This is a genomic window from Rhizobium sp. NZLR8 (assembly GCF_019685025.1).
Lineage (GTDB): Bacteria > Pseudomonadota > Alphaproteobacteria > Rhizobiales > Rhizobiaceae > Rhizobium.
In genome coordinates this window covers 170129-226776 of record NZ_JABDVY010000001.1, presented here as the reverse complement: position 1 = coordinate 226776, position 56648 = coordinate 170129, and the positions used below count along the sequence as shown (strand labels likewise).

The window sequence follows — 56648 nt, the reverse complement described above, 5'->3', positions numbered from 1 at the left end:
CCGACGACTTCTGGGATGTGACGCACGATTTCGTGCTGTCCCGCTGCAAGGCTTGATAGCTTTAGACATAGGGCATCGTAGGAGGACGCGGTCGCCGCGTCCTTGTTTTTGCGCGCGAATCCTATTCCGTGGCGGTCTTGCGCTCGCGCTCGCCCATGAACGGTCCCTGGACCCAGTGAATCGTCTTTTCATGCTTCTCGACCGCACGGCGTAGTTCGGAGAACTCCCGCCTGAGATGGCCCAGGAACTTGCGGCCGGCGGGGTTCGAATAGGGCTTCTTGCGGGTCATGATCCCCAGCACCCTTTCGGGCTGCGGAATGTCGAGCGGAATGATAGTGATCTTGTTTTCGCCGCGAAAGGCATAGGCCACGGAATGCGGCAGGATCGCCAGCGCGTCGGTGCCGGCAAGATAGTTCACGACGCTGAATAGCGAGCCGCCGGCATAGCGCAGGCCGACTTCCTCGAGCCCGAGGGTCAGCAGGATATTGTGCAGGTCGAGCACTAGAGGCGAGCCTGGCAGCGGTGCGACCCAGGGGTAGTTGACGATATCCTCCGTCGCGACGCTGCGCTTGCGTACCAGCGGATGGCCGGCGCCGCAGGCGAGCACGTTGCGTGCCGGCAGGATCGACTCAAAATGAAGATCGGCTCGCATGTCGACCGACCCGGTCGGCGTGACCGCGAGATCGATCTGGCCAGAATCCAGTTCGGCGACGAGGTCGGGATAATTGCCATAGGACTGGTGCACCATGATACCCGGCTCGCCGCGCTGGAACGAGGCGATCATCGGCGAGACGACGGCATCCATGAAGAAGGGCACGCCGCCGATGCGCACCCGGCCGGACGATCCCGACTTGAAGCTGCGGATGATCTCCATCGCCTTGCGCGACGATGCCAGGATCGACTTGCCCTGCTGGCCCAGTTGCTCGCCGAGCGGGGTGGGCTGCATCGGCCGGCGGCCAGAGACGAAAAGCGGCTCGCCGATGCGCTTTTCCAGGATGGAGATGGTGCGTGACACCGCCGACTGTGTCATGCCGAGCATCGCGGCGGCTTCGGTCACGCCACCGGTTTCGATAACGGCGGCCAGCTGGACGAGATGAGCTTCGACGATCTTCATAGCAATTTGCTATAACTCCTATGAATAATGTCAATCAACAGGCGATTGCATCGGCTATAGTTGTGACGATCACGACGCGCGGCTCGCTCTGCCGGCAACCGTGGCTCCGGATGAACGCGGGGGAGGACCCGCGTCCGGAATTGGAGACCGTTTCCGGAGGAGGAAAACATGGCCCTTATCAGCGGATATCATCATCTGACGCTTTGCACCGACGGTGCGCAGGAAGATTACGACTTCTACACCAAAGTGCTCGGCCTCCATTCGGTCAAGCGCACCGTGCTATTTGACGGCACGATCCCCGTCTACCACCTCTATTACGGCTCTCGGAACGGCGATGCCTCCACCATCATCACCACCTTCCCGTTCCGGAAACCCGGTGTTTTCGGCCGGCGTGGCACCAATCAGTCCAAGATCATCCAGATGGCCATTCCCGTCGGCTCCGCCGGCTACTGGATCGACCGGCTGAACGGCAAGGGCGTCGAGGCAGCCAAGATTTCGCGCTTCGGCATCACCCGCGTTGCCTTCAAGCATCCCTGCGGCATTCCGCACGAACTGGTCGAGAGCCCTGCGGACAACCGCGCCTCGATCGTCAACGAGGCACAGGGCGTTGTTGCGGTGCATGGCATCAAGGGCATCTACGGCGCGGCGATCGCCGTTTTCGACCGCACCGCGATGGATGACTTCCTCGGCGTCGGAATGTCGATGACGAAGGAAGCAGACAGCGACGAAGGCCTGATGTTCTCGGTGCCGAATCCCGGCGGACCGACCAGCATGGTCGAAGTGCTGCACGAGTCGAACGGCCCCCAGGGCACTTGGACGCTGGCGGGTGGAACGATCCACCATCTCGCACTCAACACCGGCAACGAGGAAAACCAGCTCAAGCTCAAGGCGCATATCGAAGGCCTGGGCTTCACCGACGTGTCGGACCAGAAGGACCGCAATTATTTCAAGTCTTGCTATGTCCGTTCGCCGGGCGGCGCGCTGTTCGAAATCGCATGGTCCGTCGAGGGTGGCTGGGCACTCGACGAACCCGCCGACCAGATCGGCACCACGCTGGTTTTCCCGCCGTGGTTCGAAGGCCGCAAGCAGGAACTGATCGCCGGACTAGAACCGGCGAATTTTTGAGCCAATGCCGATGTCGCACCACGACGCACCGCTCCTCCTCGGCGTGCCACCCGAGGAGGCCTTGGTTCACTGCGTCTTCATCCATGGGCGAACCCAGTCGCCCGAGGACATGCAGGAGCAGGTGATTTCCAGGCTGAGGACGAAGGGCATCGCCTACCTTCTGCCCCGCGCGCGCGCCAACAGCTGGTACGACGCCCGCGCCACCGACGTGCTGACGGACTGGACCCGCAAGCAGCTGGAGCAGTCCATCGGCTATATCAGGGATCTGGTCCAAGGACTGTCGAACGGCCAGGCCCATCCGAAGCCGCTCGTTATCGGCGGCTTCAGCCAAGGCGCCTGCCTGGCGCTGGAATATGCCATGCAGCACGGGCCCTGGCATGGCGCAATGGCAGCCCTGACCGGTTGCCGCGTCGGCACGCAGACATGCGACCGCCCCTTCGCCGACCTCGACAGGCTGCCGGTCTATCTGACGGGCTCCGACAAGGATCCATGGATCCCCGTCGATGCCTTCGCCCATACGGCGGAGGCACTGGCACGGGCGCGCGCTCGGCTGCATTGCGACATCCTGCCCGACAGGTCCCACGAAGTTTCCGCGACCGAGATCGCGCAGCTGGAGAAGATAATGTGTGGGCTGGCGAATCAAAGCTGGTGGTAGGCCTACCGGCGGCGCAAGAGACCGGATCTGGAAGGACACCCACATCATTTCCGCGTCGAAAAATGCCCAAAGCCCGAAATCGCAGATGGGAGCAAAACCGCAGACGAATCAATCGATCGATCGTTGCCTTGATGAGAATCGAACAGCCGGCACTGTATCCATCGTCAAGAATTAGAATTTGAAGCAGTTCTCTCGGTGCCACTGAAGAAATCGAGGAGGTGGCCGCTCAAATGGTCGCGACGGGACGATCGCTTTTCCCGTCCTGTTACAGCCGGCATGAGGCCTTTCACCCATCCAGCCCCTTGAAGCGCACCGGTTGGTAGCCGCGCATCAACAGGCTGCCGAGCGAATAGGTGTTGCGGCAGACGCGGCCCTTGCAGGCGTTTGGCGACGCCTCCATCACCTCAACCTTGCGGTCGTCGGTGAAGCGCATGAACAGCAGCACATGCGAGCCGGGCTTGTTCAACGCGTCGCCCGGCCGCATCGACCAGGGGTCGGAGACGCGCTTGGTGATATCGGGAATGGCACGCGTCGAGACATGCATCTTCAGGCCCCAGGCGTCGCTGACGAAGCCGGAGCAATCGACGCCGAGGATGTTGGATTGCGGCGCGCTCTTGGTGCAGACATTGCCGGCGGTCTGGCCCTTCTCGACGCCGTCCATAAAATCCTCGAGCCGCGTCTTGCAGCCCCAGCAATAGGGAACGCCCTTGACCGTCTGTCCCTGCTTGCCGATCAGATAGATCGGCCGGCGCAGCCGGTTCATGTTGATGCAGCCGGGGCCTGGATCCTTGCCATAGGCGGTCGATGTGACCAGCCAGTTCAGCGTCTCGAAGCCGATCGCCCGCTCGATGACGTCGCTGCGAGACTTCGGTACGATCGCCACCTTCGGCCCCTTGCCCGGCTTGCCGGCATTCGGCTGCTTTGCCGGCCGGGCGACGGCAAGCTTGCCGCCAGGGTCGCGGCCGTCGAGCCGCAGCACCTGCGCCCGGCTTTCCTGCGATCTTAAATAGAGCACATCGCCGCGCGGGCCGATCGCCACGAAGCGTCTCGAAAACACCGTACCGGGGTCGATCGGCAGGTCGTAGACCCGGTCCATCGCCCCGTTCGGCGTGAAGCGCACCACCAGCATGCCGGTGCGCTCCGGCCGGTCGGCCGGCACCAGTTCGACCAGCGCATAGGGCCTGCCCGTCGTGTCGATGTCGAGAAGTTCGACGGTGCCGATCCTTGTCTCCGAGGTCAGCGGCAGCGACAGGAAATTCTCCTCCGAGCTGCTGCGCCGCAGCAGGATTTCGGCCTTGTCGTTTGCAGCCGAGACCTCGGCAACGATATCGCCAAGCCCGCGGCTCGGCACATATTGAATGACCGGCGGGCGGGCCTCGGGCCGGCTGGTGCTGCGGCCGATCTCGTCGACTATGCTGTTCAGCGGACCCGGCGGCACCGAGCCCATCGAGGCGAAGACCGAACGGGTGTAATCGTCGGCATCGCCGCCATCGACGGCGCGCAGCGTCTGCGACCTTCCGTCGGCCTCGGTGGAGCGCTCGAGCGGCACGACGCCGTCCGACCAGAGGTAGAGTTCGTTGTGGACGACGGCGAGATCTTCGGGCGTCGCATTTTCCGGCAAAGGCAGGATTTCGGGCTCAGCCTGCGAGCGTTCGGCGTCGACAGCGAGCACGCGGCCGTTATTCTGGTCGAGAATATAGATGGTGCCGTCGTCGCCGACGGTGATCGCCGCCGGACCGGATGCCTCGACTTCTTCGCTGGCGGAAATGATGCCGACCGAGCGGCCGCCGTCGCCGCTGCGAAGCTCGATCATCACAGTGTCTTTGGCAAAAACTGGGTCTTTGGCTAAAACCGGGTCTTTGGCAAAAACCGGCGAAGCGACCGCAAGTGCCGCGGCAATCAGAATATGCGACCCAAAACTACGCATGTCCTCGACCCCCGAACAGGACGATGTCAGGCCGGCTCGGCCCTCTGTGACCGTCAAGTCTTCGAAATGGTAAGATAGATGCGCCTCGTCAGCAAGCTGTTGCTTTCCAAACGATTTGGAGATCGGCGCCGGCGATAGTACAAGATCATCGTCTCGAAGATTTGCCGGCGGGAAATGCTTATGCTGGAATGGAATGGTGACGAACTGGCGCTCGACATAAGCTTGCTGGAGCAGGTGCGCGCCGCCCGGATAGGCTTCTCCGATCGCGTCTGCGCGGCCTCGCAAAGCACCGACGACAAACATCTGGCGCAGCTGCGCTCCGAGCCGACCTATCTGATGGCCGAGTTCCTCTATTCGATGAAAGTGTTCGGCATCAACACGGCTGAAGATATCGAGCGCTTCGCCGATCTGCACAATGATTACGTGGTGTCGCTCACCCGCGATCCGGCCAAGCTTCAGCGGCTCGGGCTGTCGCAGGATCGGGCGCTCGCCTCGATGTTCACCGCCGACACCAAGCCGCGGCTGATCCAGAACTGGGCCGATAAACCAGGCGCGATCGACCAGTCCAATCTCGCCCGTTTTCTGGTGGCGGTGATGTCGAGCGAGACCTGCCGCAAGACGCTGATCGATTTCGAGACGGCCGGCTTCATGCAGCGCAAGCGCTCGCCCTACGGCACCATGGTCGTCTGGTCCACAGGACAGATCGAGGAGATCTTCGGCGAGATGCTGCGGGATCTCCGCCTCGGCCTGCAGCAGTTGAAGATCCTCTAGCCAGCCAATTTCACCCCTCCCAATCGATTGGCACTGAGCGCCGTTGCCATCTTTCCGGCCTCTGCCTATTGTCGGGATGCCAGTTATCCAAGCACTGGTCGCGCGCAGTGGCGCCCATAAGACGGATGTGACGACGATGACGAAATTCCGGCTCATAACCCTGTCGATCGGCCTCCTCATAGTGCTGCAGATGACTGAACTCGCCCATGCCGGCCCGGCCGAGGATGCGCTGGCGGCGCGCAACCCTTCGCTTGCGGCACTCCGCCAGCATGACGGAAAGGCCTTTGCCGCGGCGACCGCGATCATTGCCGAGCACGAACGCGAGAAGGGGCTGACACCCGGTCAAACCAAGCTGCCGGATGCGACCTCGCCAGGGCGCGACATGGGCTCGGTGCCCGGCAAGGAATTGACGGTCGACAATCCGGATATTCTCTGGCTCTACAATTCCTCGCCCGAGGGCATGAGCGACCTGATCTCGATTTTGAAATCAGCTGGACAGAAACCCAAGAACTAAGCGCAATTCCGAAGTGGAAAAGACGACATCGGACGGCGAATATTGCCGATCCCGAGTCTTGCTCACGGCTTTTTCGGGACGGTTTCTTGCAGGTTCCAAATAATTTGTAACCCTCCCTCAAGCAAGACAGGCAAAGCCATCCCAATTTCGCCGGTCGGTGCTATTCTCATCTTCAACACAGTGTGAGATTGTTCGAAGAGGAGGTTTTCCAATGCTCAACCGCAAAGCCATCCTGGCCGCCGCCACCTTTCTTTCGTTCTTTTCGGTGGTTCCCGCCGTCGAGGCGCAGAACGAACGCACACTGACCGAAGCGCCGGCACAGACCGGGCCTGTCAGCATCACCTTCGATCGCGCCGAGGCCAAATACGCCATCGGCGAAGTTGTCGGCCTGTTCATTCAATCGACCGAGAATAGCTATGTCACGGTGCTGAACGTCTCGCCGAACGGCTCCGTCGTAAAGCTTTTTCCCAACAAGTATCAGACCGACGCCCTAGTCGGGGCCGGCAAGCGCGTGCAGGTGCCGGATCCGGCCAGCGGCGCCCGGCTGCAGGTGTCCGGCCCTGTGGGACAGGAGCAGATCAAGGTCTTCTATTCTTCCAAGCCGCTGAACATCTTCGCCGATCTCGGCGGCAGCGGCAGCGGCATGTTCCGCTCGGTTGACGGCGGCATGGATGCCGTTTCGCGCAGCCTTGAAGAAGCCCGCAGCCTCGGCACCAAGATCAGCAGCAAGACGCTGATGCTGACGACGGTCGACAGCCCGGCGGCGCTGCCGACCCCTGCCGCACCACCTGTTGCAGCTGCCCCCGCAGCAAAACCCGCACCGGTCGAACAGGCGGCAAAGCCGCCCGTTGCACCGAAACCGAAGCCGGTGATCAAACAGGAAGTCGCCAAGAAGCCGGAAACGGTGGTGGAAAAACCGAAGGCTGCCCCAAAGCCTGTGGCGCCGAAGCCGGTCGAGCAGGCCGCACAACAGCCGCCGAAGAAATACAAGATCGTCACCAATCTGGCGCCCGGCCAGGAGCTTGCCGCCGATGAGCTGCAATTGATCGGCCCCGCCGACACCACCTCGTCCACCCGGCCGACCCAATACACACAGCCAAAGCAGTATAAGCAGCCGGCCCAATCGTCGCAGACCACGATGCCGAAACTGCCGATGCCGCAGCTCAAGATGCCGCAGTTCAAGCTTCCCGGCGGTTTCAGCATCAAGATGCCGCAGCTGAACCTCGGCCGCTCGGCCGAACCCAGCCAGGCCGGCGAAGAGATCGAGGTCGCGAACGCCGATACGCCTGCCTGCACCGCGCTTCTCGACAAGCTCAACACCGCCGTTGCCGCCAAGGATATCACAGCCGCCGCGACTGAGGCCGATACGATCGCCGTCAGCGCCGATTGCGGCCAGTTCCAGGTGAATGCCCAGCGCCGCGTTGCAGCCCTCAGGCTTGCCGCTGCCCAGGAAATGATGGCCGCCAACCAGCCGGTCACCGATTACGAACCGCTGCTTGTCGCCGCCGATAGCCCGCAGGTGCTCTGGCAGGCCTCCGCCACGCTCGGCGAGATCTATTTCTCCGCCCGCCGCTTCGCCGATGCCGCCGCCGATTACCAGCAGGCGATCGAGATCATCAAGAACGAGACCCGCACGCCGAAGGCGCCGCCGGCAGACACGATCTCCGATCTGATCCAGCGTGCCGCCCAGGCCCGCATCCTTGCCGCCAACCCGACGAGCGACAATCCCCAAGGCAGCTTCGTGCCGGCCGAGAAGGATCACCGCAGCGGTGTGCTCGGCGGCATCTATTCCGAGAATGTCCGCGGCATCGTGCCGGTCTCCATTCCCGTGCCGATCACCTTCGACTTCAACAAGTCGAGCTTCACCTCGATCGGCACCGAGGCCGCCCAGGAATTGCTCGAAGCCCTGAAGGAGCAGAAGCCCGGCCGCGTCATCCTGATCGGCCACACCGACCGGCGCGGCGGTGACGATTATAATCAGAAGCTGTCCGAGCGCCGTGCCCAAGCCGTCGCCGATTTCCTCAAGAGCCACGGCATCGACGCTTCGATCGACGCTGAAGGCCGTGGCGCCTCCGAGCCGGTGGATGTGACGGCAACCGCAAACCTCACCGAAGACGATGTCGATGCGCTGAACCGCCGCGTCGAATGGCGCCGCGAATAGCCGGGGCGAGGGGAGTTTGGCCATGTCCGCATCCGTTTCCATGGCCGCCGCATTTGCCCTCCTCAGCCTGGCGGCCACCAACAGCCTGGCAAGGACGATCGAAGCGCCCGATCGCGGCGCCGTCCGAGCCGTGCTGATCGGCATCGACCTCTACCGCAACGTTCCACCGCTGCATGGCGCCGTCGCCGATGCCGAGGATCTTTCGCTTTCGCTGCGCTCGGTCGGCGTCGAGGACATGACGCTGCTGAAGAACGGCGAGGCCGACCGCGAGGGCATCTTCCATGCGATCGAAGCCGTCACCGAGCGGGCAGGGGCCGGCGATCTCGTCGTGCTCGGCATCGCCGGCCACGGGTCGAGCGAGCCGGAGCGCGTCAAGGGCTCGAAGCCGAGCGGCCGCGACGAGGTCTATGTGCTCGCCGGCTTCGATACCCGGCTGCCGGGATCGCGCGAACGCATCTTCGGCGACGAATTCAAGGTGCTGATCCGCAACCTCGAGGCCAAGGGCGCCGATGTCGTCTTCATCGCCGATACCTGCCATGCCGGCGGCCTGACCCGCGATGTCGATCCGCGCGGCGCCGCGATCACCTGGCGCCAGGCGCCGTCCTATACGATCGAGGAGGACGATCTCGCGCCGATCTCGACGACGGCGGATGCGCTTTCCACCGGCTTCGATTTCAAACGGCTGACCTTCCTCGCCGCCGTCGACGACAACACCAAATCGCCGGAGATATCCATTCCCGGCATTCCGCAGAAACGCGGCGCGCTGAGTTATGCCACCGCCCGCGCCTTCGAAGGGGCGGCCGACCGCAACGGCGACGGCGCCGTCAGCCGCCGCGAACTCTTCGAATATGTGCGCCAGTCGGTCTATCAGTTCACCGATCAGCGACAGAACATTTTTACCGAAAGCCCGCCGGGAACCGATCTCGACCGCGCGGTGGTCTACCATTACGAAGGGGCGGGAACGACGACAGAAGTAGCGAAATCAAGCACTCCGCCGCCCGCCGAGCCCGCGCCGATCGGCGTTGCCGCCCTCGGCGCCGCACCGGTGCTGCAGGGCATTGGACCGGCCATCACGCCGTTCAAGCTGACAGAGGGTGCGAATGCCGACATTGTCTTCGATCCGGAAAAGCGCGAGGCGATTGCCGGCGGCGATGTCGTCGCCTCCGGCATCGGTGCCGGCGACATGCCTTTCGTCGTCGACCGGATGGCCGCGCTCGACACGCTGAAGCGGCTGTCGGAGGTTAATCCGCAGACCGTGCGCGTCACCCCGTCCGACACCGTCCATCGCGAGGGCGAGCGTGTCGGCGTCGCGATTTCCGATCTAGCGGGCCGCAAGCTGGTGCTCTTCGACGTCACCGGCGATGGCACCGTGCAGTTCCTCTATCCCGGCGAGAAGGATGGCGATGCGCAGATGCCGGCGAGCTTCGATCTCGATCTTTCCGTCGTCGCCCCGTTCGGCACCGATCTCTTGGTTGCCGTCACCTCGGAAAAGCCAATGCCCGAGCTCGTCGAGTTCCTGAAACAGAACGACAGGCGCCGCACCGCCGGCAACATCGCCAGGCGGCTCGGCGAATTCCTGCCCGAGGGCGCCCGCCTCGGATTTACGGTCCTCTATACCTCCGCCGGAGCCAAGCTATGAGCGCGTCGATCAGCAAGGTCCTGACTATTGCCTCCGTCATGCTGCTCCTGGCTGCGCCTGCGCTGGGCCAGCAGGATACCGATTTCGCCGGCGAGGATGGCGGCCGTGTCATCGGCGGCCAGGCTGCGAAGAAGGGCGAATGGCCCTGGCAGGTCAAGATCCTGGCGCCCGATCCCGAACAGCGCGGTCGCTTCGGCGGCCATTGCGGCGGCTCGCTGATTGCGCCGCGCTGGATCTTGACCGCCGCCCATTGCGTCACCAGCGGCCGCTCCGGCAAGCAGGATCTGTTCGCCCGCGACCTGTTGATCGTCGAGGGCAAGTCGAAGATCGACAAGGTCATATCCGTCGACGGACCGGATAAACCCGGCCTTGCCGTCGAAGACGTGGTCATCCATGAGGATTTCGACCGCAAGGTCTTTGCCAACGACATCGCCCTGATCAAGCTTGCCGAACCCGCCGTCTCCAGGCCTGCAGTCCTCGCCTCGGCGGGGGATGACGAGGTCGAGGCCGCCGGTCACATGGCTGTCGTCACAGGCTGGGGTTATACCAAGGCCGATCACGGCTGGGACGACAAATACCTGCCGACCGAGCTGCAGGAAGTCGAGCTGCCGATCGTTCCGCGCGAGGATTGCCGCGCCGCCTATCGCGACAGCTCGATGCGGATGAACCCGATCGACGAGCGCAATGTCTGCGCCGGTTATGCCGAAGGCGGCAAGGATGCCTGCCAGGGCGACAGCGGCGGCCCGCTGGTTGCGCAGCGCCCCGACAAGAGCTGGATCCAGCTCGGCATCGTCAGCTGGGGTGCCGGCTGCGCCGAGGCTAAACATTACGGCGTCTATACCCGCGTCGCCGCCTTCCGCGACTGGATCGCCGCCAAGACCGAGGGCGATGTGCCGAATGTCGAAGCTTCAGCCGCCGGCGATCAGGTCGCCTCGACCACCACCAGCGCCGGCGCTGGGACGAAGCTGAGACAGTCCGGCCAGAAACTCGCCAACCTCGCCATCACCACCCCTCCCGCCGGCGATAGCGCGCCTGCCGCCACGACCGAAACGCCAGACGCCCCCACCGGCGAACCCGCCGCCCAGCCGCCTGCAGTCCAGACACCCGCCGTCCAGCCGCCTGTGGTCCAGACGCCTGCTGCCCAAACACCCGTTGCTCAGGCGCCCGCGATCGAAAGCTCTTCCGGCGACCGCGTGCTGCTGATCGGCATCGACGATTATGAGATGCGCGAGGCGAAACTGACCGGTTCTGCCAGCGATGTGAAGTCGATGCAGCTCTTCCTCGTGAAGACGCTCGCCTACCGCCCGGAACAGATCCACACGCTGACCAACCGCAAGGCCAGCCGCGAGGCGATCCTTGCCGAAATCGACGACTGGCTGGTGCGCCAGTCGACACCTGGAAGCCGGGTCTTCCTTTATTTCAGTGGGCAAGGTTCCGAGGAAATGGGCGCCGAGGCGACGACCAGCCCGACGCTTGTTGCAGCCGACGCCAAGCTGGTGCGCGAGGCCGGCAAGGTAACGGTCACCAATCAGATCCGCGAAACCGAAATCGCCGCACGGCTGAACAGCCTCAAGGACCGCCGCGTCACGCTGCTGATCGATGCCTGCCATGTCGGGCCGGGCAGCCGCAGCGCGGTGGCGGCGCCAAGCGGCGGCAACGTCCGTTGCCTCGGTCCGGCGCTGGCTGCGCTCGAACCGCCGAACAAGTCCGGCACGGAAGCGAAATTCTCGTTCGGCGGCGAAAACGCCATGGTCTGGTCGGCGGTCAATTCAGGCCAATGGGCGCTCGTCGACCGCGAGGCCAAGCCGCCGGGCGGCGTCTTCACCCGCCGCTTCATCGAAGGCGTTGAGGATGGCGTGGCGCGCGCCGCCGACAAGCCGAATGTCAGCAATGCCGCCCTGCTTGATTATGTCCGGCGCAAATCCGACGAATATTGCCGAACCCATGCCGACGATTGCCGCTTCACGCCGGTCCCACAGTTTTATGGCCAGCCGGATGCGCTCGGCCGCGATGTCATCACCGGCGAGGAGGCAAAAACCCCGCTCGCCGCCGTCGAGAACACGCTGAAAAGCGACAATGAGGCCGGCGTTGCCGTCGACGTGTTGCCTGGCACCTCGGTCGGCATCGGCGACAAGGTGGCGATGCGGGTGTCGACCAAGAAGTCCGGCTATCTGATCCTGGTCGATATCGATGCCTCCGGCAAGCTGACGCAGCTTTACCCGAACAAGCGCTCGATGGGGCTGAAACCATCAGCCAAGAGCGGCGACAACCGGCTCGATCCGGCCCGGCCGGTCGTCGTGCCCGATGCGCGCAATCCCTATACCGGCTTCGAATATGTGGTGGAGGGACCTTCCGGCGTCGGCATGGTCGTCGCCATCCTCAGCGACAAGCCGATCGAAGTGCTCGACCTGCCGGATGTGCCGACCCCGCTGGTCGGCCAGCGCGCCGCCTTCAACTATGTCTACGACCTCGCCCGCAGCCTGAGGATCGTCGGCGACGACGAGACTGGCCGCCAAGGCAAATGGTCGTTCGATTCCAAATTCTATCGCATCCGCTGAAGAGGAGGGAAGCATGCCGAAATCCACGCTGCTGGCGGGTCTTGCCGCTTCCCTGCTGACGCTCGCCTCAGCCGCCCATGCCGACAACTCCGGCGACGGCAAATCGATGCTCGCCGCCCAGGCCGGGCTCGCCGCCGACCTGATCGACCGCACGCTGGCAAAGGAGGGTGCGGCTAATATCATGGTCTCGCCGGCAAGCCTTGCAGCAGCCCTCGGCCTTGCCAGCCTCGGCGCCTCCGCCGAAGGCAAGGCCGCAATCGCCAAAGGCCTCGGCTTCGGCAGCGAGGTGAAGGGGCCGGAGACGGTGCTTGACGCGATGTCACAGGAGAAGCCGGCCGCCGCGGATGCGTCTTTGGCGACGGCTGTTGCGATCGTCTTCGACGATAAGCTGGTGCTCGTCCCCGACGCGCTCTCGATGCTCGCCACCCACCGCATCAAGCCCTCGATCGAGGATCTCGACGGACCGGCATCGGTCGAGCACATCAACCTCTGGGTCAAAGAGACGACGCGCGGCGCCATTCCCGTCATGCTCGACGCGCCGCCCGGCGGCGGTTTCGTCAGCCTCGGCGCGCTGTCCTTCAAGGCGCGTTGGAAGACCTCTTTCGAACGGGAAAGCCCGGCGAGCCCCTTTCAGCGGCCGGACGGTTCGACGATTTCGGTGCCGATGATGCATCTTGCTGGCGATGGGCAGAAATTCCGCTTCGACGATAAATTTGCCGCCGTCGACCTTGCTTATGCCGGCGAAAGCTACAGCATGGTCGTGGTGGCGGCGCGCTCCGGCAAAGGTGTCGCCGGCGCCGACCTGAAGGCGCTTACCTCCTGGCTGCAGGGCGAAAAATTCGAAGCGGCCAAGGGTGAAATCTTCCTGCCCCGCTTTTCCCTGAACGACGGGCGTGATTTGATGCCGATACTGAATGCGATGGGACTGACGCCCGAAAAGGCCAAGCATGCCACCTTCCCGGGTTTCACCAAGGAAAACATTCGCTTGTCGCGCGTTCTTCAGAAGACGATGATCAAGGTTGACGAAAACGGCACGGAGGCGGCGGCAGCCACGGCAGCGATCACAGAACGCAGCATCGATCCCAAGCTCGTTCGCGTCGTCGCCGATGCCCGTTTTGCCTTCGCACTTCGCGATACGAAAAGCGGCCTGCTGCTGGCCGCCGGCCTGATCGGCGATCCGCTTCTGGAACAGGATGATTGAAGGCCGATTGGCCTGAAATCTGAATCCTGTTCTGCATGAAAGAGTCAGAGCATGGCCGGCGAATAGAAATGCCAATGATTGCAGGGGGACACGTGCATGAGAAGTGATCTGATCGCCCGCTACACGATCGGCGAGCCGGTCTATGAGAACGAGTTCATCGTCTATCCCGCCCAGGACAAGCGGATGGACCATGCGGTCTTTATCGTCGCCCCCGATGTGGCGTTAAAATTGGACAAGGCGCGTTTCGAGCGGGTCTGGACCTCCATCAACGAGGCCAAATCGCTGACCGCCCGCCGCTTCGTCGAAATCGAGGACCTCATCCCGCCGTCGCCGGAAGACGACAATTTTTATATCGTCGAGAAACGGCCGTCGAAGACGCTGCACCAATATCTCGACGAAACCGAAATGGTGGCCTACGAGCGCGCCGCCGAGATCGGCCGCCACATCCTCGAAGGCCTGGCGACGCTGCACGGCGCCGGTTATGCCCACAACGCGCTGACGGACCAGTGCATCTACGTCTCGGAGGATTATTCCGGCCTGTCGGTCCGGATCGGCAACCTGCACCTGATCTCGAAGATCGGCGAGCACATCATCCCGCCCTATGTGCCCGAATTCGGCGCGCCGGAGATCTATGCCAGCGGCACCTTCTCCGCCTCATCAGCTCTCGACATCTACGCAATGGGCATGATCGCCTACAAGCTTTTCCTGCCGCGGCAGACCTATAACAGCGTCTTCGATAGCGTCATGGTCTGGGAAGACGAACACCAGCGCGAGCAGAGTTGGAAGAACATCCATCTCGATCCTTCCAACATCTTTCCCCGCCTCGACGTGCTGATCCCCGGCTTTCCCGAGGGTCTGGCAAGCCTGATCGAGCGGATGCTGAGCCGCGACCCGGCCCAGCGGCCGCGCACCGGCGCCGATGCGCTCGGCGAATACACAAGGGTGACGACCGGCATCCAGCCGATGTCGTGGGATCCGCGCGGCGGCATGCAGCAGCAACAGGAGGCGCCGAAACCGAAAAAGTGGACGCCTGTCAAAATCTCCATGATCGCAGCCCTGCTGTTGATCTGCATCGGCGTCGGCGTCGTCACTATTCCGAAGCTGCTGCGCCCGGATCCGAAACTCGTTGCCGATGTCGGCGTCTGGAAGAAGGAGGCCGAAAGCCGCAAACAGCAGGCGATCGCCGCCAAGGCGCCGGAGCGGCCGGCCAGTGACCAGGCGAAGCTCTCCTATGACACCGGCGCCTCGGCACTGACCTCTGCCGATGCCCTGCTGAAGGATGAAGACTACGAAAAGGCCCTTCCGGGCTACCAGTCTGCCGCGATCAATCTCGGCAATGCGCTGATCGCCATCTCAAAGGAGAACGCCGAAAAGGCGAAAGCCGCCGCTTCGACTGCCGGCGGCGACAAGGCGCCGGCTTTTGCCGACGCCGATGCCAAGATGAAGGCTGCTGCCGACAGCGCTACGGCCAAGCAAATGCATGCGGCCGTCGACGGCTACGACGCATCGAAGACCGGTTTTAACGATCTCGCCAAGGCACTCACGGCGCTGACGGCGGCCGAAAAAGACGCGGCGGCGAAGCGCGAGACGGTCAATCGCATCGGCGCCGGCGATAGTCCGGATGTCGCCAAGGCGAGCGGGTTGATGACCGAGGCAAAGGCCAAGGCTGAACAATGGCAGATGCCGGCGGCGACATCAGGCTATGGCGACGCCGCCAAACTCCTTGCCGCCATCATCGCCGACGTCATGGCGTCGAAGGACGAGGCGACGGCGCTAAAGCAAAAGGTCGCCGATCTCAACGCCTCGATCACGACGCGCGCCGGTGCAGCCGATCCGACGCTTGCATCACTCGCGCCGAAGATCAGCGAGGCCGATGGCCGATATAGCGCCGAGGCCTATAAAATAGCGGTGGTCGCCTACAAACCGATCCTTGCCGATCTCGAGGCGCTGTCGGCGCGCGGCTTCTGCCCGGTTTCGCCGACCCTGGCCTTCGAGACTGTGCCGGCGGGAAGCTATTCGCTCGACAATGTGCGGCTGATGACCGCTTCGATGAAAGAGCTTGGCGGCATGCTCGGCGTTGCCAATGGCGCCGTCAAAGTCGAAAAATCCTTCTGCATGCAGGCGAAGGCCGTCACTCGCGCCGAGATGGCGGCATATTACACCGCCAATTCCGATCCCGCCTCAGCGCAGGCATACAGCGACAATCCGCAGCAGCCGGCCGACGACGTGCCGCTTGCCGTGGCTCAGACCTATACTGCCTGGTTGTCGAAGCAGCTGAACACGCCCGTTCACCTGCCGTCGGCAACCGAGTGGATGGCCAGTGCGACGAAGCTCGCGACGGAAAAACTGCCCGACAATGGCGACATCATCCTGCAATGGAGCGCCACCCCCTGCGAGGCCGGCGGCAATGTCGCCTTCATGGCGCAGGAGGGCTCGACCTTCGTCGTCTGCTCGGACGCTTCGGCCGGCGGCATTTTCAGGGTGACTGCGGAATTACGGTGAGTGAACCGGAGCGTCGAGATCGAAAAGGAAAAAATCCCGCATGCCTCCATCGGTGCAACACGTGTCGACGCAGCGCTTGAAAATAGGTCGCAGAGCGCCTTTTTTCTTCATTCGGCAGCCTCGCGCTCAAGCGGTACTCTTCACCAAATTTCAATTCCAACTTTCATAAAATGTGCGTATATTAGAGGTGGGGACTGCAGTATCCCCGCCTTGAGGGGTCGAGGACAATGTGCTGGAATACATCAGCAGCATTCACGCCGGTCGGTTTTGCTTTGCGGGGTCCGGCGTCTCGCAAGATCGTATGGACGCTGGGTGACGCGGCACGTCTCCTGATGAACGACTGGCCTTTCGATGACGGCGAGGAATATGTCGCTGCCGTGAAAGCCTGCGTCGACGCAATCAGCGGGAAAATTGCCCCGGAACAATTCCGGGAAGCGCTTCTGCGTGCGGCCGAAGAGGCGGGCATCGCGGCTCTCTGTCTCGTCCCGCAGGGCGTGGCAGCGCGACGACCGGACCTGCCGTCGAAGGCGCAAAGATAGTCCCAATTTCGAGAAGCTGACGCAGGTTTGCGCCACAAGCGATCATTGCTGGCATCGCGAAACTGTCTATTCTGCGGCGTTGCAAAAGACAGGAAAACAAGTGTCGCGTTAATCGGGATTTTTGCGACAACGGGGCCATATCCCTTACTGATCGGCCGGGGCTTCGCGGACCTGCATGATCTTGTCGATCAAGCCCCATTCCAATGCTTCTTGCGGCGTCATGAAGCGGTCGCGGTCCATGGCGCGTTCAAAATCCTCATAGGAGCGCCCGCAATGTTCCGCGTAGAGCCGTGTCATACGCTGCTTTGTTTTCAGGATTTCCTCGGCGTGAATTTGCATATCCGACGCCTGCCCCTGAAAGCCGCCTGATGGCTGGTGGATCAGGATGCTTGCATTTGGTAGGGTGGCCCGCTCGCCCGGCTCGCCCGCCATCAGTAGAAACGATCCCATAGAGCGGGCCGTACCCATGCAGAGCGTGTGAACCGGTGCGCGGATGTAGCGCATGGTGTCATACATGGCGAGGCCGCTGGTCACGACGCCGCCCGGCGAATTGATATAGAGGTTGATGGGCTTTTTGGGGTTTTCTGCTTCCAGAAACAGCAGCTGCGCGCAGACGAGGGCCGAAACGGTGTCGTTCACCTCGCCATTGAGAAAGATAATCCGCTCACGAAGAAGCCGGGAATAAATATCGAATGATCGTTCCCCCCGGCTGGACTGTTCTATGACCATAGGGACGAGCTGCATCGCTTCGCGCATCGGCGACCTCCAAACTTCCAGAGTTTTAGGGTGAGGCTCGCCGCGTCAGGCGGCGAGCATGAGGGGCGGGCTGTTGCTGTTTACGGCCGTCCTCGCCATTCGGTCGAATCTTGCATCCGTCAGTTCGTGGACGATCCGAAGGCAGGTTCCGCCCGTCGCGTTCGGTGTGATCGTGAACGTCACGGTGCTTTCAAGGAATGGTGGGCTGTCGTCGCGCAGCTTGTAGCGGACTTCTTGGCCGGGGGTGACGGCGATCGCATCGGGATCGGCCAATGCCTCCTTTGGCAACCACCTTTCCCGAAATTCGGGAACGGTGACAGCGCGCCAGACCTTTTGCGGCGGATCGCTCAAGTCAAATTCCTGCTCGACGCTGCTATCCTGCTCCTTGGTCTTCCCTTCGTTCATTGATCCATGTCCTTCAGCAAGACTTTGAGTGCTGCGATACGCTCCGGCCAATAGGCGCGGTATTTTGCGAGCCACTGGGCGATGAGAGCCAACCCATCGGGATCGACTTCGTAATTCACGAAACGCCCCTGTCGTTGTTCCCTCACGAGCTTTGCACTCCGCAGAACTGCAAGGTGTTGCGACATTGCCGGCTGGCTGATCTCCATGCCTTCACGCAAGGCGCTGGCGTTCATGCTCCCCGCCGCCAGCTTCTCGAAAATCGCGCGGCGGGTCGGGTCTGCCAGAGCTCGGAAAAAGTCATTCTCGATCATGCCAACACATAAGCACACACTTATCTGATTCGCAAGCCTGTTTTCGAGACGACTTTCTGGTGTCGCTGGCGGGCATGCCAGCGTTTCGACGGCGGCCTTGGTCGCTTCGCGGGCGAAGGCGCGTTTCTGATCGTCGGTTCGGCCGGGATGCATCTGCAGGTGAAGAATATGCATGTTTTCTCGATGTTCGTTCGCACAATCTGAGGCGAACCAGATACAAGGCGGCGTGCTCTAGAGCCGTACGGAAGCTGTGGGACGACTGCCGGCGATGGAATGCAATCACTCGGTGAGGCCAGCGTTGCGCAGTCCGTCCACAATGCGCTCGAAATCGGCAGGGTTCTTGTAGGGCAGCACTTTGCGCCTGTGCTCCAGGGAATAATCGGGATTGATCCGGAACACTTCCTCCCACTGCCCCCGCGCCTCCGCCAAGCAGCCCAAGTGACCATAGCTCGCCGCCAGCAACACACGTGAGATGTCGGTGGCTGGATTGCGGACTAGTCGTCGCTTCAGGAAGACAACGGCCTCCTCGTACCTGCCCAACTGGAACATCGCCTGCGCGTGGAAGTGCAGAAAAATGTCTGGATAATATGGATTCAGGGCCATCGCCCGCTCGAAGCAGACGAGGGCCTCGTCGGATCTGCCCGCATAGTGCAGCGCGTTTCCGAGGCTCTCGTGGCCCTCGACAAGATTGGGAGCAAGCGCGATCGCGCGTTCAGCCTCGCGGATGGCCACGTCAAGTCTTCGCAGGTACAAGTTGACGACGGCCAGCGCCCAATGTGCGTACGGATACCGATCGTCGAGCGCCACCGCCAGCGTCGCAGCCTCGGTCGCCTGTTCCAGCGATTTCGACGGCGATCGGCTCCACTGGTTAACGTAGGCCAGCCCGTGCGTGACGGCGAGGAAGGCGTGCGCCGGGGCGAATTTCGGGTCCAGATCGACGGCGCGCTGCAGCAATTGCCGGCCCTGAATGTTCTGCTCTCTCGTCAGCCGCCACATGTGTTCACGGCCCCGCAGGAAGCAGTCATAGGCTTCCAGATTTTGAGTTTGCTCGGTCGCGAGCCGCTGCTGGTCCCCGGCCGTCAGCTTGAGTTCCAGAGCGCCGACGATCTGCTGCGTGACGTCATCCTGCACTGCGAAGATATCGGTCAGGTCGCGATCGAAACGCTCCGCCCACTGATGCCCGCCGGTAGTGGCATCAATCAGCTGCGCGGTGATCCTCACCTTGTTGCCTGATTTGCGGACGCTTCCTTCCAGCACGTAGCGCACCTTGAGGCTGTCGCCCACTTCCTGCACGTTCACGTTCCGGCCCTTGAAGGTAAACGACGAGTTGCGAGCGATGACAAACAGCTGCGACAGCTTCGATAGAGCTGTGATGATATCTTCGGAGATGCCGTCAGCGAAGTACTCCTGCTCGGCATCGCCGCTCATGTTGACGAATGGCAGCACGGCAATCGAGAGGTCCAACGGCAATGCGGCCGGCGCAGGAGCAACGGCGGCGGTCACTCCTGGCTTTACCTCCGCGGCGGTGCCGACCTGGAGCGAATAGATCCGGATCGGCTCGGCAATGTTCTTGAGTTGCGTGTTGCCGAGATCGCTGACGGAGAGATCGAGTCTCGCCCTGACCTGGCGATAGGCGTCCTCGGACAGGCAAATAGCGCCGGGGGCCGCGATACCCTCGAGACGCGAGGCGATGTTGACGCCGTCGCCCATCAGGTCGCCATCGAATTCCTCTACTACGTCCCCCAGATGGATGCCGATCCGGAACTCGATGCGCCGATCCTGCTGAACGCCGGCGTTGCGCTCGACCATGCCGTTCTGCACCTCGATGGCGCAGCGCACGGCATCGACAACGCTGCGGAATTCGACCAGCGCTCCGTCACCAGTGCGCTTGATGACACGGCCGTTGTGCACTGCGATGGTTGGATCGATCAGGTCGCTGCGCAGTGCCCGCAACCTTGCCAGGGTGCGATCTTCGTCCTCGCTGGCGAGCCGGCTGTATCCAACTACGTCCGCGGCCAGAATTGCGGCCAGCTTGCGATTCTCGCTCATAGAGCCGTCCCCCATCTCCACGATAGCAGGAAGACAGAGACAGGGGAACTTCTGCCCAGGGCGATCTCGGCTGAGATCAAGTTCTCTGGTGCATCTGCGACCTACAGCGTGTTCGTCGACGATGTCTGCTTTCAGGCAGACTCCGCCATGGCTCAAATGCGCGGAAAGCCTAAGTCCGGGCGAAGCCAGGTGCCCCCAGCTTGCGGGCGGTGGATTCGCAGCAGCCAGTAAGTCAACCGGTCGCTCGACGCGGTCAACACGGGAGCCGCGTGCCGGCTCCCTGTCCAACAGCATGGCGGCGTCCCGCAGCTCGAGCCTTCGATGCTGCGGGACGTCTCTCAGGCCTCGGATTTCAGCTTGCCGCCTACCGCCCAGGAATCCTTGGCGATCTCCGTTATGAGGATTTCCACCGATTCCGGCGGGCATGCCAGCGTCTCGACGGCGGCCTTCGTCGCTTCCCGGGCGAAGGCGCGTTTCTGATCGTCAGTGCGGCCGGGATGCATCTGCAGATGAAGAATAGGCATGTTTTCTCCTTGGTCATGTTGGTTATATCAGTCGCCTTGGCTCGGGCGTGACCACTATCTTGCAAATGCTGAGGTTGATAAATAAGCTGCCGGTATCGTCATTCGAAACCAACAGGTAGGCAATCATGGACAAGCTGGCCGGCATGGCGATGTTTGTCAGGGTCATCGACAACGGCAGTTTCGCGGCCGCCGCGGAGATCGCGCAAGTGTCGCCTGCCATGGTCGCCAAGCACATCAAGACCATCGAGACCCGGCTCGGGGCGAAGCTGATCCATCGCACCACCCGACGCCATCAGCTCACAGAGGTTGGCCAGCTCTATTACGAGCGCTGCAAACGCGCGCTTTCCGAAGTGGCGCTGGCCGAGGCTTCGGCGAGCGAGCTGCAATCGGCGCCGCGCGGCCGGCTTCGGTTGGTGGCACCGGTCAGCTTCGGGACGCAGATCCTGGTGCCGGCGCTGATCGATTACCAGAACGCCTATCCCGACGTCAGCATCGAGCTGTCGCTCGACAACAATGTCCATGACCTCGTCGGCGAGGGGTTCGAGCTCGGCATCCACATCGGACCGTTATCCGACGACAGCCTGGTCGCCCGCCCGCTCACGCCCTACCGGCGGATTCTCGCTGCCGCGCCGGATTATCTCGCCCGCCATGGCCGGCCGGCCTCGCCTGAGGCTCTGACGAACCATCTCTGCCTCGGCCACTCCTATTGGCGCATGCAGGATCGCTGGCACCTGGTCGGGCCGGGAGGCGAAATGCGTGACGTGTTGATTTCCGGAAAATTCTCCACCAACCAGGGGGCAGCACTTCGCATGGCAGCGCTCAGCGGCGCGGGAATTGTGCTTCAGCCGGAACTGCTGCTCGCCGCTGATATCGTCGAAGGACGGCTTGAGCAGGTGCTGCCGGAATGGTCCTACAAGCCCGTTCCGATGTCCCTCGTCTATCCGCCGAACCGCCGGCCGACAGCGATGTTGCGGACGGTGATCGATTTCCTGGTGGAACGGTTTGGCTAGCGACACTCGGGACGCCAACGGTCGCTACTTAGCGGACGCGTATAAGCTCGCGCTCGCAGTCTACAGTAACCGGTGTTCCAGTCCCACTTTGCTTGAATTGTTCTTGAAGTAGAATGGCGCGAAAATAGGCCACGTGGAGTCGCCCGGTTTATTTATCGGATACGTCATAGGAGCTGTAGAAGCTCGGGTCCTTATCAAACACGTCGTAGTTATCGGCCGATTTCGTGGTCGACTTGTTGGTGACCTTGCGACGAAAAGCAAAGAGAAAAACCGCTGCCAATAAGGCGATGCCTAATGCCACCCCGATAAGAGCCGAAACTATCATCGTCATGATCCACTCCTCCGATACGAGGACAGTAAGGCACACTCCTTAAAAGACAACTTATCGCTGAAGGAGTTTAGGCATGCGATAGAGTTCGGCGATCCGCCTTCTTCCAACCGGCGCTGGCCGGCGCGAGATGTCGCTAAGTTTCGGGATATCGCCTAACAGCCCCACAACCCGATAGATGGATTATTAACTTCGAAATTAACTCAGGCGTGCAAGCCCATGGCAGCGGAGCCAGTTGATCGTATGATTGCCGCAATTGTCGAAGGTCGGTTTAGCTTGGGAGCGGACCCGTGCGTGTTCGCATTATCTGTGTTCTGATCCTCTCAATCGCCTTTGCGCGCTTCATGCCTGTGGTGATGGAGTTTGGCCGGGCGCTTTACGTAGACGACGACTTCGGAGCACCCGCTTCACCTGACCTCGTCTTCATCGCCATGTCGGTCATCCCAGGTATTCTCGCGGCAGCGGGCCTCTGGCTGGCGGATGTCCGGCAGCGCAGGTTACCGCTGCTCGCCTTGCCGCTCGGCATCATCATGTCGATCGGTGTGGGTTATGGCAGCACATTCTTCGCATTTCGCTACGCGACGGCCCGCTACGACATCCTGACCAACGACTGCTATTACACAAACGCCCTGGCTTTTCAGGGTAGGACTGGCGTCTTCATCTCATGGGGTGGACGAACGGCTTTTCATCCACTCGAAAAAGTTCGATCGATGATTCTTGTACCAGCCGGAGCCTAGTCAGCATGGCCAGCGGGACGCGATGAACCACCTCTATGTCAGATTGTCCGAGGCGTGCAGCAGCCTCGGCCTCATGCGACGGACCATCCACCGTCCACCAGCAGGTTGGCACCGGTGATCAGGCTCGAAGCCGGCGATGCCAGGAAGACGACGGCACCCACCACATCATCGGTTTCACCGATCCGGCCGAGTGGAATGTGACCGAGCGTCGCTTTGCGATTGTCGGCATCGGATAGAAAAGGTGCTGTACCATCCGTGTGGATGAACGTCGGCGATACGGTGTTCACGGTGACATTATAGGCTGCCCATTCGGCTGCAAGGCAGCGCGTGAGGTGATTGATTGCCGCCTTGCTCATGCAATAGATTGCCTCGCCGCGCAGCGCCACGGTGCCGGCCTGTGAGCTGATGTTGATGATCCGGCCCCCATTGCGCTTGATCATGTGACGCCCCACTGCCTGCGTCATCAGAAAGGTGCCCTTAATGTTGACATCGAGGATCTCGTCAAGGTCCTTCTCCTCGACGAGTTCCGCGAGATTGCCGGGAGCCACGCCGACATTGTTGATGAGCACGTCGACCCGACCGAATGTAGCAAGCGCTGCATCGACGGCTTGTGCGATATGGGCCTTGTTGGGAATGTCCAGTTCAACAGTGATGACTTTTCGTCCCGTCCCCTCGAGTTCGGCCACCAGGCCTGCCGACGCTGCGACATCGCGGACCCCCAAAACAATATCGGAGCCTGCTGCGGCACAGGCAAGCGCGCAAGCTCGACCGATGCCACGGCTCGCTCCCGTCACCAAAGTCACCTTGCCCTCAAGGCTGAAGTCCGGCGCTTTCTTCTGCATCATGGTGCCTCCCTCGATGAAATCAATTTATGGCAGGGTCGGCGGGCGGATGCCAGAAATTCCACGCATTCTGAGGAGCGTCCCTTTGGCACGCGTCAGGTCTGCTTCGGGCCGGCAGCATCCGAAACCCGTCACACAAGCGGTCATTGAGGGATCGCTGCGCGCATACTCGCCCGAGGCGCTGGCGAACCTCGCCAAGCCCTGACATCGGATGAGACCGTGCCCGGCCTCCGCGCCCTTCGGGGGTTAGCGATCGAAGCCCGCTGGCTGCGGGGCCTGTTCGAAACACTCGATCAGCATTTCGGAGAGGACCCGTACCTTGCGGGCGGGATGCTGGCCCGGCGGGCGGATGACGTAGATGCCTGCCGGAGGCGGAGGATAGCGTGTCATGACCGGAACCAGCGCGCCGGAGGCCACGTATTGATGGGTGATGCCGTCGGGGATCCAGGCGATGCCGAGCCCTGCCAATGCGGCGGCGGCAAGTGCCGTGGCGTTGTCCGCCTTGAATCGCCCCCGCGGATGAACCGTGACGATCCTGTCGCCATCCATGAATTGCCAGGTTTCCGTTCCCTGCATGAGGGCCTGATGGGCGGCGAGGTCCTCCGGCCTCGCAGGTGAACCATTGCCTTTGATATAGTCCGGGCTCGCGACGAGCTTGCCATAAATCGGTCCGACGCGCTTTGCGATCAGGTTGGAGTCCGGAAGGAAACCAACCCGGATCGCACAATCGAAACCCTCTGCAATGAGATCGACGAAGCGATCGCTGTAGGAGGTGTCGATGTGAAGCTGGGGGTGGCGTCGCGCCATGTCCGCGAGCACGGGCGCGAAGTGGGTCGGGCCGAAGGAAAGCGGCAGTGCAACTCTCAGGCGGCCGCAAAGGTCACCGGCGGGCAGGATCGTCTCCCTGGCCGCGTCGATCTCGGCGCAGACCCTGGCCGCGTAGTCCCGAAACGTGATCCCGGCCTCGGTGAGCGCCGCGCCGCGGGTGGTTCGTGCAAGAAGCTGGACGCCGAGATCCGCTTCAAGCCGGACGAGCCGCCGGCTGACGATTGACTTGGAGATGCCGAGCCGGCGCGCGGCTGATGTAACGCCACCCGCATCCGCAACTTCCACGAATGTCCTGAGCTCTTCAATATCCACTTCGGCGTTCCCCATTTCGCAACACAGCTTGGCACGAGAGAGCACTACCGTATCGCAAATGGGAATGACAGTGTCCGTTTCGGAGGCAGCGCCGCTGCTGGCGCGTGTCACCCGGCATACCAACCTCCCACACAACGGCAGCAGAGGATGTATTCATGACTTTTCGCAATGGCCTTGCTTCGCTTCTTCGTCCCGAGGATTCGGTCCTCGTTCTGATCGATCACCAGCCTTACCAGCTCGCGAATGTGAACAGCCACGAGCCGCAGATGGTGATCAACAATACGACGGGGCTGGCGAAGGCCGCCAAGGCCTTCGGTGTTCCGACAATCCTGACCACGGTGATCGCCGCGCGAGGCGGTCTCCTCTTCCCCCAGATCACGGATGTGTTTCCTGGTCAGGAGGTGATCGACCGGACGTTCATCAATACCTGGGAGGATCGCAAAGTGGTGGACGCGGTCAAGGCGACCGGCCGCAAGCAGCTGATCATTGCCGGTCTGTGGACCGAGGTCTGCGTCGCGATGCCGACGATCCAGGCCCTCGGCGAAGGCTGGGATGTGACTGTCATCACCGACGCGTCCGGCGCTGTATCGGTCGAAGCCCATGAGGTCGCCATCCAGCGCATGATCGCGGCTGGCGCAAACATGATGACGTGGATGGCACTGGCGTCCGAATGGCAGCGCGACTGGGCCCGGACCGACCAGGCCGCCGCCTTGACCGAGGTGATTACCCAGCATGCCGGCGGTAGCGGGATCGCATTCCTGTGGGAACAGCAACTGCTCAACACGCCGGTGCCGAACGCTGCAGGCTGATCCGAGCGGGGATGACGACAATCCTGACCGAGGCGTTGCGAAAGCGCGTCGTCTATCGGCTCGTCATCCCCTTCAACGAGACGCGAAGGGTGCGATGTCTCGTTCGGGCGGTCGATGGTCATGATGTTGCTCACACACAAGAGAGAGCTAACCTTTTCATGCACTCGGTCGCTTCGAGAGATCAGAACCTATCCCTCGACATAGGCTGCCAGCTCTTCCGCCGTACCCATGGGAAAGGCCACTTTCAAATAGTCGAGGAAGGCGGACACACGCGCGCTGAGTAGCCGTCGCGATGGATAGAGAGCCCAGAGCCGCGTTTCAGGCCCATCGACATCTCCCCAACGGACCAGTGTGCCGGCAGCAAGATCACGGCTGACCAGGGATACAGGAAGACGCGCCGCGCCGATGCCCATCCGGACGGCATCTCGGACCATGGTCAGCGAAGATAGGCAAAGAACTGGATCAACGACAATCTTGGATTGCCCGGTCGGCGTCATCATCGTCCAGGACCCGCCTTGATCCAGCGAGCCGCGGACGACCACGGGCACCACTGCCCCCTTCGCCGGGTGCGGAACGCTCGGGCTTGCTACAATCACCAGTCCATCACGCAGGAAAACCCGTCCGACAAGGCTCTCATCCGGGTCTGGATTGACACGGATCACCACGTCGTATCCTTCCTCCACCATGTCGACGGCTCGGTCCTCTGTCGTGATCTCCAGGCGGACCTCCGGATATCTAAGGGCGAATCCCGCGGCCAGTTTGCCCATCGCCGTCTGGGAAAACAGCAATGGTGCACTGATCCGCAACCTGCCCCGCGGGCTGTTGCCGCCGAATGCGATGGCTGCGGCCGTTTCGTCGAGTTCCGTCAGCAGCGCGCCAGCCCTCTCATGAAGCGCTCGCCCCTCCTCCGTCAGCTTGAGCATACGCGCACCGCGCTCGAATAGCCGGAGCCCGAGGCTGGCTTCGAGTTCCGCTACCCGGCGCGAGAGCGTGGCTTTGGGACGGCCGGCAGCGCGTGCGGCGCGGCCGAAGCCGCCGTGGCGGGCGACGGTGACGAAATCGGCGAGGGCAAGCAAATCCATCTGTTCCATCCATGAGACGCGGCGTCCAGATTCAGCGTCTATTGGATCATCTGTGAGCCATCCATATCCGGGTTGTCAACAATGACTACCCCGGAGAAATCACATGACTATCCTTGTTACAGGCGCAACCGGCCGCGTGGGCCGCCAGGTTGTCAGCCAACTTCTCAAGCGCAAAGCCTCGGTTCGCGTTCTCGTCCGCGATCCCTCAAAGGCCAACCTCCCGGCCGACGTGGAGGTCGTGCAGGGCGACATGCTCGACATCGACGCATTGCGCGCCGCCTTCGACGGCATCAGAACGCTCTTCCTTCTGAACGCGGTGGCGGGCGACGAATTTACGCAAGCGCTCATCGCTCTCAACATTGCGCGCGAGTCAGGCGTCGAGCGTGTCGTCTACCTGTCCGTCATCCATAGCGAGCGGTTCGTGAACGTGCCCCACTTCGCGGTGAAGTCGGGTGCCGAACGGATGATCGAAGCGATGGGTTTTAGCGCCACTATCTTGCGTCCGGCCTACTTCATCGACAATGAGCTCATGATCAAAGACGTCATCTTCAATCATGGCGTCTATCCGATGCCGATTGGCAGCAAGGGGGTGGCCATGGTCGACACCCGAGACATCGCCGAGGTCGCGGCGATCGAGCTGATCCGGCGGGATCGAGCACCCGGCAAGCTGCCGGTCGAGACCATCAACCTGGTTGGCCCGAATACGCTGACCGGCTCGGACCTCGCCGCCATCTGGTCGGAGGTCCTGGGTCGCCCGGTCATCTATGGCGGCGACGACCCCACGGCGTTCGAGCAGAATCTCGCCACCTTCATGCCGAAATGGATGGCCTACGAGATGAGGCTGATGGCCGAACGCTATGTCAGCGACGGCATGGTGCCGGAAGCGGGCGATGTCGAGCGTCTCACTCAACTGCTGGGACGCCCGCTCCATAGCTATCGCGCCTTCGCTTCCGACCTCGTCGCGTCAGCCTGAACTCTCTTACGTCCAACGTCCCGAACAAAGAGCAATTCCAGCAAAAATGCGTAGCGGTTTCGCGTTCTATCTCTTTGTTTTCACGCAATTCCGGACCTGCGATCAACGCTTGGCAGGCGGCTTCACGGCCGCTCGCCGCTGCAGCGCAAAACGCGCCGCCGAGCAGTTAATGTCGGGCACGAGATCATAGGTCTGCTGGTAGAGGCTCAGCGCCAGCGTTTTGTTGCCGCGGGTTTCCGAGGCAAGGGCGGCAATTGCGGTGCGTTTGTAGGCCTCGACGATCGGCTCGGCGGCCTTTGCCAGCGCCGCGTCGTCCGACGGTTCGGCCGCCAGCGAAAGGGCAGCATAGGTTGCATCGCCATCGCGGCCGACACGGCCGCCGACGGCGCCGTTGAAGCTTGGTTCGGAGACCTGGCGCATGCGCCGGGCGTTCTTGATGCAGGTCGGGATGCGGGCGGCCTCGGCGTTGATACGCTCGGCGGTCGGTCCGCCCTCGGTGCTGCCGCTATCGGACAGGATCACGTAGCCGATGATGCCGACGATGGCGAGATAGACGACACCCATGCCGGCGAGGAAAGCCGGCTGCTTGAGCAGCGGCTTCTTCGGCTTGTCGTCACCAGTCTTGGATGCCTCCTTCTTCGGCGCCTCCTTGGCCGGCGCCTTCTCCAGAAACTGGAATTCGACATCCTTGCCGAGGCGGAAGCTGTCGCCTGTCTTCAGCGAGGCAGTCTGCAAGAGGGCTTCGCCGCGCAGCATAATCGGGTTCAGCCCCATGCGGCGAATGATGAAGCCGCCGTCGTTCTGTTTTTCGATGCGCGCATGGATCGGCGCCAGAAACGGATCGTCGACGACGATATCGGCATTCGAAGCCCGGCCGATCGACATCTCAGGCCGGTCGAGCACATGGCTGCGGCTCTGGCCGCCGGGTCCGGTCTGCAGAAGGCTGGGTTTGTTTCCGCGAAAGAAGGAAAAGGCCATGATCAGAACATCCCACTCGACATCATCTCGACAATTGCCGGCGCCAGCACCAGAAGCAGGATCGACACGACGATCATCATCGCCGGCATGACGATCTTGGCTTTCAGCTTTTCACTGGCCCTGTCGGCCTTTTCCCAGCGGCGGAAGCGCAGGTCGCGCGCATGTTCGCGCAGAAGCTCGACGCGGTTGCTGCCCTCGACCTCGCCCTGGATCACCGCACGGATGACGCGGATGACCTCCTCGGCAGTCATGCGCCGCTCCAGGCGCTGCAGCGCCTCGACCATGCCGGTGCCGAGCGCCACGTCCTTCAGCGTCTGATCGATCTCTTCGCTCATCACCGTGCCGGGTGCCGCCTCGGCATAAAGCCGCAGGCTTTCCGGCAGGGTCGCCTGCGCCTGCTGCGTCATGACGACGAGATCGAGGAAATAGGGAAATTCGCGCGAAATGCGTTCCTTGCGATCCTGCATCTTGTCGTCGGCGACCACCCAGAAATAGATGGCGGGGATCAGCCCGAGGATCAGACCGGCGACCAGGCCGCCGATGATGCTGCCGCTGGCAATGCCGAACAGCACGCCGAGCAGGACGAAGCCGAAGAGGCTGAGGACAACGAGAAGCGCGATATATTCCCGCCCGGTGACGCCGCCGAACGGCCGGCCGCCATAGATCAGCTTCTGCTCGAGCTGGACGCCGTAATCTTCCAGCAGCGGCTCGAAGTGCAGCAGCACGAATTCGACCGGCGTGCGCATGCCGATGCTGTCGACGATATTCGGCGGCGGGCCATCGCCGCCGCGGGATCGGCGCACCACCTGGATGCTGCCGAGCAGATCGCCGATCCACCAGACGAAGAGGGCCGCGGTAATGCCGGCAAAAACCACCGCAATCGGGGCGAGAGGAATTTGAGACATCAGACCGACACCTTCATCATCGAGCGCATCCAGAAGAAGCCGGTGGCATAGAGAATGGCGCCGACGATCGCGATGACGATGCCGATGGCGTTGCCGAACACCTTGTCGATCAATTCAGGCTGCCCGAAGAAGATCATCAGGATCATGAACAGCGCGCCGCCGTTGACGACGCGGAAATTCATGCGCGCCTGCGACGACGAGGTGGTGATCTTCTGATCGAGCTTCCAGATTTCCTTGAAGGATTTCGACATTTCGGTCAGCGGCTCGGAAATATCGCCGCCTTGGCGGGCAAACAGACCGAGGGCCGCATCGACCATCTTGAAGTGCAGGCTCGGCACGGTGCGGGCGTGGCGGTCGAGCGCCTCGACCAGGCCGATGCCGAGCTTCTGTTCGCGGGCGATGCGCTCGAATTCGCGCGAGGCCGGCATCTGGCCGGTATCGGCCACCGCATTGACGGCCACGGCGAGCGGCTTGCCGGTGCGCACCGCCGAGACGATCTGGTCGACGGCATAGGGAAGCTGCGATTCGATCTGCAGCCAGCGCCGGTGCAGGAAGTGGCGGATCACCGCCTTAGGCAGGAACAAGGCGACCGGGATGGCAACGACGATGCCGAAGATCGGCCCGAAGATCAGCGAGACGACGATGAAGACGACGATCGCCGTGATGGCGTAGGCAAGGATCATCGTATACGGCGGAACGGCATCACGCCCAAAGACCTGTGCTGCCTCGCTGGCCAGCGCAATATCACGTTCGGTGGCGCGCAGCAGCGGCGCCGGCCAGTGCACCGGCGCGCCCCAGACGAGCAGCCCCGCCGTCACCGCGCCAAGGGCGACCGTAAAAATCTGCAGAATGCTGATATACATTGCTTCCCCCTCAGAGCAATTCCAGGAAAAGTGCGAAGCGGTTTTCCCAGGCAAACCGCAAAGCCCTTTTGCCGGGAATTGCGTAAAAACAAAAGCTTAGAGCGGTTCTGCGCTTCCGCAAAACCTGAACCGCTCTAAACGAACATATCGAGTTTTTCGATTTCGCCGTCTTCCCCGAACTCGACGAGTTCGGCGACGAAGCTCGGCAGGTAGCCTGTAAAGGCATGCACCGCCTGGCCGCCGGCGCGGCCGACCAGATGGAAGATCGGCTCGACGATGACCAGACCGGTATCCGGATCGATGCCGATCACCTCGGAAATCTCGGTCACCGCACGCCGGCCATTCGCCAGACGGTTGAGCTGGACGACGAGTTCGACGGCGGCGACGATCTGCTGGCGGATCGCCATGACCGGCAGCGAGCTCTGACCCTGCAGCACCATCACCTCAAGCCGGGTCATCATGTCCTGCGGCGTATTGGCATGCGCCGTCGTCATCGAGCCGGCATGGCCGGTGTTCATCGCCTGCAGCATGTCGATCGCCTCGGCACCCCGGCACTCGCCGACGATGATGCGGTCGGGGCGCATGCGCAGCGCGTTGCGCACCAGGTCGCGGATGGTAACGCTGGTTTCGGATTCCGCCGTCTTCGGCCGCGATTGCAGATAGACCACATGGATGCCGTCGAGCTGCAGTTCCGACGTGTCCTCGACGGCAACGACGCGTTCGCCGATCGGGATGAACTGCGACAGGCTGTTCAACAGCGTCGTCTTGCCGGAGCCGGTGCCGCCGGAGACGACGATGTTCTTGCGCGAGCGGACGGCCGCCTCAAGAAAGGCGCGCATCGGCTCGCTGAGCGCGCCGGCGGTAACCAGCTTGCTGATATCGAGACGCGACTTGCCGCCGAACTTGCGGATGGTCAGGCAGGCGCCCTTGACCGCCAGCGGCGGGATCACGGCGTTGACGCGCGATCCATCCGGCATGCGGAAGTCGGCCATCGCCTCGCTCTCGTTGATCGAGCGGTTGGAATCGACGGCGATGCGCTCGATCACCTTCATCAACTGCCGCTCATTGGCAAAGGCGAAGGGATACCGTTCCAGCAGGCCGAATTTTTCGACATAGATCTCGTCATAACGCGTCACCATGATTTCCGAGATGACGTCGAGATCCATCAGCTCCGAGATCGTCCCCCAGCGGTACATCAGCTCCTCGATATTGGAGCGCAGATGCATATGGGCGATCTCGTAGCGGTCGCCGGCGTTGAAGAGGGCCTGGCGGGACTGGAAGGCGGCGCTGAACCGCGTGTCGAGCTGGGCGAAGTCGGCGCGGGTGGATTCGAAATTCAGCTTCAGCTGCAGCGCCGAGATCAGCGCCTTGCCGACGTCGAACAGCCGGCGATTGTCCTGCTCCTCGCGCGATAGGCTTGCGGCATTCGACGAAGCATCGCGCCGCCCGGTGCGGGCAATGCGTTTTGCCAGCCACCGATAGACGGCGTTCTTGATGACGAGGATGACCAGATCCTGCGGCGCACTGTCGAGCGCCTCCTTGATGAACATGTCGAGCCGTTCGCGGATGCGGTTTCGCGTGTCCTCGCGGCCGAAATCGGAGGATTTCACCAGCCGGTCATATTGCGTGTCTTTTAGCAATCGCTCATGGACTTCCATCTGCAGCGCCAGCACCCGCTCCTGGTCCGGAAACTGCGTCACGACTTCGGCGGCCGCGGTCGGCTCGACGAGTTCGATCGTGACGTTCGGCACCCAGATCGACATGCCGGCCGAGATCGCAACCGGCGTGCCGGCCCGAAGCGGCTGGTCGTCGACACGCGTCGGATTGCGGCCGTGATGCTGCACCGACCAGCCCTGACCGGACTTGCGCAGCACGAATTGCGGCGAAGAGACGTGGCTGCCGCGCAGCCGCACGACCCCGGCGCCGGCCGGCAGCGTCAGCGTGCTGCTTTCGCCGACGAAATAGGTCTCATTCGAAGAAAGCGGGATCACCTCCCGGCCGCTGCCATCCTCATAGGAAATCTTCAACAGCATGGCTCACTCCTCCGCGACGGTCACATACGCGTCCAGTTGATGCTCGGCAGTTCCTCGACGGTATTGTCGGCGGGATTGCGCAGCACGAGGTTCAGACTGCCGTTCGACTGGCCCATGGCAAAAATCAGCATTTCGGCTTCCGACGGTGTCACTTCGACGGTCACGTTATTGTACGTGCTGTTGGCCTTGGTAATGGCACCTTCCGCCGTCGTCGCCGCGCCGACGGCCAGCACTTTGACATTCTGCAGGAAGGTGCGGGTGACGACGCGGGTGCGCGAGCTCATGCCGAGTTTATAGTCTTGCGCCTGTTTGCGGTAGGCGTTGACGTCATTCTCGTCGGCCCCTGGATATTGGTTGAGATAGTTCTTCAGCATCTGCTCGGCCGGCGACTGCGGCTGGGCCGGAGCCTGCGGCTGTCCGGCCACAGTCGGGGCTTGTCCGGGCGCGGCAGGCGCCTGGCCGGGGGTTCCCGGCTGGGCTGCAGCGGCAGGTGCGACGGGTTCGACCGGTTCATCGACCGTGCCGAGGATATCGACATAGCTGCCCGGCTCGACGAAGTGGCCGACGGCTGCGGCCGCATTGACGGGAAGGGTGAGCGCCCGCTTGCCGGGCGCGATCATCGTCGTCAGGCGTCCGCCGTCATTATCGTCGAAATACTGGAACAGCAGCACCGAGCCGGCGGGAATGTCGGCGGCGGCCGTCCTGTCCTTCAGCCATTCCTGGTAAGCGCTGGCCGCGGGAACCGCGAGCTTGGCGAGCGCCCCGAAGCTTTCCGGCAGCATGACCGGTTCGGCGAGCATGTCGGGCGTGATCGCTTGACCTCGCGTCACCTTCCTGTCGGGCTGGAGCCGCATGAAGGCATAGGCTACCTGCTCGTTCTTGACGCTCTCGGTCCAGAAGTAGAGCAGAACGCCGGTGATGAGCCCGACGATGACAGCCGCGATGAGCTTCCAGTTCATGGTGTTGTTCCTTCGAGGAAGGGTTGCCTGATTTGAATGACCTCGACGGTCCGGCCGTCGGTCTTGCTGCTGGTGTAGAGAACATTGGCCTCGACGCTGCCGCGCCGGCCATAAAGGGCGGTGACCCCGCCGCGCTCAGCCGGCGGCGCCTCGATGGTGAAGCCGTCACGGGCCAGCAGCTCGGCGCGCGCATCGGCCCAGCGTACGGCCGATAGCCGGCCTTTCGACACGACCGTGCGCGACGTGTGGCCCTTGTCGCGGTCGCCGATATCGCTCAGCACCTCGACGCCGGCCGGCGGACGCAGCGACGGCGGCAGCTTGCTGACATCGGCCGAAGCCGCGAAGGCCGGCAGGGACGAAGCGACGTCCTCGAAGCGGCTCATCAGCACCTCTGTCACCGGCGCATCGGCGGGCCGGCGGATCATGATCGAGACGCCGGGGATCGGTGCTCTCGCCGAGGGATTTGCCGGGTCCTGCCGTCTGAGATAATCGAGGGCTGCCTCGCCGTCGCCGTCGAAGAACCGAACCACCACGGCGAGATCGTCTCGGATGCGGCTGGTCTTCGGGACGATCAGCATGTTGGCGGCAATGACCGCGGTCAGTTCTTGGCTGTCGTTGCTTTTCGGCAGGGCAGGCCGGGTATTGACGGCCAGCACCCGCAGCCATTCGTCGGTGATATCGGAAATGCTGCGATCGCTCTGATAGGGCGTGAATTCGAGCGGCTGGCCGTTGATGACGAGATCGCGCGGCGAACGTTCCGGTGCGCCGAGAATGCCGGCCAGCATCGAATTCAGCGTCGCCCGGAAATCCTTGTAGACCTCCGCATGGCCTGGTTTGGCCACGACCATGGCAGCGAGCCCGATGACGAGCGCCAAACCAGTGAGATGACCGGCGAAACGGATGGAGATGCGCGCTCCCTGTCTCATCCTATTTCGCTCCCGGAAAGACGCCGTCGAAGAGATCGCCGGAATCGTCGGCCACATCGCGGATTTCCCGGCGCAGTGTCGGGTCATAGCCTCGGCGCGTCGTATTGTTGTTGTGCGAGGCAAACAGCGTTGCGTCGTCCACCGTGAACGCATCCTTCCAGCGGATGCTCCTGATCGTATCGAGGTCGTCGGAATCCCTGAACTTGTAGACCCGGTCGGCCGTCGCGGTGACCAGCTGCGGCTTCTCATTGGCGAGGTCGCCGACCATATCGCCGAAATCGCGACCGTCGCTCTTCAGCGTGTTCTGGACGTCGTCCCAGACAAAGGTGCGCTGAGGGTCGCCGTCGCCTTCATGCGAGGGCGTGCGCGAGCAGCTCATGGCGTCACTTCCGGGCAGCGCCGGCAGGGACGGGATTGGAAAGACGTTGGAGAAATCCGACGTGCAGTCCAGCCCATTCGCCTCGGCGAAAGCGGCGTTGCGCATGGCAAGCATGGTTCCCACCTTCTTGGTGGAAATCCGGTTTGCGTGGATCATGAAGATCACGATCAGCAGGATGACCGGTGCTGCGAGCACGAATTCGATCGAGGCCAGGCCGCGCCTGTCGCGATGCAGCCGCATCAGCAGGCCGCCGGCCGGCGCGCCGCCGGCATGTTCAGTGTGTGTTGACGGCAGCCCAGGCATTGGCTCCTCCCTTGTCGAAGACGCGGGTCAGGCCGGTGAAACTATCGGCGGCCGGGCTCTGCTTGATGGTGTTCGAAACCTCGCCGGTATCGTCGGCAAGCGTGGCAGGCGCAAGCGATGCCAGCCAGTCCTGGGTGTAGAGATCGAAGGCCGTATAGTTGTGGACCCAGCTCTGCGCCAAGGCATAGGCGGATGCCGTCTTGTCCTTGAAGATGCGGATCTGCAGCCGGGCGCGCGGCGCGCGTGAAACGATCGCCAGCGTCTGGTAGTCGTCGAGTTGTTCGCCGCCAAACGGCGTGAAGTTGAAGGGTATGCGTCCCTTCAGCCAGTAAGGCTTGGGGAAGGAGATGACCGGCAGGTCAACACCCGCCACAGAGATCGCGCCACCCGCCGGGCCGCAGACCTGGTTCCAGATCATGTCGAACTTGCGGGTGAAATCGTTCTCGTCTTTTGTCTGTGAGTCCGAATAGCGCGGCGGCACGTCGATCGGCAGCTGGAAGGGGTTCACGATGCCGAACCCGACACCGAAGACCTTGTCTGCGAGCCAGAAGCTGACATCGAGCGCTGCTTCTTCCAGCCAGCTCAGATCGCCGGCATATTGTTCGACAATCGCTTTGAACGGCACCTTGCTCAGGTAGGCCGGGCCGAAGGCTTCGTAAAAGATGTAGAAGTTCACCAGTGCATTGTCGATGCCACTCTTGTGGTTGACAAAGTCGCGAATATGGCTGCCGTCGACTCCGCCCGCGGTCAGCGGGCCTTTGCCGTTGGGGAAGCCGCGGTTGGCATACTCGCCACGCATCAGAAACGGGTCCTGTCCCTCCGTACCCCTGCTCATCGCAAGGCACATTTCAGCATAGGCCGAGGCGGGATTGATGCCATCGCGATCGACCGGCAGGTTACCGCCCGCACCTTCTCCGGCCTGGTCGCAGGATTCGCACGGCGGATGGAAGACGACATGATCCGACTTGTTCAGGCGCACTAGATGCAGGGCCTCATTGCCGACCCGCTGCGGAAAGCTCTCGACCAGGTAGTCGTTGAGGTCGTTCATCGCGTCGATGATGTCGCTAGACTTCACGATCAGGCCCCAGGGATCATAATCGATCTGTGCTTTTACCGTGTATGCAATCGCAAGACTGGCCTCCGTCGCCCGGAACCCCTGGAAAGCCAGGCAAGCGCCGTAGATGATGCCGCCGACGATCGGGACCTTTTCCCAGCCGGGGCAATAGGGCATCGGCGGAAGCGGCGGCAGAAGCGACGCCGGTCCGAAGCCGTCCGTGAAAGAGTATTCGGCGAGTTTCGCCAGAATGACGCCCGAGCGCAGCGCCAGTTCCGCCGAGGTGAGCTGGAAGGCGACCGAGGTCGCCATGACCACGGTTGCCTGCGAGGAGGCGACGTTGTTCATCGCCATGATGTTGAGATAGCGCGCTTCCCAGTCGGCATGGACCATAGCGGCAGCGTCTGCCGTGTCCTGGGTGCGCTGCTTGTCGTAGATCAACTGTCCCGTATTCAGGATCCATACGATCATCAGGGCGAGCGCGATCGTCATGTAGAGGATGATCGGCGACAGGAAGCCGCGTTCGTCGCGGTGCAGGCGTTTGATCAGGGTCGGCGTCATAGCAGGTTCACCTCCGCCGTCGAGATCGTGTAGTAGCGGCCGTCTTTCCTCTGGCCGCGGGCAAAGACCCAGCCGGCATATTCGAGCAGCAGGAAGCGCGCTTCGACCCTGGCGGTCACCGGCACATGCGGCGAGCGGTTGATGGCGGCATAGAGCGCCATAGGCGCGCGGTCGACGGTCACCGTGACGTTCTGCGGGTCGAACATGTAGCGAGCCTGGTTGCGCATTGCGCGCCAGTTCTTCGAAAGGCCGGAGGCATCGGCAAGGCTTTTCAGCGCCTCTTCCGGCGGCTGACAGGCGCCGACACATTTCAGCTGGTCGTAGGGGGCGGCCGGGATCAATGCCAGGCGGGCGGCAAGATCGGCCTTCCCCGGGGCAGCGTCGTCATCGCAGGTCTTGGCGTCGATGAAGCTCCGGAGGGTGATCGGCAGGGCCGGGCAGAAATAGACCCGGGCACTGCGGGCCGCCGCATAAGCGGCATAATGGGTGAAGAGGTGGTTTTTGGCCAGGATCGCGAATTGGAACACCACGAACATGAAGAAGACGAAGACCGGGGTGACGAGCACGAAATCCATCATCGTCGTGCTGCCGGAGATATCGCCGTGCAGCTCCGATATCCGGCGCCGGCGGGCGGAAAGCCGCGGCAGCAGCAGCATCGAGGCAAGCAAAATCATCGCAATCGCAAAGGTCCCGAAGAGCGCGCCGTGATCCTCAGGGATCCAGAAGGTCCGTGAGTGCAGGATCGAACTCCAGAAGGCACCGTCGAAGATGGGGCGTTCGAGTTCAGCGCGCATTGCCGTTACCTCACGAGTGAAAGAGGGGTGAAATCAGGCATGAAAAGGCACCAGAGAAGTCCGAGAGCGGCAGCAACGCCGAAGCGGACGGTATGATGTGTCTCGCGTGGCTTCAGCACCGAAGCGGCATCGCGGAAACCGGCAGGCAGAAGCAGGGCGAACAATCCGACGGTCCTGGCCAGCACGCTCCACTGAACACGCCGCGCCATCGAGAAGACGGCGATCACGCCGCCGACCATCAGCGATGCAAGCGTCACGTCGATGGCCGGCCAGAGGCCGAGAATGGCGCCGAGCGCCGCCATCAGCTTGACATCGCCGCCGCCGCAGCTTCCGGCTGCGAAGGCGATGATGAAGATCATGCCGGCCGCAATGAGGCCGGCGAAGGCAAGGCCGATCCCGGCCAGACCGCCGCTGACTGCCGCCAGCATGAAGCCGGCAAGCAAGCAGGGATAGGTCACGGCGTTCGGGATGTGACCCTGGCGGTGATCGAGCACCGCCGCGGTCGTGGCGCAGGCGACGGCAAGAGCCGCCGCCGCAGGCATCAGGGTCAGATCATAGGTCGTATCCATGATCCCGGCCCACTTATTGACCCGGCTCGGGAATTCTCTCGGCATCCGAGAGCGCCGTGTTCTTTTCGTTGAACCATTCGCCGATCTGTTTGCCGAATGCGAGCAGGATCAGCATCAGCGGAATGACGATCAGGGCGACGGCGAGAACGATCTGGGCCATGTCGCCGCGCTCGTCCTGGTGAAGTGCAATTGCGAGTGTCTTGAGTTTTCCAAACATCTGCGTATTCCTCGTTCCTAGGGTTGTTTCGGATCGAAGACCTGAGAGAAGATTACCAAGCATACGGTATCGATCCGAACGAGCACGTTGCTCGTTCCAATGATATGTTCTGCTTCAGCTTTTCTTCCCCGGCGGCCAACGCTTGTTGAGCAACACCATTAAGACCCAAGAGTGCGCCCAAGGCCAGCCCTCCGTCAAGCAAACGAAACGAAGGGTTCCAATTGCCTTGGAGGCATGGCGTGGGAAAACGGAGTTGACGCCGGGATTTCGCAACTAACCGATTGATTACGCTGCAGTTTTACCTCAAGAAGGGAAGTCTGCGACGATCTTGTGGCGACTTGTCTACTGCTCCATAATTGGTCAATTCTTTCAAGGTGATAGAAGAAGGCGCCTGCAGGGGTCATCTGGGCTGTCTCAGCGCGACGCGGCCATGGTGTTGCTTGACGATCTGGATTAAGCTTTCCTGCAATGGCGGGTATGATCCGCTAGTCGATCCGGAGAGAAAACGATGGAAACGATGAGCAGCATCTTGATACTTGCATTGGTCCTCATTCCACTGATGATGTTCTTTCCGACCGCGGTCCAGATGATGGCGACATTGTTCGGCATGAGCACGGTTCTTGTGGGGATGCCGCTCTGATGAAGGCCGTTTCCGACGACGCCGCCGAACAGGCGACCTTCCAGGTCCTGACCCGGGCACTGGACAAGCTCTTGGGCCCGATCCGCTTCCTGCTCGATGATCCGAGCGTTTCCGAAATCCTGATCAATGGGACATCCAACATCTTCGTCGAAAGGCGCGGCAAGCTCGAACGCGCCGATACGCGTTTTGCCAGCCGCGAGGACCTGGAATCGGCTGCGCGCAGCATCGCGCAATTCTCCGGCAAGCGACTGACGCCGGAGGAGCCGAGCGTCGAAGCGCGTTTGCCGGATGGCTCGCGCGTGCAGATGATTCAGCCGCCCGCGTCCCGCACCGGGCTCTGCATCTCCATTCGCCGCTTTTTGAAAGAACATCGCAGCATCCGCGACCTCGTCACCCAGGGCAGCCTGACCGAGGGGTCGCTATCGCTGCTGCAGGCGGCCGTCGGGCTGCAGAAGAACGTCATCATTTCCGGCGGCACCGGCACCGGCAAAACGACGATGCTGAACGCGCTGTCGGAGGCCTTTGCCGACCACGAGCGCATCATCGTCATCGAAGACACGTCCGAATTGCAGATCCGCAAGGAACACGTCGTCTATCTCGAAGTCACCAAGCCCGACCGTTTCGGCCGCGGCGGCGCCAGCATCCGCGACCTGTTCCGCTCATCGCTGCGCATGCGGCCCGACCGCGTCATCGTCGGCGAGTGCCGCGGCGGCGAGGCGCTGGATATGATCCAGGCGATGACATCAGGCCATAGCGGCAGCCTTTCGACGGTTCACGCGAACACGCCCTACGACTCCCTGCACCGGCTGGAGACGCTGGCGCTGATGTCGGATATCGACATGCCGCTCCGGCCGCTGCGCGCCCAGATCGCCTCGGCGGTCGACGTCGTCGTGCAGATCGCCCGTTTCAAGCGCACCGGGAGACGCCGGGTGATCGAGATTTCCGAGATCAAGGGCCTGAACAATGACGGCCAATATATCGTCGAGAGCATCTACAAGCTCGAGGGCGACGGCCATTCCAATCCCGACGGCGCATTGCTGTGGACCGGTGTCGTGCCGAGCTTTGCCGCCGATGCGATCGAAGAGCTGCAAGGCGCAGAACGCCCCGAATGGATAGGTGCCGCCGCGCGGGAAACGGCTTGAAGTCCATCGGCGGACGCCGCCTGGTGGAAAGCGAGTTAGGATTTACGGTTAGGCGATACCCAAAAACACGGCGAGCGATCTTGTGACTGCTAAGAGAGCATCGTCTTCCAGGCGACCGATTATCGGCCCAATTCGTTCCCGTTTCACCGACATGCTTTTGTCCACCTTCACCTGCGAGGCTTTGCGCAAACCGCTGAGCGCTGTCGGCTCGATTGTCGGCCGAATGAGCGGCGCGTCGATGAGGGTGCCGGAAATCGGCAGCACGGTAACCGTGCCGGTTGCGTCAAACTGATCCGCCTGGATGATGAGCGCCGGACGCGGTTTGCCGAAATCGCCGGTGATGGCAACGGTTACGATGTCACCGCGCCTCACGCTTCACCATCATGGTCCATGTCGGCGAGAGCGGCATCGAGGAAATCCTGCAAATCGCGATCGCCTGCATCGGCAAGAGCTGTCTGAACGGACTGACGATGGCATTCGTCGGCAAAACCAGGGCGACGGGTATCCGGAACCCATATTTGCACGGGACGCAGTCCAGCGGCCCGCAAAGCCTCGCGGCGCTTTTGAACTCTTTCGTTGACCGGCGTTGCCATGACGAACTCCATTGCCGCGTTACATGTAACATAAGAACCCGGTATTGCCATGTCAATCTGCCGGCGGTCAGGGCTGCGCGGACATCTGGAGAGAGATGCAATGCGCTCGGTATTGGCGGGAAGGACGGCCCTTATACGCCGCCATCCTTTTCGGCACTCGCCGCCATATGGGTGAGTTCGTCCCAGAGACTTTCGGCGAAGCTGCGCAGAACCGTCAGCTCGAAGCTGTCATCGCCGGTGCGGGCGATCTGCACCGAGAGATGACCGACCATCGCCATCGCCGAACGACCTTCCGGGAAGATGGCAGGATCGAGATCGACGGCGGTGCCCTTTGCAAGAAGCAGCCGCGAAGACCGGCCGGAAACGCCGATGCGGACACGTCCGTGGCTTTGGTCCATGACGAAGGCTTTTCCGGCAAGCGCTGCCGTAAGAGTATCGAGACCGGCGGGCGTAAGCGGCTCGTCGCCGGCGACGAACCATTGCCGGAAGCCGGCCTTGCGGATCGAACTGTTTGCAAAGCCGGCTTTGACCAGTTCGGCGGCAAGTGCCGCCGGCTCGATCGTGCCCAGTACGTGTAGCAGATGGCCTTCCGGCAAGGCTTCCAGCCGGATGTCTGCCGCTGAGATACCGGCATATGCTGCCCCGGCGAGAACCGGTCTGTGCTGAGGAAGATCAAGCATGGAGCTTCTCGTTTTCAGGATCGACGAAGACAGGATGGCAGAGCACCGCATCGGTATATTCGTTGCGCAGGCCGTTCCAGACCGTCACCTTTTCACCGATGCGCTCCGGCCCGCGCCTGACCAGAGCCAGGCCGATCGTATGGCCGAGCGTCGGCGAGAATGCGCTTGATGTGACGTAGCCCTGGTCGTTTTCGAGCGTCGCTGCATCAGCCTCAACAAGGATATGCGAGCCGGTGCGAAAGCCGCTTGCCGGATTGAGCGGCTTGACGCCGACGAGGCGCGGCCGTTCCGGGTCCTGCAGGCCTTCGCGGGCGAGCATCGCCTTGCCGATGAAATCCGGCTTGGTCGATGACACCATGCGGCCGAAGCCAAGATCGCCTGGTGTGACCGTGCCGTTGATCTCGGCATGGGTGACATGGCCTTTCTCGATGCGCAGAACGCCGAGCGCTTCGGTGCCATAGGCGCAGATGCCGTGTTTCTCGCCCGCCGCCATGATCGCGTCGGCAACGTCCTCGCCGTAACCGGCCGGCACCGCAAGCTCGTAGGCGAGTTCGCCCGAGAAGGAGATGCGGAAGAGCCGGCCTTCGAGGCGGCCGCCGAACAGCGAAACCTTTCGGGCGCTCATGAACGGGAAGGCCGCATCCGATAGATCCTCGTCGACGATCTCCGAAAGGATGGCGCGCGACTTCGGCCCGGCAACGGCCATCTGCGCCCATTGATCGGTCGACGAGGCGAAGCAGACGTCGAGTTCCGGCCATAGCGTCTGGGCGCAAAATTCGAGATGGGTGAGCACGCCGGCGGCAAGCGCCGTCGTCGTCGTCATGAAGAAATGCTCGTCGCTGAAGCGGCTGGTGGTGCCGTCGTCATAGATGAAGCCGTCCTCGCGTAGCATGATGCCATAACGCGCCTTGCCGACGGCAAGCTTGGCGAAGCCGTTGCAATAGATGCGGTCGAGGAAGGCCGCGGCATCGCGGCCGAAGATTTCGATCTTGCCGAGGGTCGAGACGTCGCAGAGGCCGGCATTCCTCCGGATGTTCAGCACTTCGCGATCGACGCTGTCGCGCCATGTCGTTTCGCCGGCGCGCGGGAACCAGGAGGAACGGTACCAGAGGCCGGTTTCGACGAAGACCGCGCCGTTCTTCTCAGCCCAGCCATGCAGCGGCGATTTGCGCCCCGGCTGGAAATGTTTGCCGCGCGATGTCCCGGTCAAAGCACCGAAGGAGACCGGCGTATAGAAGGGCCGGAAGGTTGTCGTTCCCACCTCGGCCGGCGACACGCCGCGCGCCTCGGCCAGGATGCCGATGGCGTTGATGTGGGAAAGCTTGCCCTGGTCGGTCGCCATGCCGCTCGTCGTATAACGCTTGGCGAGCTCGACATGGCCGTAGCCTTCGCGCACGGCAAGGCCGAGATCCTTGAGATGCACGTCGTTCTGATAATCGACGAAAGCCTTGCCCTTCGAACCCTTGACCGACCAGAGCGGCTTTGCCGGGGCAACCGTCTCGGAAGCTACGGCAAAGGCCGGTTCCGCCGCTGTGAAGCCAATCGCCTTCAACGCGGCAGCTGCCTTTGCGGCGCCATCACCGATGCAGGCCGCGGTTTCGGCAAGACCGGCAGCCGAGCCGGCAACGGCAAGACCGTCCTGTCCGGCCGGCGCCAGAAACGCCGCGGTCTCGTCCGACCATTGCGGCTTGCCGCCGCGATGGCAGGCAAGATGGATGATCGGGCTCCAGCCGCCCGACATGGCAAGCGCATCGGCGTCGATGCGGCGGGTGCCGTTTGCGGTTTCGACGCTGACGCCGTTGAGGCGCTGGCCACCAAACGCGTCGATCACCCGGGCGCCCTTCAGCACCTCGGCGCGGCCCTGCCAGCCCTTGCCCGCATCGGCGCGGCTGTCGACGATCGCCGCGACCTGAAGGCCGGCGGCTTCAAGGTCGGCGGCGGTGCGGTAACCAGAATTGTCGGTGGTGAAGATTACCGTGCTTTTGCCTGGGGCCACTGCCTGCCGGTTGAGATAGCTGCGCATGGCGCCGGCCATCATCACGCCGGGAATATCGTTGCCGCCGAAGACCAGGGGCCGCTCCTCGGCGCCTGTCGCCAGGATCGCCTGCCGGGCGACGATGCGCCACAAGCGTTCGACCGGACGGTCCGGATCGGGCATCGCCACATGCTTTTGCACCCGTTCGACGGCGCCGAAAACATTATCGTCGTACCAGCCGAACACGGTCATGCGCGGCAGGCGGCGCACATTCGAAAGCCCTTCCAGCTCTGCCAGCAGCTCGCCGAGAAGCATGTCTGCCGGCTTGCCCTCGATCGTGCCGCTATCGGAAAGCAGGCTGCCGCCGAGTTCGGGCCCTTCGTCGGCGAGGATGACGCGGGCGCCGGCGCGGCCGGCGGTGAGTGCCGCGGCAAGGCCGGCAGCACCGGCGCCGATCACCAGCAGATCGCAATGCGCCCAGCATTTCTCGTAGGCATCGGGATCGGCCTCATAGGAGGCTCTGCCGAGGCCCGCCGCTTTGCGGATCACCGGCTCGTAGAGCTTTTCCCACAGCGCCGCCGGCCACATGAAGGTCTTGTAGTAGAAGCCGGCGCTGAGGAAGGGCGAGAGCAGCCCGTTGACGGCGCCGACATCGAAACCGAGCGAGGGCCAGCGGTTCTGGCTCTTGGCCGCCAGCCCCTGGTGAAGCTCGATCATCGTCGCGCGCGTATTGGGCTCGGTTCGGCCGCCGCTGCCTGTCGTGACCAGCGCGTTCGGTTCGGCAGCCCCGGCCGTCAGGATACCGCGCGGGCGGTGGTATTTGAAACTGCGGCCGACGAGTTGGATGCCGTTGGCAAGCAGCGCCGAGGCGAGCGTATCACCCGGATGGCCTGCGAGCGCCTTGCCGTCGAAAGTGAAGCCGAGTGTCGTGGCGCGGTCGATGCGCCCGCCGGAGGAAAGACGGAAGCTCGTCATGCCAGGTCCCCGCCAAGCTTCGAAAGCGCGGCATCCCTGACGCCATGAACCACATGGGTGACGGTATCACGTTCGACGATCAGCCAGCGGCGGCATCCAGAGGAATGGTGCCAGTATTCGCTGTGGCTGCCACGCGGATTGTCGCGCAGATAGACATAGTCGAACCAGGCCTCCACGCCGGCATCCGGCGCCGGTCTGATAAGGCCGGCATCGCCGCGGATCGAGAATTCCTCCTTGGGCCGGGCGCCGCAATGGGGACATGAAATCAGGCTTGCCATCGTCAAATGTCCTCAGTGCAGATTGGGCTGGGCGCCGACGCCCTTTTCGTCGATCGGATAGCCGCGGGCGAACCGGTCGAGCCGGAAGGCGCGGGCCGTCTGATGCGGCGTGTTGCGGGCGATCAGATGGGCGTAGCAGAAGCCGGAGGCGGGCGTCGCCTTGAAGCCGCCGTAACACCAGCCGGCATTGAGATAGAGATTGTCGATATGGGTGCGGTCGATGATCGGCGAGCCATCCATGCTCATGTCCATCACCCCGCCCCATGAGCGCAGGTAACGCACCCGCGACAGGGAAGGGATCATCGCCAGCCCGGCTTCGGCGACATGCTCGACCGAGGCCAGATTGCCGCGCTGGGCATAGGAATTATAACCGTCGATATCGCCGCCGAAGACGAGCCCGCCCTTGTCCGACTGGGAGACGTAGAAATGGCCGGCGCCGAAGGTGACGACATTGTCTATGAAGGGTTTCAGCCCTTCGGAGACGAAGGCCTGCAGCACATGGCTTTCGATCGGCAGGCGAAGGCCGGCCATGTCGGCGACGACGGTGGAATTGCCGGCCGCCGCCAGCGCCAACTTGCCGCAGCCGATGAAGCCCCTGCTGGTCTCGACGCCGGTAACCTTACCGTTTTCGCTGCGGATGCCGGTCACCTCGCACTGGGTGATAATATCGACGCCGCGGCTGTCGGCGCCGCGCGCATAACCCCAGGCGACCGCATCGTGGCGTACCGTGCCGCCGCGCGGTTGGTACAAAGCGCCCATCAGCGGGAAACGGGCATTGTCGAAATCGAGGAAGGGCAGTTTTTTGCGCACCGCCTGTCGGTCGAGAAGCTCGGCATCGACGCCGTGCAGCCGCATGGCGTTGCCGCGGCGCGTATAGGCATCCCGCTGCGCGTCGGAATGGAAGAGGTTGAGGACGCCGCGCTGCGAGACCATGGCGTTGAAGTTGAAGTCCTGCTCCAAGCCTTCCCACAGCTTCATCGACAGTTCGTAGAAGGGATTGTTGCCGGGCAGCAGGTAGTTCGAGCGAATGATCGTCGTGTTCCTGCCGACGTTGCCGGAGCCGAGATACCCCTTTTCAAGGACGGCGACATTGGTGATGCCGAATTCCTTGGCAAGATAATAGGCGGTGGCAAGGCCGTGACCGCCGCCGCCGACGATGATGACGTCGTAATGCGGCTTCGGCGCCGGATCGCGCCACGCGGGCGCCCAGCTTTTGTTGCCGCGAAGGCCGTTGAGAAAGATCGAAAGAGCGGAATAGCGCATGGGTCAATCCGATAAGAACCGCTGCATGATGCCAGAAAGAGCACGATCGACTTGCGCAATAAGGACATGAATGGTTAGAAAAGAGACATGTCCTCCACCGATAGTAAAAATGTCCAGGAGATCGGCTTCATCCTGATCCCCGGATTCGCGCTGATGTCCTATGCCTCGGCGACCGAGCCGTTGCGGGCGGCAAACCTTCTGGCCGGGCGCGAAATCTATCGCCTGTCGATCTTTTCGCCGGACGGGGAGCCGGCGCGCTCCTCCTCGGGCGTCAGCGTGCCCGCAGAACCGCTTCCGGCCAGGGGTTCCGGCCTCGGCACGGCCTTCGTCTGCGCCGGCGGCTTGCCGCGCGACTGGCGTTATCCCGGCGTGCTTGCCTGTCTGCGGCAGTTATCGCGCGAAGGTGTGAGGATCGGCGGCATTTCGGGCGGGCCCTATCTGATGGCCGCGGCCGGACTGCTGGCCGGCCGCGATTTTACCATCCACTGGGAACATGCGGCCGCCCTTCTCGAGGCTTTTCCCGATCTGTCGCCGCGCCAGGCGCGCTTCATGATCGACGGCAACCGGATCACCTGCGGCGGCGGTATCGCGCCGCTCGACATGATGCATGTGCTGATCGCCGAGCGCATGGGACCGGATTTTGCCCGCCGCGTCAGCGACTGGTATCTTCACACAGAGGTCAACGAGCCCGCCGCCCCCCAGCGCGCTTCGCTCGCCGAACGCTACGGCGTCCACCATCCCGGTCTGCTCAGCGTTCTCGAACGGATGGAGGAGACGATCGAGATGCCGCTCGACCGCGCCGCCATGGCGCGCATCGCCGGCGTCACCGTCCGCCATCTCGACCGGCTCTTTTCCGCCCATCTTAAGACCAGCTTCCTCGATCAGTATCATAGGATCAGGCTGCAGCATGCCCATCGCCTGCTGAAGCAGAGCCCGCTTTCCGTCTCGGAGATCGCTGTCGCCACCGGCTTTTCCAGTCTTAGCCACTTTTCCCGGATGTTCCGCACAGTCTACGGCATCGCGCCGCGTGAGGCGCGGCGCGAATAGGTTTTCTTCACGGTTGAGAAAATTTCACTAGGGCGATAGGGTTGCCTCTTAACAACGCGAAGGCGGCAGCATGAAATCCAAGCTTGAAGCGGCGAAGCAACTGGAACAGGCGCAGAGCGAACGCGCTCCCTTTTCCCAGGATCCACACGCTGTTCGCGAGCCGAAGGAAAACAACCTCGAAATGGCGATCGGCCATGAGGTGCGCGCCTACCGCAAGAAACTCGGCATCACGGTCACCGATCTGGCGGCCGCGACCGGCATTTCGCTCGGCATGCTGTCGAAGATCGAGAACGGCAACATCTCGCCGTCGCTGACGACGCTGCAATCGCTGTCGCGGGCGCTGGGCGTGCCGATGACCGCCTTTTTCCGCCGCTTTGAGGAACCGCGCAATGCCGTCTTCGTCAAGGCGGGGCAGGGCATCGAGCTCGAACGGCGCGGCACGCGCGCCGGCCATCAATATAATCTGCTCGGCCATATCGACAATAATACCAGCGGCGTCATCGTCGAACCCTATCTCATCACCCTGACGGCCGATTCCGACACCTTCCCAACCTTCCAGCACGAGGGCATGGAATTTCTCTACATGCTCGAAGGCGAGGTCATCTACCGCCATGGCGATCAGCTTTTCCAGATGCAGCCGGGCGACAGCCTGTTCTTCGATGCCGATGCGCCGCATGGGCCGGAACAACTGGTGGAACTGCCGAGCAAATACCTCTCGATCATCAGCTATCCACAGCAGAACTCCAGAAGCTGACTTGCCTTAAAAGAAAAATTTATTCTTCCTAGTTGAAGTCGACAAATAGTCCTGCTAGTCCTTTCTCACCATGAACGGAGGCACACGCTATGTGCGGCATTGTTGGATTGTTCCTCAAGGACAAGAGCCTTGAACCTCAGCTGGGAAATCTGCTCTCGGATATGCTGATCACCATGACGGATCGCGGACCGGACTCAGCCGGCATCGCAATCTATGGCGGCTCCACCGAGGGAAAAGCGAAAATTACCATCCAGTCCGCCAATCCCAGCGTGGACTTCGAAGGCCTCGCCGGTGACCTTGCGAAGGCCGGCATCAAAGCCGAGGTGTCGATCAAGAGCACACATGCGGTCATCGAGCTTGATGCCTCCAAGCTTGGAACCGTGCGCAAGGCGCTCGAAGAGATCCGCCCGACGGTCCGTCTGATGGGATCGGGCGAAAGCGTCGAGATTTACAAGGAAATCGGTCTTCCGAAAGATGTCGTGAAGCGGTTCGATGTCCGCGCCATGAGCGGCACCCATGGCATCGGCCATACCCGCATGGCGACGGAATCCGCGGTCACCACGCTCGGCGCCCATCCGTTCTCGACCGGCGCCGACCAGTGCCTGGTGCACAACGGCTCGCTGTCCAACCACAACAACCTGCGCCGCGAACTGGTTCGTGAAGGCATGACCTTCGAGACGCAGAACGATTCCGAAGTCGCCGCCGCCTATCTGACGGCCGAAATGGCCAAGGGCAAGGATCTCGGCCAGGCACTGACCGGCGCGCTCGATGATCTCGACGGCTTCTTCACCTTCGTCGTCGGCACCAAGTCCGGCTTCGGGGTGGTGCGCGACCCGATCGCCTGCAAGCCCGCCGTCATGGCCGAGACCGACCAGTATGTCGCCTTCGGCTCGGAATACCGCGCGCTGGTCAACCTTCCCGGCATCGAGAACGCCCGTGTCTGGGAGCCGGAGCCGGCCACCGTTTACTTCTGGGATCACGACAAGGCCGCCTGAGGGGCGCCTGAATGCAGGAGCGGCTCAAACCGTCTCCCGGACCAACGAGGATGCAATGCCGACATTCGATCTTTCCAACACCCCTCTTCGCGAACTGAACAGCGCGCTGCACGCCCTTTCCAAGGGTGCCAACGACACTGAATTCGAAGTCATCAACCCGCGCGGCAGTCATTCCGTTGCCGTTGGTATCGACAGCCCCGTCACGGTCGCCGTCAAAGGATCGGTCGGTTATTACTGCGCCGGCATGAATGACGGCGGCAGGGTCACGGTCCACGGTTCGGCCGGTCCGGGTGTTGCCGAAAACATGATGTCCGGCACCGTCGTCATCGAGGGCGACGCCAGCCAGTATGCCGGCGCCACCGGCCGCGGCGGCCTGCTCGTCATCAAGGGCAATGCAGCATCGCGCTGCGGCATTTCGATGAAGGGCATCGACATCGTCGTTCACGGCAGCATCGGCCACATGTCGGCCTTCATGGGCCAGTCCGGCCATCTCGTTGTGCTCGGCGACGCCGGCGATGCGTTGGGGGATTCGCTCTACGAAGCCAAGCTTTTTGTCCGCGGCGAGGTCAAGAGCCTCGGCTCCGACTGCATCGAGAAAGAGATGCGGCCGGAGCATCTGGAAAAGCTTGCCGAGTTGCTCGACAAAGCAGGCGTGACGGACGTCAGGCCCGAAGAGTTCAAGCGCTACGGCTCGGCTCGCAAGCTCTACAATTTCAACATCGACAACGCCGACGCGTACTGAAGCGAGGGACACCCATGAGCTATCACAATCCTTATACCCCGCCACGCAAGTCCGCGACGTTCGACGACTATACGCTTGCCGAAATCCGCCGCGCCGCGGCGACCGGTATCTATGACATTCGCGGTGCCGGCACCAAGCGCAAGGTTCCGCATTTCGACGATCTGCTGTTTCTCGGCGCCTCGATCTCGCGCTATCCGCTCGAAGGTTATCGGGAAAAGTGCGACACGACAGTCGTCCTCGGCTCACGTTTCGCTAAGAAGCCGATCACGCTCAAGACGCCGATCACCATTGCCGGCATGAGCTTCGGCGCGCTGTCCGGCAATGCCAAGGAAGCGCTCGGTCGCGGTGCGACCATCGCCGGCACCTCGACCACGACAGGCGACGGTGGCATGACCGATGAGGAACGCGGCCATTCGCAGACGCTGGTCTACCAATATCTGCCCTCCCGCTACGGTATGAACCCAAAAGACCTGCGCCGCGCCGATGCCATCGAAGTCGTAGTCGGCCAGGGCGCCAAACCCGGCGGCGGGGGCATGTTGCTCGGCCAGAAGATCTCCGACCGCGTTGCCAATATGCGCAACCTGCCGAAGGGCATCGACCAGCGCTCGGCCTGCCGCCATCCCGACTGGACCGGCCCCGATGATCTGGAAATCAAGATCATGGAGCTGCGCGAAATCACCGATTGGGAAAAGCCGATCTACGTCAAGGTCGGGGGCGCGCGTCCCTATTACGACACCGCCCTTGCCGTGAAGGCGGGTGCCGACGTCGTCGTGCTCGACGGTATGCAGGGCGGCACGGCGGCGACGCAGGACGTCTTCATCGAGAATGTCGGCATGCCGACACTCGCCTGTATTCGTCCGGCCGTCCAGGCGCTGCAGGATCTCGGCATGCATCGCAAGGTGCAGCTGATCGTTTCGGGCGGCATCCGTTCCGGCGCCGACGTCGCCAAGGCGCTGGCGCTCGGCGCCGACGCGGTCGCCATCGGCACGGCGGCACTCGTCGCCATCGGCGATAATGATCCGCACTGGGAAGAGGAATATCAAAAGCTCGGCACGACGGCCGGCGCCTATGACGACTGGCATGAAGGGAAGGATCCGGCCGGCATCACCACCCAGGATCCGGAGCTCGCAAAACGCCTCGACCCGATTGCGGCCGGTCGCCGCCTTGCCAACTATCTCAAGGTCATGACGCTCGAGGCGCAGACGATCGCGCGTGCCTGCGGCAAGAACCACCTGCATAACCTCGAGCCGGAAGACCTCGTTGCATTGACGATCGAGGCATCGGCCATGGCGCAAGTGCCGCTCGCCGGCACCAACTGGATCCCCGGCAAGACCGGTTTCTAAAAAACACCGGCCGGGCGCGTTTGGGAGGATGCGACCGGCTTCATCATCAAGTGTCTAAGATCAATACAAGGGGACAAACGTGACACTGGACCTCTCGCAATACGCCTCCGAAAAAGGCATCAAATATTTCATGATCAGCTACACCGACCTGTTCGGCGGCCAACGCGCCAAGCTGGTCCCGGCGCAAGCCATTGCCGATATGCAGAAAGACGGCGCCGGCTTCGCGGGCTTTGCAACCTGGCTCGATCTGACGCCGGCCCATCCCGACCTGTTCGCGGTTCCCGATGCGTCCTCCGTCATCCAGCTCCCATGGAAGAAAGACGTCGCATGGGTCGCAGCCGACTGCGTGATGGACGATCAGCCTGTCGAACAGGCACCACGTGTGCTCTTGAAAAGGCTGGTTGCTGAGGCTGCGAAAGAAGGGCTGCGGGTAAAAACCGGTGTGGAGCCCGAGTTCTTTCTGATCTCTGCGGATGGTTCGGTGATTTCGGACCAGTTCGATACCGCCGAAAAGCCCTGCTACGATCAGCAGGCCGTGATGCGTCGCTACGATGTGATCGCCGAGATCTGCGACTACATGCTCGAGCTCGGCTGGAAGCCCTATCAGAACGACCACGAGGATGCCAACGGCCAGTTCGAGATGAACTGGGAATATGACGACGCGCTTCAGACCGCAGACAAGCACTCCTTCTTCAAGTTCATGGTCAAGTCGGTCGCCGAAAAGCATGGCCTTCGCGCCACCTTCATGCCGAAGCCCTTCAAGGGCCTGACCGGAAATGGCTGCCACGCCCACATCTCGGTTTGGGACATCGATGGCAAGGTCAACGCCTTCGCCGACAAGGAAATGGCCTTTGGGCTCTCGGCTCAGGGTAAGACGTTCCTCGGCGGCATCATGAAACATGCCTCTGCGCTTGCCGCGGTCACCAATCCGACGGTCAATTCCTACAAGCGCATCAACGCGCCGCGCACCACATCGGGCGCCACCTGGTCGCCGAACACCGTGACCTGGACCGGCAACAACCGCACCCACATGGTGCGCGTGCCGGGACCGGGACGTTTCGAGCTGCGCCTGCCGGACGGGGCTGTTAATCCCTACCTGCTGCAGGCGATCATCATCGCCGCCGGCCTTAACGGCATCCGCAGTCAGGCAGACCCCGGCCGCCACTACGATATCGACATGTATGCCGAGGGGCATCTGGTGAAGGACGCGCCGCGCCTGCCCCTCAACCTGCTCGATGCGCTACGCGCCTACGATGCCGACGAGGGCCTGAAGCAGGCGATGGGGGCAGAATTTTCCTCCGCCTACCTGAAGCTCAAGCATCGGGAATGGAATGCCTACTGCTCGCATTTCACCCAGTGGGAACGCGACAGCACGCTCGACATCTGAGCGGCCGACCGATGTCTTCGAAGACCGCCGACACGCCGGGCTGACAAGCTCGGCGTGATCGCATCCTCGGCACCTGATCTCGTGAAGGAAAAGACAGCATGAAAAACGTCGTACTCACCGTATCCTGCAAGTCGACGCGCGGCATCGTGGCGGCGATTTCGAGTTATCTGGCCGACAAGGGCTGCAACATCATCGACAGCTCACAGTTCGACGATCTCGATACCGGCAAGTTCTTCATGCGCGTCTCGTTCATCTCGGAAGAGGGTCTTTCGGGCACCGAGATCGGCGCCGATTTTCCACCGGTCGCCGCCCCCTTTTCGATGGATTACGAATTTCACGACAGCGAGAAGCGCATGAAGGTGCTGCTGATGGTGTCGCGCTTCGGCCATTGTCTCAACGACCTGCTCTATCGCTGGAAGATCGGCGCGCTGCCGATCGACATCGTCGGCGTCGTCTCCAACCATTTCGACTACCAGAAGGTCGTGGTCAACCACGACATTCCCTTCCACCATATTCCGGTCACCAAGGCCAACAAGGTTCAGGCCGAAGCCCGTATCATGGAGGTGGCCGAGCAGACCGGCACCGAGCTGATCGTGCTCGCCCGCTACATGCAGATCCTGTCGGACGAGATGTGCCAGAAGATGTCGGGCAAGATCATCAACATCCACCATTCCTTCCTGCCGAGCTTCAAGGGCGCCAACCCCTACAAGCAGGCCTACGGCCGCGGCGTCAAGCTGATCGGGGCGACGGCGCATTACGTCACTGCCGATCTCGACGAAGGCCCGATCATCGAGCAGGACACGGCGCGCATCACCCATGCGCAGTCGCCCGACGACTATGTCTCGATCGGCCGCGATGTCGAAAGCCAGGTGCTGGCCCGCGCCATCCACGCCCATATCCATCACCGCACCTTCATCAACGGCAACCGCACCGTGGTCTTCCCGGCAAGCCCCGGCAGCTACGCCTCCGAACGCATGGGCTGAACGCGGCCGAGACCCACTCTCTTTTGCTGGCAAACGACAATCTCCCGTTGCCTGCCAGCAGCAAGTATTTGATTATCGCCTTCAATGGGTAATCGAATCATGCTGCGGGAGGGGTGTCATGACCGACGAGGCGCTTGTTGATCGCATGGCGCTGCCGCGTCCCGACGTGACCGTTGCCGACGCGGAAGAGATCCTGCTTGCCCATTACAGTCTGTCCGGCACCGTTGCCGAACTCGGCAGCCAGCAGGATCGGAACTTCCGCGTCGATAGCCATCGCGGTCGCTACGTCCTGAAGATCTGCCATGCCGTTTACGAGACCCGCGAACTCCAGGCGCAGAATGCGGCGATCCATCATCTCAAGAGCAGGCAAGATGCGCCACGCGTTCCCAATGTGATCGCCACCAATGACGGACGGGAGATCCTCGTCCTGACCGTGCGCGGACAAGGCTGCCAAGTCCGGCTGCTCGAATATCTGGAAGGCCAGGGGCTGACGGAACTGACCTATCTGGCGCCGGCTTCCGTCGCGGCGCTCGGCGCGCTCTGCGCGCGGCTGGCGCTGGCGCTTGCCGACTTCAACCACCCCGGCCTCGACCGCAGCCTGCAATGGGATCTCAGGCGCGCCGGGCCGGTCGCGGTGCAACTGCTTTCCGTCATCACTGACAGCGCCGCCCGCGACCGGATTGCCAAGACCATGGTGATGGCGGTCCGCCGCATCCAGCCCTTGGCGCCGTCGCTTCGGCTGCAGGCCGTGCATCACGACGTTACCGGCGACAATGTCGTCGGTCACCGCAATGCCCATGGCCATATAATCCCCGACGGGGTGATCGATTTCGGCGACATCATCCGCGGCTGGCTGGTCGGCGACCTCGCCGTCACCTGCGCCTCGCTGCTGCATCATGCCGAGGGCGACCCTTTTCATATCCTGCCCGCCATCACCGCTTATCAGGCGATCTATCCGCTGACCGAGGAGGAGCTGAAGGCGCTCTGGCCATTGATCGTCGCGCGCGCGGTCATTCTTGTCGCCAGCGGCGAGCAGCAGATTTCGATCGATCCCGAGAATGATTATGCACGCGGCAATCTGGACCGCGAGCGGGCGATCTTCGATACAGCGATGTCCGTGCCCTTCGAGCTTATGGAAGCGGCGATCCTCAAGGCCGCCGGCGCCGATGTCGCCGCCCCGGAAACTTCGGGATGGCTGCCGCTGCTGCCTGACATCGAGCCCGCCGGGATCGCCTATGTCGATCTTGGTGTACGGAGCCCGCATTTTTCCGCCGGCAACTGGCTGAATGCCGACATGGACTGGCGGCTGCTTGCCCGCGCTGCGACCGAAAACGGCACGGCCGCGACGCGCTACGGCGAATATCGGCTTTCCCGGGCGGGAACCGCCAGGGGACAGGCGACCTGCGCCCTGCATATCGATATATGCCTTGCCGCAGGCAGCGCCGTTGCTGCGCCGTTTGCCGGCCGCATCGGCTGGAAGGACCAACATCTGACGCTGACCAGCGACAGCATGACCCTGCACCTCGACGGGCTCGACCTCTCGGTCGAGAATGAAGCCGAGGTTGCCGGCGGCGACCCGCTCGGCACGGTCGTCGGCGAGGTTTCGTCGCTCGGCGGGCTGCGCGTCCAGCTTTGCAGCGTCGCGGGGTTCGAGCCGCCGCTCTTTGCCACACCGCGCGAGGCAGCGGCCTGGTCGGTGCTCTGCCCTTCTCCGTCGCTGCTCCTCGACCGGCAAGCGGATGCGCCGCGACCGGAAACCGCCGAGCTGCTTGCCAGGCGGCAGGCGCATCTGGCAGGGGCGCAGAAGAATTATTACGCGGTGCCGCCGCAGATCGAGCGCGGCTGGAAGGAGCATGTATTCGATGTCGAGGGCCGCACCTATCTCGACATGGTCAACAACGTCTCCATTCTCGGCCATGGCCATCCCAAGCTTGCGGCGGCGATCAACGCCCAATGGCTGCGGCTCAACACCAATTCACGCTTCCACTATGCGGCGATCGCGGAATTTTCCGAACGGCTCGCCGCGCTTTCACCGGATGGGCTCGACGCGGTCTTCCTCGTCAACAGCGGCTCGGAGGCGAATGATCTGGCGATCCGGCTGGCGCAGGCTCATAGCGGCGCGCGCAACATGCTCTGCCTGCTCGAAGCCTATCACGGCTGGTCGGCGGCAAGTGACGCCGTCTCCACCTCGATCGCCGACAATCCGCAGGCACTGACCACCCGTCCGGACTGGGTGCATGCCGTCGTGTCGCCGAATACCTATCGCGGCGCATTCCGCGGTCCCGATACGGCGACCAGCTATGTCGGCGCCATAACGCCCGTGCTGGAGGCGATCGACGCCGGCGGCAAGGGCCTTGCCGGCTTCATCTGCGAATCGGTCTACGGCAATGCCGGCGGCATTCCGCTGCCGGACGGTTATCTCACCCAAGTCTATGCGCAGGTGCGCGCTCGCGGTGGCCTTTGCATCGCCGATGAGGTGCAGGTCGGTTATTCCAGGCTCGGACATTATTTCTGGGGCTTCGAGCAGCAAGGGGTCGTGCCTGACATCATCACCGTGGCCAAGGGCATGGGCAACGGCCATCCGCTCGGCGCCGTCATCACCACACGGGAGATCGCGCAATCGCTGGAGAAGGAGGGCACGTTCTTTTCCTCTACCGGTGGCAGCCCGGTCAGCTGCATCGCCGGCATGGCGGTGCTCGACATCATGGCCGAGGAGATGCTGCAGGAAAATGCCCGGACGGTCGGCGATCATCTGAAGGCGCGGCTTGCCGCACTGATCGACCGCCATCCGATTGCCGGCGCCGTGCATGGCATGGGGCTCTATCTCGGCCTCGAATTCGTCCGCGACAGAACGACGCTGGAGCCGGCCACCGAAGAGACGGCGGCAATCTGCGACCGGCTGCTGACCCTCGGCGTCATCATGCAGCCGACCGGCGATCACCAAAACGTGCTGAAGATCAAACCGCCGCTCTGCCTCAGCATCGAAAGCGCGGATTTCTTCGCGGACATGCTGGAGAAGGTGCTCGACGAAGGCTGGTGAGAAAGGCTCTCTCCGGATTAACCAAATCGGTCATTTCGAGGCATTTCGATTTTTAACGAAACGGGCCATTGCCTGATTCAGCCGGGCTTCCTATGTCTGCTGCGGCGATCGATAGAACGCTGATTCTGTCATGCGAATTTTACGAAGAGCTGATATGTTTCTTTCCGTAAGTTTCCACTTGGATGGAATGAAATTTTTCGGATCGTCGATTTTTTGACACGTTTCGGAATATGTTTCTGACAGGCTGTAGGGTAATCTCTATCAAGTTGGTAGATTATCAAAGACAGCCATCGCCGGCCCCGGGCTCTTCCGGGACCTCTCAAGTGCAACGCCAACGCAAGGAACGAGCATGATAGATATCGATATTCTCGCCGATCTCCTTGGGCGATTTGTGCTTGGCAATGACCGTCCGGGCGCCCTCTCCCGCCCGAACTGTCGAATGTGACGTTCGTCCTCCTTTCAACGGTACCAGACAAGTCAATTCGCCATGGCTGCGCATGTCGCGTGGCAGGAGTTCTATCTATGAAGAAGCAAGTTATCGAATATGCAGGCGTTCCTGTCGGGATCGTCATTCCCGATGAAGACCGGCTGAAGTTCA

At 62.3% G+C, this 56648-nt stretch carries 53 protein-coding genes and 1 pseudogene (2 of these 54 running past the window's edge); 25 read left to right on the top strand and 29 right to left on the bottom strand.

All coding sequences use genetic code 11. The features are described 5' to 3' along the window. Positions 1-56, top strand: the end of a protein-coding gene (locus HJB89_RS01080; protein ID WP_207585372.1) for an intradiol ring-cleavage dioxygenase. The gene continues 829 nt to the left of window position 1, outside the view; the window shows 56 of its 885 coding nt (coding positions 830-885); its start codon lies beyond the left edge, outside the window; its stop codon occupies positions 54-56. 65 nt (positions 57-121) lie between these two features. Here the strand turns inward: HJB89_RS01080 and HJB89_RS01075 are convergent, their stop codons facing one another. Beyond that, entirely contained in the window at positions 122-1114 is a 993-nt protein-coding gene (locus HJB89_RS01075; RefSeq protein WP_221132922.1) for a LysR family transcriptional regulator, read from the bottom strand. A 168-nt stretch (positions 1115-1282) separates the two neighbouring features. Here HJB89_RS01075 and HJB89_RS01070 point away from each other — a divergent pair, with 168 nt between their 5' ends. Both HJB89_RS01070 and HJB89_RS01065 read left to right on the top strand, forming a co-directional pair. Beyond that, on the top strand, positions 1283-2239 hold the full coding sequence (locus tag HJB89_RS01070; protein WP_207585370.1) for a VOC family protein: 957 nt from the start codon (positions 1283-1285) through the stop codon (positions 2237-2239). Positions 2240-2249: 10 nt separating this feature from the next. Further along, the gene (locus tag HJB89_RS01065; protein ID WP_207585369.1) at positions 2250-2894 is read left to right on the top strand and encodes an alpha/beta hydrolase; all 645 of its coding nucleotides are present in this window, start codon (positions 2250-2252) and stop codon (positions 2892-2894) included. A gap of 286 nt (positions 2895-3180) precedes the next feature. Here the strand turns inward: HJB89_RS01065 and HJB89_RS01060 are convergent, their stop codons facing one another. After that, positions 3181-4821 carry a hypothetical protein gene (locus HJB89_RS01060; RefSeq protein WP_207585368.1) on the bottom strand — a complete coding sequence of 547 codons (1641 nt, stop codon included), beginning with the start codon at positions 4819-4821 and terminating at the stop codon, positions 3181-3183. 180 nt (positions 4822-5001) lie between these two features. On the opposite strand from HJB89_RS01060, the gene HJB89_RS01055 reads away from it, so the two are divergent. The 8 genes from HJB89_RS01055 to HJB89_RS01020 all read left to right on the top strand — a co-directional run bounded on the left by HJB89_RS01055 (position 5002) and on the right by HJB89_RS01020 (position 16706). Beyond that, a complete protein-coding gene (locus HJB89_RS01055) occupies positions 5002-5592 on the top strand; it encodes a hypothetical protein (protein ID WP_207585367.1) in 591 nt (196 codons plus the stop codon). A 136-nt stretch (positions 5593-5728) separates the two neighbouring features. Further along, positions 5729-6106: a hypothetical protein gene (locus HJB89_RS01050; protein WP_221148700.1), complete on the top strand. Its 378-nt coding sequence runs from the start codon at positions 5729-5731 to the stop codon at positions 6104-6106. Positions 6107-6317: 211 nt separating this feature from the next. Further along, positions 6318-8267, top strand: a complete 1950-nt coding sequence (locus HJB89_RS01045; RefSeq protein ID WP_207585365.1) for a DUF4384 domain-containing protein — start codon at positions 6318-6320, stop codon at positions 8265-8267. 22 nt (positions 8268-8289) lie between these two features. Continuing rightward, positions 8290-9906, top strand: a complete 1617-nt coding sequence (locus tag HJB89_RS01040; protein ID WP_207585364.1) for a caspase family protein — start codon at positions 8290-8292, stop codon at positions 9904-9906. Further along, complete coding sequence (locus HJB89_RS01035) at positions 9903-12464, top strand: trypsin-like serine protease (RefSeq protein ID WP_221148698.1); 2562 nt, start codon at positions 9903-9905, stop codon at positions 12462-12464. Before HJB89_RS01040 ends, HJB89_RS01035 begins: the two co-directional genes overlap by 4 nt. 13 nt (positions 12465-12477) lie before the next feature. Beyond that, the gene (locus HJB89_RS01030) at positions 12478-13665 is read left to right on the top strand and encodes a serpin family protein (RefSeq protein WP_221148696.1); all 1188 of its coding nucleotides are present in this window, start codon (positions 12478-12480) and stop codon (positions 13663-13665) included. Positions 13666-13761: 96 nt separating this feature from the next. Continuing rightward, positions 13762-16167, top strand: a complete 2406-nt coding sequence (locus HJB89_RS01025) for a protein kinase domain-containing protein (protein WP_221115562.1) — start codon at positions 13762-13764, stop codon at positions 16165-16167. Positions 16168-16394: 227 nt separating this feature from the next. Beyond that, a complete protein-coding gene (locus tag HJB89_RS01020) occupies positions 16395-16706 on the top strand; it encodes a DUF982 domain-containing protein (protein ID WP_207585360.1) in 312 nt (103 codons plus the stop codon). A 144-nt stretch (positions 16707-16850) separates the two neighbouring features. On the opposite strand, the gene HJB89_RS01015 is transcribed toward HJB89_RS01020, so the two are convergent. From HJB89_RS01015 to HJB89_RS00995, 6 genes and pseudogenes are all read right to left on the bottom strand, one after another. Next, entirely contained in the window at positions 16851-17462 is a 612-nt protein-coding gene (locus tag HJB89_RS01015; protein ID WP_207585359.1) for an ATP-dependent Clp protease proteolytic subunit, read from the bottom strand. Between the two features lie 45 nt (positions 17463-17507). Next, positions 17508-17867, bottom strand: a complete 360-nt coding sequence (locus HJB89_RS01010) for an SRPBCC domain-containing protein (RefSeq protein ID WP_207585358.1) — start codon at positions 17865-17867, stop codon at positions 17508-17510. Then, a complete protein-coding gene (locus HJB89_RS33045) occupies positions 17864-18178 on the bottom strand; it encodes a helix-turn-helix transcriptional regulator (RefSeq protein WP_246762890.1) in 315 nt (104 codons plus the stop codon). Before HJB89_RS33045 ends, HJB89_RS01010 begins: the two co-directional genes overlap by 4 nt. Before the next feature lie 75 nt (positions 18179-18253). After that, positions 18254-18331: pseudogene (locus tag HJB89_RS33040) on the bottom strand (tautomerase family protein); the annotation flags it as partial. A 126-nt stretch (positions 18332-18457) separates the two neighbouring features. Continuing rightward, a complete protein-coding gene (locus HJB89_RS01000) occupies positions 18458-20227 on the bottom strand; it encodes an adenylate/guanylate cyclase domain-containing protein (RefSeq protein WP_221148694.1) in 1770 nt (589 codons plus the stop codon). A 338-nt stretch (positions 20228-20565) separates the two neighbouring features. Next, positions 20566-20751 carry a 4-oxalocrotonate tautomerase gene (locus HJB89_RS00995; protein WP_003594927.1) on the bottom strand — a complete coding sequence of 62 codons (186 nt, stop codon included), beginning with the start codon at positions 20749-20751 and terminating at the stop codon, positions 20566-20568. Between the two features lie 125 nt (positions 20752-20876). Here HJB89_RS00995 and HJB89_RS00990 point away from each other — a divergent pair, with 125 nt between their 5' ends. Next, entirely contained in the window at positions 20877-21761 is an 885-nt protein-coding gene (locus tag HJB89_RS00990; protein ID WP_207585355.1) for a LysR family transcriptional regulator, read from the top strand. Between the two features lie 148 nt (positions 21762-21909). On the opposite strand, the gene HJB89_RS00985 is transcribed toward HJB89_RS00990, so the two are convergent. Continuing rightward, positions 21910-22092: a hypothetical protein gene (locus tag HJB89_RS00985; protein WP_207585354.1), complete on the bottom strand. Its 183-nt coding sequence runs from the start codon at positions 22090-22092 to the stop codon at positions 21910-21912. A 287-nt stretch (positions 22093-22379) separates the two neighbouring features. Between HJB89_RS00985 and HJB89_RS00980 the strand changes: the two genes are divergently transcribed. Further along, positions 22380-22826 (top strand): hypothetical protein, encoded by a 447-nt coding sequence (locus HJB89_RS00980; RefSeq protein WP_207585353.1) that lies wholly within the window; start codon positions 22380-22382, stop codon positions 22824-22826. Between the two features lie 71 nt (positions 22827-22897). Here the strand turns inward: HJB89_RS00980 and HJB89_RS00975 are convergent, their stop codons facing one another. Together HJB89_RS00975 and HJB89_RS00970 are read right to left on the bottom strand one after the other, a co-directional pair. Beyond that, entirely contained in the window at positions 22898-23668 is a 771-nt protein-coding gene (locus HJB89_RS00975; RefSeq protein WP_207585637.1) for an SDR family NAD(P)-dependent oxidoreductase, read from the bottom strand. Positions 23669-23914: 246 nt separating this feature from the next. Next, positions 23915-24808 carry a LysR family transcriptional regulator gene (locus tag HJB89_RS00970; protein WP_207585352.1) on the bottom strand — a complete coding sequence of 298 codons (894 nt, stop codon included), beginning with the start codon at positions 24806-24808 and terminating at the stop codon, positions 23915-23917. A 155-nt stretch (positions 24809-24963) separates the two neighbouring features. Here HJB89_RS00970 and HJB89_RS00965 point away from each other — a divergent pair, with 155 nt between their 5' ends. Beyond that, positions 24964-25617 carry a hydrolase gene (locus HJB89_RS00965; protein ID WP_207585351.1) on the top strand — a complete coding sequence of 218 codons (654 nt, stop codon included), beginning with the start codon at positions 24964-24966 and terminating at the stop codon, positions 25615-25617. Positions 25618-25805: 188 nt separating this feature from the next. Here HJB89_RS00965 and HJB89_RS00960 read toward each other — a convergent pair whose 3' ends face one another. After that, a complete protein-coding gene (locus tag HJB89_RS00960; protein ID WP_207585350.1) occupies positions 25806-26699 on the bottom strand; it encodes a LysR family transcriptional regulator in 894 nt (297 codons plus the stop codon). A gap of 103 nt (positions 26700-26802) precedes the next feature. Between HJB89_RS00960 and HJB89_RS00955 the strand changes: the two genes are divergently transcribed. Further along, complete coding sequence (locus HJB89_RS00955) at positions 26803-27672, top strand: SDR family oxidoreductase (RefSeq protein ID WP_207585349.1); 870 nt, start codon at positions 26803-26805, stop codon at positions 27670-27672. Positions 27673-27774: 102 nt separating this feature from the next. Here the strand turns inward: HJB89_RS00955 and HJB89_RS00950 are convergent, their stop codons facing one another. From HJB89_RS00950 to HJB89_RS00900, 11 genes are all read right to left on the bottom strand, one after another. Next, on the bottom strand, positions 27775-28650 hold the full coding sequence (locus tag HJB89_RS00950; RefSeq protein WP_207585348.1) for an FHA domain-containing protein: 876 nt from the start codon (positions 28648-28650) through the stop codon (positions 27775-27777). A gap of 2 nt (positions 28651-28652) precedes the next feature. Next, positions 28653-29555: a type II secretion system F family protein gene (locus HJB89_RS00945; protein ID WP_207585347.1), complete on the bottom strand. Its 903-nt coding sequence runs from the start codon at positions 29553-29555 to the stop codon at positions 28653-28655. Further along, on the bottom strand, positions 29555-30418 hold the full coding sequence (locus HJB89_RS00940) for a type II secretion system F family protein (protein ID WP_221115559.1): 864 nt from the start codon (positions 30416-30418) through the stop codon (positions 29555-29557). Before HJB89_RS00940 ends, HJB89_RS00945 begins: the two co-directional genes overlap by 1 nt. A 134-nt stretch (positions 30419-30552) precedes the next feature. After that, positions 30553-32451: an ATPase, T2SS/T4P/T4SS family gene (locus HJB89_RS00935; RefSeq protein ID WP_207585345.1), complete on the bottom strand. Its 1899-nt coding sequence runs from the start codon at positions 32449-32451 to the stop codon at positions 30553-30555. A gap of 20 nt (positions 32452-32471) precedes the next feature. Continuing rightward, positions 32472-33410 (bottom strand): Flp pilus assembly protein CpaB, encoded by a 939-nt coding sequence (locus tag HJB89_RS00930; RefSeq protein WP_207585344.1) that lies wholly within the window; start codon positions 33408-33410, stop codon positions 32472-32474. Further along, the gene (locus HJB89_RS00925) at positions 33407-34336 is read right to left on the bottom strand and encodes a hypothetical protein (protein WP_207585343.1); all 930 of its coding nucleotides are present in this window, start codon (positions 34334-34336) and stop codon (positions 33407-33409) included. Before HJB89_RS00925 ends, HJB89_RS00930 begins: the two co-directional genes overlap by 4 nt. 1 nt (position 34337) lies before the next feature. Further along, the gene (locus HJB89_RS00920; RefSeq protein ID WP_221115557.1) at positions 34338-35018 is read right to left on the bottom strand and encodes a TadE/TadG family type IV pilus assembly protein; all 681 of its coding nucleotides are present in this window, start codon (positions 35016-35018) and stop codon (positions 34338-34340) included. Continuing rightward, positions 34990-36633, bottom strand: coding sequence for a pilus assembly protein TadG-related protein (locus tag HJB89_RS00915; RefSeq protein ID WP_221148692.1), 1644 nt, complete (start codon positions 36631-36633; stop codon positions 34990-34992). The genes HJB89_RS00920 and HJB89_RS00915 overlap by 29 nt, the downstream gene beginning before the upstream one ends. Further along, positions 36630-37427: a TadE/TadG family type IV pilus assembly protein gene (locus HJB89_RS00910; protein WP_207585340.1), complete on the bottom strand. Its 798-nt coding sequence runs from the start codon at positions 37425-37427 to the stop codon at positions 36630-36632. Before HJB89_RS00910 ends, HJB89_RS00915 begins: the two co-directional genes overlap by 4 nt. Positions 37428-37432: 5 nt before the next feature. Continuing rightward, positions 37433-37996, bottom strand: a complete 564-nt coding sequence (locus tag HJB89_RS00905) for a prepilin peptidase (RefSeq protein WP_207585339.1) — start codon at positions 37994-37996, stop codon at positions 37433-37435. A gap of 13 nt (positions 37997-38009) precedes the next feature. Further along, positions 38010-38213 carry a hypothetical protein gene (locus HJB89_RS00900; RefSeq protein ID WP_007628054.1) on the bottom strand — a complete coding sequence of 68 codons (204 nt, stop codon included), beginning with the start codon at positions 38211-38213 and terminating at the stop codon, positions 38010-38012. A gap of 492 nt (positions 38214-38705) precedes the next feature. On the opposite strand from HJB89_RS00900, the gene HJB89_RS00895 reads away from it, so the two are divergent. Beyond that, positions 38706-39995: a CpaF family protein gene (locus tag HJB89_RS00895; RefSeq protein WP_246762889.1), complete on the top strand. Its 1290-nt coding sequence runs from the start codon at positions 38706-38708 to the stop codon at positions 39993-39995. Positions 39996-40043: 48 nt separating this feature from the next. Here the strand turns inward: HJB89_RS00895 and HJB89_RS00890 are convergent, their stop codons facing one another. From HJB89_RS00890 to HJB89_RS00865, 6 genes are all read right to left on the bottom strand, one after another. Beyond that, positions 40044-40367: a type II toxin-antitoxin system PemK/MazF family toxin gene (locus HJB89_RS00890; RefSeq protein WP_207585338.1), complete on the bottom strand. Its 324-nt coding sequence runs from the start codon at positions 40365-40367 to the stop codon at positions 40044-40046. After that, positions 40364-40588: an antitoxin MazE family protein gene (locus HJB89_RS00885; protein ID WP_207585337.1), complete on the bottom strand. Its 225-nt coding sequence runs from the start codon at positions 40586-40588 to the stop codon at positions 40364-40366. Before HJB89_RS00885 ends, HJB89_RS00890 begins: the two co-directional genes overlap by 4 nt. A 131-nt stretch (positions 40589-40719) precedes the next feature. Further along, positions 40720-41268: a sarcosine oxidase subunit gamma family protein gene (locus HJB89_RS00880; protein ID WP_221115555.1), complete on the bottom strand. Its 549-nt coding sequence runs from the start codon at positions 41266-41268 to the stop codon at positions 40720-40722. Further along, positions 41261-44218, bottom strand: a complete 2958-nt coding sequence (locus HJB89_RS00875; protein WP_221148690.1) for a sarcosine oxidase subunit alpha family protein — start codon at positions 44216-44218, stop codon at positions 41261-41263. The genes HJB89_RS00880 and HJB89_RS00875 overlap by 8 nt, the downstream gene beginning before the upstream one ends. After that, positions 44215-44496 carry a sarcosine oxidase subunit delta gene (locus tag HJB89_RS00870; RefSeq protein WP_207585334.1) on the bottom strand — a complete coding sequence of 94 codons (282 nt, stop codon included), beginning with the start codon at positions 44494-44496 and terminating at the stop codon, positions 44215-44217. The genes HJB89_RS00875 and HJB89_RS00870 overlap by 4 nt, the downstream gene beginning before the upstream one ends. Before the next feature lie 12 nt (positions 44497-44508). Next, positions 44509-45759 carry a sarcosine oxidase subunit beta family protein gene (locus HJB89_RS00865; RefSeq protein WP_207585333.1) on the bottom strand — a complete coding sequence of 417 codons (1251 nt, stop codon included), beginning with the start codon at positions 45757-45759 and terminating at the stop codon, positions 44509-44511. Positions 45760-45846: 87 nt separating this feature from the next. On the opposite strand from HJB89_RS00865, the gene HJB89_RS00860 reads away from it, so the two are divergent. From HJB89_RS00860 to HJB89_RS00820, 9 genes are all read left to right on the top strand, one after another. Continuing rightward, positions 45847-46806, top strand: coding sequence for a GlxA family transcriptional regulator (locus tag HJB89_RS00860; protein WP_207585332.1), 960 nt, complete (start codon positions 45847-45849; stop codon positions 46804-46806). Between the two features lie 70 nt (positions 46807-46876). Beyond that, a complete protein-coding gene (locus tag HJB89_RS00855) occupies positions 46877-47560 on the top strand; it encodes a helix-turn-helix domain-containing protein (protein WP_207585331.1) in 684 nt (227 codons plus the stop codon). 89 nt (positions 47561-47649) lie between these two features. Then, a complete protein-coding gene (locus tag HJB89_RS00850; protein ID WP_207585330.1) occupies positions 47650-48555 on the top strand; it encodes a glutamine amidotransferase family protein in 906 nt (301 codons plus the stop codon). Positions 48556-48610: 55 nt separating this feature from the next. After that, positions 48611-49297: a GXGXG domain-containing protein gene (locus HJB89_RS00845; RefSeq protein WP_207585329.1), complete on the top strand. Its 687-nt coding sequence runs from the start codon at positions 48611-48613 to the stop codon at positions 49295-49297. A 14-nt stretch (positions 49298-49311) separates the two neighbouring features. Then, the gene (locus HJB89_RS00840; protein WP_164015812.1) at positions 49312-50640 is read left to right on the top strand and encodes an FMN-binding glutamate synthase family protein; all 1329 of its coding nucleotides are present in this window, start codon (positions 49312-49314) and stop codon (positions 50638-50640) included. Positions 50641-50719: 79 nt separating this feature from the next. Beyond that, complete coding sequence (gene glnT, locus HJB89_RS00835) at positions 50720-52027, top strand: type III glutamate--ammonia ligase (protein WP_207585328.1); 1308 nt, start codon at positions 50720-50722, stop codon at positions 52025-52027. Between the two features lie 98 nt (positions 52028-52125). Beyond that, complete coding sequence (gene purU / locus HJB89_RS00830; protein ID WP_207585327.1) at positions 52126-53010, top strand: formyltetrahydrofolate deformylase; 885 nt, start codon at positions 52126-52128, stop codon at positions 53008-53010. Between the two features lie 118 nt (positions 53011-53128). Then, the gene (locus tag HJB89_RS00825) at positions 53129-56050 is read left to right on the top strand and encodes an aminotransferase (protein WP_221148688.1); all 2922 of its coding nucleotides are present in this window, start codon (positions 53129-53131) and stop codon (positions 56048-56050) included. A gap of 522 nt (positions 56051-56572) precedes the next feature. Further along, positions 56573-56648, top strand: partial view of a hypothetical protein gene (locus tag HJB89_RS00820; protein ID WP_003544544.1) — the beginning only. Its footprint extends 119 nt past the window's final position; the window shows 76 of its 195 coding nt (coding positions 1-76); it begins with the start codon at positions 56573-56575; the stop codon falls past the right edge of the window.

What these genes read in the sequence shown, in the direction of transcription:
- HJB89_RS01035 (WP_221148698.1), top strand. Translation starts at nt 9,903, where the DNA reads ATGAGCGCGTCGATCAGCAAGGTCCTGACTATTGCCTCCGTCATGCTG.
- HJB89_RS00990 (WP_207585355.1), top strand. Translation starts at nt 20,877, where the DNA reads ATGGACAAGCTGGCCGGCATGGCGATGTTTGTCAGGGTCATCGACAAC.
- HJB89_RS01030 (WP_221148696.1), top strand. Translation starts at nt 12,478, where the DNA reads ATGCCGAAATCCACGCTGCTGGCGGGTCTTGCCGCTTCCCTGCTGACG.
- HJB89_RS00915 (WP_221148692.1), bottom strand. Translation starts at nt 36,633, where the DNA reads ATGACGCCGACCCTGATCAAACGCCTGCACCGCGACGAACGCGGCTTC.
- HJB89_RS01060 (WP_207585368.1), bottom strand. Translation starts at nt 4,821, where the DNA reads ATGCGTAGTTTTGGGTCGCATATTCTGATTGCCGCGGCACTTGCGGTC.
- HJB89_RS00950 (WP_207585348.1), bottom strand. Translation starts at nt 28,650, where the DNA reads ATGGCCTTTTCCTTCTTTCGCGGAAACAAACCCAGCCTTCTGCAGACC.
- HJB89_RS00860 (WP_207585332.1), top strand. Translation starts at nt 45,847, where the DNA reads ATGTCCTCCACCGATAGTAAAAATGTCCAGGAGATCGGCTTCATCCTG.
- HJB89_RS01010 (WP_207585358.1), bottom strand. Translation starts at nt 17,867, where the DNA reads ATGAACGAAGGGAAGACCAAGGAGCAGGATAGCAGCGTCGAGCAGGAA.
- HJB89_RS00960 (WP_207585350.1), bottom strand. Translation starts at nt 26,699, where the DNA reads ATGGATTTGCTTGCCCTCGCCGATTTCGTCACCGTCGCCCGCCACGGC.
- HJB89_RS00995 (WP_003594927.1), bottom strand. Translation starts at nt 20,751, where the DNA reads ATGCCTATTCTTCATCTGCAGATGCATCCCGGCCGCACTGACGATCAG.
- HJB89_RS01045 (WP_207585365.1), top strand. Translation starts at nt 6,318, where the DNA reads ATGCTCAACCGCAAAGCCATCCTGGCCGCCGCCACCTTTCTTTCGTTC.
- HJB89_RS00925 (WP_207585343.1), bottom strand. Translation starts at nt 34,336, where the DNA reads ATGAGACAGGGAGCGCGCATCTCCATCCGTTTCGCCGGTCATCTCACT.
- HJB89_RS00845 (WP_207585329.1), top strand. Translation starts at nt 48,611, where the DNA reads ATGCCGACATTCGATCTTTCCAACACCCCTCTTCGCGAACTGAACAGC.
- HJB89_RS00855 (WP_207585331.1), top strand. Translation starts at nt 46,877, where the DNA reads ATGAAATCCAAGCTTGAAGCGGCGAAGCAACTGGAACAGGCGCAGAGC.
- HJB89_RS01055 (WP_207585367.1), top strand. Translation starts at nt 5,002, where the DNA reads ATGCTGGAATGGAATGGTGACGAACTGGCGCTCGACATAAGCTTGCTG.
- HJB89_RS00935 (WP_207585345.1), bottom strand. Translation starts at nt 32,451, where the DNA reads ATGCTGTTGAAGATTTCCTATGAGGATGGCAGCGGCCGGGAGGTGATC.
- HJB89_RS01040 (WP_207585364.1), top strand. Translation starts at nt 8,290, where the DNA reads ATGTCCGCATCCGTTTCCATGGCCGCCGCATTTGCCCTCCTCAGCCTG.
- HJB89_RS00985 (WP_207585354.1), bottom strand. Translation starts at nt 22,092, where the DNA reads ATGACGATGATAGTTTCGGCTCTTATCGGGGTGGCATTAGGCATCGCC.
- HJB89_RS01070 (WP_207585370.1), top strand. Translation starts at nt 1,283, where the DNA reads ATGGCCCTTATCAGCGGATATCATCATCTGACGCTTTGCACCGACGGT.
- HJB89_RS00870 (WP_207585334.1), bottom strand. Translation starts at nt 44,496, where the DNA reads ATGGCAAGCCTGATTTCATGTCCCCATTGCGGCGCCCGGCCCAAGGAG.
- HJB89_RS00840 (WP_164015812.1), top strand. Translation starts at nt 49,312, where the DNA reads ATGAGCTATCACAATCCTTATACCCCGCCACGCAAGTCCGCGACGTTC.
- HJB89_RS01050 (WP_221148700.1), top strand. Translation starts at nt 5,729, where the DNA reads ATGACGAAATTCCGGCTCATAACCCTGTCGATCGGCCTCCTCATAGTG.
- HJB89_RS00875 (WP_221148690.1), bottom strand. Translation starts at nt 44,218, where the DNA reads ATGACGAGCTTCCGTCTTTCCTCCGGCGGGCGCATCGACCGCGCCACG.
- HJB89_RS00910 (WP_207585340.1), bottom strand. Translation starts at nt 37,427, where the DNA reads ATGCGCGCTGAACTCGAACGCCCCATCTTCGACGGTGCCTTCTGGAGT.
- purU (WP_207585327.1), top strand. Translation starts at nt 52,126, where the DNA reads ATGAAAAACGTCGTACTCACCGTATCCTGCAAGTCGACGCGCGGCATC.
- HJB89_RS00825 (WP_221148688.1), top strand. Translation starts at nt 53,129, where the DNA reads ATGACCGACGAGGCGCTTGTTGATCGCATGGCGCTGCCGCGTCCCGAC.
- HJB89_RS00955 (WP_207585349.1), top strand. Translation starts at nt 26,803, where the DNA reads ATGACTATCCTTGTTACAGGCGCAACCGGCCGCGTGGGCCGCCAGGTT.
- HJB89_RS01015 (WP_207585359.1), bottom strand. Translation starts at nt 17,462, where the DNA reads ATGCGCGAAGCGATGCAGCTCGTCCCTATGGTCATAGAACAGTCCAGC.
- HJB89_RS01020 (WP_207585360.1), top strand. Translation starts at nt 16,395, where the DNA reads ATGTGCTGGAATACATCAGCAGCATTCACGCCGGTCGGTTTTGCTTTG.
- HJB89_RS00930 (WP_207585344.1), bottom strand. Translation starts at nt 33,410, where the DNA reads ATGAACTGGAAGCTCATCGCGGCTGTCATCGTCGGGCTCATCACCGGC.
- HJB89_RS01025 (WP_221115562.1), top strand. Translation starts at nt 13,762, where the DNA reads ATGAGAAGTGATCTGATCGCCCGCTACACGATCGGCGAGCCGGTCTAT.
- HJB89_RS00905 (WP_207585339.1), bottom strand. Translation starts at nt 37,996, where the DNA reads ATGGATACGACCTATGATCTGACCCTGATGCCTGCGGCGGCGGCTCTT.
- HJB89_RS00920 (WP_221115557.1), bottom strand. Translation starts at nt 35,018, where the DNA reads ATGCCTGGGCTGCCGTCAACACACACTGAACATGCCGGCGGCGCGCCG.
- HJB89_RS00880 (WP_221115555.1), bottom strand. Translation starts at nt 41,268, where the DNA reads ATGCTTGATCTTCCTCAGCACAGACCGGTTCTCGCCGGGGCAGCATAT.
- HJB89_RS01065 (WP_207585369.1), top strand. Translation starts at nt 2,250, where the DNA reads ATGTCGCACCACGACGCACCGCTCCTCCTCGGCGTGCCACCCGAGGAG.
- HJB89_RS00850 (WP_207585330.1), top strand. Translation starts at nt 47,650, where the DNA reads ATGTGCGGCATTGTTGGATTGTTCCTCAAGGACAAGAGCCTTGAACCT.
- HJB89_RS00975 (WP_207585637.1), bottom strand. Translation starts at nt 23,668, where the DNA reads ATGCAGAAGAAAGCGCCGGACTTCAGCCTTGAGGGCAAGGTGACTTTG.
- HJB89_RS01000 (WP_221148694.1), bottom strand. Translation starts at nt 20,227, where the DNA reads ATGAGCGAGAATCGCAAGCTGGCCGCAATTCTGGCCGCGGACGTAGTT.
- HJB89_RS00865 (WP_207585333.1), bottom strand. Translation starts at nt 45,759, where the DNA reads ATGCGCTATTCCGCTCTTTCGATCTTTCTCAACGGCCTTCGCGGCAAC.
- HJB89_RS33045 (WP_246762890.1), bottom strand. Translation starts at nt 18,178, where the DNA reads ATGATCGAGAATGACTTTTTCCGAGCTCTGGCAGACCCGACCCGCCGC.
- HJB89_RS01075 (WP_221132922.1), bottom strand. Translation starts at nt 1,114, where the DNA reads ATGAAGATCGTCGAAGCTCATCTCGTCCAGCTGGCCGCCGTTATCGAA.
- HJB89_RS00885 (WP_207585337.1), bottom strand. Translation starts at nt 40,588, where the DNA reads ATGGCAACGCCGGTCAACGAAAGAGTTCAAAAGCGCCGCGAGGCTTTG.
- HJB89_RS00945 (WP_207585347.1), bottom strand. Translation starts at nt 29,555, where the DNA reads ATGTCTCAAATTCCTCTCGCCCCGATTGCGGTGGTTTTTGCCGGCATT.
- HJB89_RS00940 (WP_221115559.1), bottom strand. Translation starts at nt 30,418, where the DNA reads ATGTATATCAGCATTCTGCAGATTTTTACGGTCGCCCTTGGCGCGGTG.
- HJB89_RS00900 (WP_007628054.1), bottom strand. Translation starts at nt 38,213, where the DNA reads ATGTTTGGAAAACTCAAGACACTCGCAATTGCACTTCACCAGGACGAG.
- HJB89_RS00965 (WP_207585351.1), top strand. Translation starts at nt 24,964, where the DNA reads ATGACTTTTCGCAATGGCCTTGCTTCGCTTCTTCGTCCCGAGGATTCG.